The sequence below is a fragment of the Flectobacillus sp. BAB-3569 genome (assembly GCF_002270355.1).
Taxonomy (GTDB): domain Bacteria; phylum Bacteroidota; class Bacteroidia; order Cytophagales; family Spirosomataceae; genus Flectobacillus; species Flectobacillus roseus.
This window is the reverse complement of record NZ_NJFZ01000005.1, coordinates 173,014-230,684: the sequence shown is the minus strand read 5'-3', so window position 1 is coordinate 230,684 and position 57,671 is coordinate 173,014. Positions and strand designations below refer to the sequence as shown.

Here is a 57,671-nt window from a genome sequence, read left to right as displayed (position 1 = left end):
AAGCCCCCAATTGTGGATAAGTCTTTTTTAGCCGATTTTATATCAAACGTCCTAAATTTGGCTAATTATTTATAACGATTCTAAGGTAAGTTTTCTATTCAGGAGCTTAATCTTGCGGAAATAAATAAGCCCCTTGCAAAACAAAATGTTTTACAAGGGGCTATTATATCAATAGTTCATGACTACATTGCTTTCAAACGAGCGATAGTCTCCTCCAATGCCTTAATCTTCGACTCGGCATCGGCTAACTTTTGGCGTTCTTTTTCTACTACATCAGGTTTGGCATTGTTTACAAATCTTTCGTTTGACAATTTTGCTTCCACTGATTTTTTGAATCCTAAGTTATATTCTAACTCTTTAGTAGCATTAGCTAATTCTGCTTCTACGTCTAGTTCTCCTTCTAGACTAATAAAGAATTCGTCAGCTTTTAATACAAAAGAAATAGCGTTTTCAACATTGCTAGAAACGTACTCAATCGCAAAGGTATTTGCTAGCTTAACGATGATTGATTCTAGTTGCTTATAACGAGCTACATCTTCGGTTTTAATCGCCAATGGCAATTCTGTTTTTGGTGAAATTTGTTTTGTATTACGCGTCTCGCGAACTTTTGAAACAATACCAAACAAGATTTCAAAATCAGCCAATACTTGTGTATCGATTTCGCCAGCTACTGGATACGCCGCACGGCAAATACTTTCACCTTCTTGACGCTCTGCAATTGCTTGCCAGATTTCTTCGGTAATAAATGGCATATATGGATGAGCCAAAGCCATCAATTTCTCAAAAATCCCGATAGTCGCATCATACGTAGCTTGGTCGATTGGTGAACCAAAAGCAGGTTTGATAATTTCGAGGTATTGTCCACAGAAATCATCCCAAATCAAGTTATAAATCGACAACAAGGCATCAGAAATACGGAATTTGCTAAAATGGTCTTGAACCTCAAGTACAACCTGACTAATTTTTGAGTTAAACCATTTAATCGCTAATGTATTACCTGTTGGTTGTTCTGCATCAGCAATTTCCCAACCTTTTACCAAACGGAATGCATTCCATACTTTATTACAGAAGTTACGTCCTTGTTCGCACAATTTATCATCAAACAACAAGTCGTTACCTGCGGGAGCCGAGAATAATAAGCCCGAACGAACGCCATCGGCACCGTACTGCGCAATCAAATCTAATGGGTCTGGAGAGTTACCCAATGATTTTGACATTTTGCGACCTTGCTTATCTCGTACAATACCCGTCAGATACACATTGCGGAATGGAAGTTCGTCTCTCCACTCATAACCTGCGATAATCATACGAGCTACCCAGAAGAATAAAATATCTGGACCTGTTACCAAATCATTGGTAGGGTAGTAGTATTTAATATCTTCATTTTCAGGATTTTCGATACCATCAAATACCGAGATTGGCCACAACCAAGACGAGAACCAAGTATCCAATACGTCTGGGTCTTGTGTCAAATCTTCTTCGGTCAAGGCAAATAACTGCAATTCGTGTTGAGCTTTGCGTAAAGCTTCACGCTTATTTTTAGCAACGATTACAGTACCATCTTGCAAATAGAAGGCTGGGATTTGTTGTCCCCACCAAAGCTGACGGCTAATACACCAATCATGAACATTTTCCATCCATGAGCGGTAGGTATTTTTGAATTTTGAAGGATACAACTTAATGTTGTCATTCATTACGTTTTCGAGTGCAGGTTTTGAAATGTCTTCCATTTTCAAGAACCATTGCAACGACAATTTTGGCTCGATTACAGCACCAGTACGTTCTGAAGTTTTAACGATTGATTTATATTCTTCAACTTTTACTAAAAATCCTGCTTCTTCTAAGTCTTTTACGATATTGCGACGAGCAGCAAAACGGTCTTGACCAACATATAAAACTGCCTTTTCATTCAAGAAACCAGCGTCATCCAAAATATCGATAACAGGTAATTTATGCTTCAAGCCTAATTCATAGTCATTCAAATCGTGTGCAGGTGTTACTTTCAAACAACCTGTACCAAAATCCATGGCTACGTATTCGTCAGTAATTACAGGAATAGCACGACCCAACAATGGAATCTCTACTGATTTACCATGATATGCTACATAGCGTTCATCGTTTGGATTCACACAGATAGCAGTATCGGCCATGATGGTTTCAGGACGCGTAGTTGCAATCGTCAAAAATTCACCATCAGCACCAACTACTGGATATTTGATATGGAAAAGTTTTGCCTGAACGTCTTTTTCGATTACCTCTTCGTCAGAAAGCGCCGTTTTACCTTGTGGATCCCAGTTTACCATACGAACGCCACGGTAAATTTGTCCTTTTCCGTACAAACGAACAAACGTATCGATTACGGCTTCGTACAAAGATGGCTCCATGGTAAAGCGAGTTCTATCCCAGTCACAAGAAGCACCTAGCTTTTTCAACTGATCAAGGATAATACCGCCGTATTTATCTTTCCATTCGTGGGCATATTCCAAAAACTCCTCACGAGTAATATCTTTTTTCTCGATACCTCTCTCTTTCAACATTGCCACGACTTTAGCTTCTGTTGCGATTGAAGCGTGGTCAGTACCAGGCACCCAACAAGCCTCCTTACCTTCCATACGAGCCTTACGGATAAGGACGTCTTGGATGGTATTATTCAACATGTGTCCCATGTGCAAAACGCCTGTGACGTTTGGTGGTGGAATGACTATCGAATAAGGTTCTTTATCAGGATTAGGCTTGGATGCAAATAGCTTGTTGTCAAGCCAATATTGATACCATTTGGCTTCAATTTCTTGTGGAGTGTACGTTTTTGAAATCATATTTTTATGAATCTATTGTATTGGGCAAAATGCTTCAGCCTTCGATTACATGGTTTTGGAATAAAATTTATGAATACCAAAAGCTTAGATTATCTTGCCTAACAAATTTTAGTTTGCAAAGATAGGGATTTTGACGCAATGGCAGGCTAATAAAGTGATTTTCAAGCGTACGCTTTTTGTAAATCTGCGTGTATATTCGCCAAACAATTACATTTCTTTATTGGTTAAACCTTTAGATTTTAACCAGACATCTACTCAAAATTATGTTACTCAAACTTGGATTGTTCTTCGGCACGTTTTTCTTTATGGAGGGATTTGCATGGTTTACTCATAAATATATCATGCATGGAATCATGTGGAACTGGCATGAATCGCATCATGTGCATCACAATGATGTATTAGAAAAAAACGATTTATTTTCGGTAGTATTCGGGCTGGTTTCTACTGTTACAATTATAGTAGGAGATTTAGTACCAGAGTTGTGGTTTTTGTTCTGGATAGGGCTGGGCGTGGCACTTTATGGTACATTTTACTTTATTTTTCATGATATTATCGTACATCGTCGTATCAAAATCAAGTACATTGCCAAGAGTAAATACATGAAAAGAATTATGCGAGCACACTTTATTCACCACAAAGTACATACACGCGATGGGGCAGAAGCATTCGGTTTTTTATATGCTCCCAAAAAATACGAAGGAGGAAAGGAAAGAATCTGATTGAGTGCGGAGTGCGGAGTTGGGAGTGCGGAGTTTAATAGAATTTTCTCAAACATGAATCATTCCAAATCTAATGACAAGTGCTTAGAACTTCTATTTGAATTTTACTTGTAGAGACGCAATACTTTGCGTCTAAATCGGTAGGATTTTGAATGATAATATCAACAAAAGTCATTAAAAAGCGGTCGAAAATTATTTTTTCGACCGCTTTTTAATATCATTATGCTAGAGTTAACTTGGCTTGGGAAGCAAGCCTTGCGTATCTACAGTTAGCACAAAATTTTACCATAATCATTCATGCACTCAATTTAGAGATAACATACCATGAAATAGATTAGATTACACTTCCGAAATCCTACATCAGAAATCCGAAATAGATAATTTCAGCATCCACTTTGTGCCTTTGCTCCTTGACACTTTGTGCCTTTTAAAATTTTACTCCAACAAAAGCAACAACATTTCAGCAGCCTGCCAAGCATTGGTTGGGGCAATACGTAAATCAACCAAAGTTTGGTCAATAACTCCCAATGATTCGTATTTCAAATCTGTTACTTCTGCTTCCCAAGTCAAAGGATATTCACGAGCTGAGATTGGACCTTTATTTTGTTTGAAAAAATGGTCTTCCGCCCACACATATTGTGGCGAGTTCAAGGCTAGGTTATCATCTACCTGATCTCCTTTCACATAGTCTTTCTGAAAATCCCACCAAATCAAGGAAGAGTAAGAGTCATATTGTGAGGGAATTTTGTATTTATCAGGCAATTGCATCTCTTTCAAGCCAAATTTCAACCATTTTGTCTGATAAACAGCGTGTGGAAGCATATCGGCAGTACGCCCTTCGATAAACCCTCCTTTGTCGAAGTTATCAGCCTCGTCCAAAATTTTCGTTACTAAGGGATGTTTTTTATCAGCCACTGTCGAAAGCATATATAATACCTGCCCTAGATTGTCAGCCTCGGCATAGCCAGCATTGTTATTACGGTCAAAAGGCGTATTCAAGCCTTTAATCCAAGCTTCTACCAAAGGTAAATTATTGGTCTTTTTTAGCGCCATTGTAATAATTGCCGCGCTTTTAAACCAAGGTTTGGTATAAACAATCGTATTCACTAAAGGTTTTCCATCCTGAATATTTACCAATAATTCATGATGCAATGTTCTTAATACAGAAGGGAATTTCTTATCGCTAAAAGTTGGTAATGTAATAGGACTTTCGGCAAGAATAATCTGAAGGTTATTCTCATACACATAAACACCTGTTTCATCTTCTTGAATATCGACAGCACGTCCATCTTGCAACTCCAAATGAACCAAATATTCCGAAGGTACAATCAAGGTAGATTTTACTTTCCAGCGGCGAATCACACGTTTATCGCTTAGTGAGATAATTCGTCCGTCTTTGTAAAACATTTTGGCACGATTGCCCATGCCAAAAAAGAAAAACTTAGCATCTGGAAGATTACGTTTTTTGGGGTGTTCTTTTCTAAAGCCTAATAATTCCTCACGATAGGTCTGAAGGGCTTTTTCGGCTTTGGATTGTGTATATAACTGCGCATGACTGTAATGAATATCAAGCAGATACAGGAGGCTAGTGATTAAGAGTATATAATGTTTCATGGCTTATTGATAGCATTAAAACATCAAATTTAGAGAATTTAAGGACATGAATTCCATATTACCGATTTTTCAATGTAGATACAGAGGTTGAATAAGTACTAATACTTAGTACTATTGAGTGGTTTGTGATTTAGTTGATGTGATATTTCGGGTTTGGGATTTTTGATTTCGGAAATATGAAAACCCACCTTTATTACTTCCCAAAAGTAGGTTACACGTCCGAAAGCCTACATCCCAAATCCGAAACTATTGATATGCTTTAGATTCTTTCAATATTGTCTTCTGGCACTAAAGGAAGATTATGAAATTTGAGATAGAGCTGTGCCAATACAATCACATCTTCTTGGCAATATCTAGCAATTTTAGGAAGGTCTTTTTCAATATAGTAGGTTTGATTTACCAAATCGCCACTCAGTTCTACTTTGCTGCTTGGGATATTGAAAATTGCTGCTAGTAAATCTAAGGAAGTATAATTTTTCTTGTCTCCAAACTTCCAAAGCTCTAAAGTATCCAAATGCGGTATTTCCCAAGGCTTTTTACCTGCTAGCTGTAAGGCTTTAGGAATATTCACTCCATTGACCAACATTCGTCTGCATAGGTACGGATAATCAAACTCTTTGCCATTATGAGCACAAAGCATAAGGCTATTGCCTTTGTATTTGGACTCAATCAGCGAAGTAAATTGTGTTAAAAGCTCTGTCTCTGAGTCGGCAGTGAGCGTTTTTACCTTGAAGCAAAGCTGATTATCATCGTCCCAATGAAAAAAGCCTAAACCAATTGCAATCACCTTACCAAACTCGGCATAAATCCCAGCTCGTTCAAAATACAATTTTCCCTCATCATATTGGTGGGGATTTTGCATATAACTTGCCTTTTTTGACCAAAATTCTTGCATACGTGTAGGCACTTCGTCCCAACTACCGTAAGCAGAAACAGTTTCGATATCAATAAATAAGAGATTTTTTGCGATTTTAGCTAAGTCGAGCATACAGATATTGGTTATAGTGTAGGAAAATATTGAGGCTGTTAGCGAAGCACTTACAGCCCATATTGATTATTCATGCAAAACTCCTTCTAAACCCAGTTGGGCAATTGGGATGATATTTTCTTCACGGATACTTTCAGGAACAAAGATAAACTTTTTATCAAAAATCTGATTTCCAATATAATAGCTCACCCAATATTCGTTGTTAATATGAAAAACTTCAGGCGAAATAGGCTCTATTTTCACAATTTCTTCTCCTGCAACTTCTTTAAAAAAATAACGTAATGAGGCAGTTTTGATTTTGTTCCCGTCGACATCTACACCATAACCGCTAGATGTAACAAACACTGTATCGATTGGGTGTTTCAGACGATTAATTAAATATACATCCCAAAGGACATTTCCAAGTTCATCCTGACGACGTGCAACAGCCACTTTTACGCCATCGACGGTAGGATGGATGATATCTTTTTTCATAAATGCTTTTGTGTGGTTGGCTGTTTTTAGACAGCTATTAAAACCTAATTTTGCTCAATTTCAAATTCAAATATATCTTTCAAATGCCCTAACATACGACTTTCTACTTCAGCCATTTCTATCTCGCGACCAACTTCCAATGCAATAGAAGTCACAGCTTTGTCGTCGATACCACATGGAACAATATGTGAGAAATAGCTCAAGTCGGTATTGACATTCAATGCAAAACCGTGCATAGTTACCCAGCGACTAGCTTTTACGCCCATGGCACAGATTTTTCGAGGATTTTTTTGTTCGACATAATCAATCCACACGCCTGTAAGCCCATCTATTCGCCCTGCTTCGATACCATAATCTGCACAAGTACGAATCACAGCTTCTTCCATAAAACGCATGTATCGATGAATATCAGTAAAGAAATTTTCTAAATCAAAAATCGGATAACCCACCAACTGACCGTAACCATGATAAGTAATATCTCCTCCTCGGTTGATTTTAAAATACTGAGCATGATACTTCTCCAAGCCTTCGTCGTCCAACAATAAATGTTCTGGCTTTCCACTTTTCCCTAGCGTATATACATGCGGATGCTGGCAAAACAAAAGATAGTTAGGCGTCGCCTTGGGAGTTTCCTCAGGGCTGATTTTACGGTTTTGTAGTTTAATCTCGACTATTTCAGCATGGAGTTTTTCTTGATAATCCCAAGCTTCTTGGTAATCTATTACTCCTAAACTCTGAAACTTTACCTTTTTATGCTGTTCCATTTTTCACAACACTGTTCTTTCTAGTGCCAAAGAAATTTAAAGTAAAAAATATTTATTTTCTTATCAAACAACAAACCCTAGTAGATAATTCAATGGCCGAACACCTAGACACTGGTCGCGAAGCAGAAGACTTGGCAGCGTCCTATTTAATCGACAAAGGCTACGAAATTGTAGCCCGAAATTACCGTTATGGTCATGCCGAAGTGGATTTAATTATCCGAAAAGGCATTTTTTTAGTCTTTGTTGAGGTAAAATCCCGCAAGAATGTCAAATTCGGAATGCCCGAAGCAGCCGTTAGTAAACTCAAAGTTTCGCTAGTAAAACGCGCTGCTGATTTTTATGTCTACAAAACTAATTGGCACAAACAAATACGATTTGATGTAATCTCGATTATTTTTCGCTCGGATGGCTTCGAAATCAAACACTTTGAAGATGCCTTTTATTAGATTATTGCCCAAGGGACAAAGCGTAATTACAAACTTCGCTTTGTCCCTTGGAGCTAAGTTTAAGCTATTTTTCCAAGATAAAAATCATTCTTGGAGATGTTTCTATATCAAAAGCATTGAGGTGATAATCCCCAAAAATTTGTTTGAGTTTTAGTCCAGCCGCAGAGAAGTAATGTTGAAAATCCGTCAGTGAAATAGCCTGTACTTTTTCATGAAAGTGATACTCACGCCCCTCATCTGTAAAATCTATATCTTTGATAATAAAGCCATCTTGAAGGGTTTTAGTAATCTCAAAACGAATACCGTCAATTTCTTTTACCTGAAAAGGAAGCAATTGTTTTGTCACGTATTCTGTATTGAAAAAATCCATCACAAAAATACCTCCTTTGCGAAGGTTGCGAGCTGCCGCCTGAAATGCCTTGATATTCTCATCGTGATTTTCGAGATACCCAAAACTTGTAAATAGGTTTAGGATAAAATCGAAATATCTTTCTTCAAAAACTTCACGCATATCGTGCACAAAAAAATGAAGATGTGCATTTTCGTAAATTTTAGCAAAAGCAATACTCTGTGGCGATAAGTCAACGCCTGTTACCTCAAACCCTTTTTGATTGAGATAAATAGCGTGACGCCCCTTACCACAGGCCAAATCCATAATATGATGTTCTGGCTGAATTTGTAAATACGATGATAGTTGGTCCATAAAAAGCTGAGCTTCCTTGTCATCACGTTCTTTGTAAAGAATGTGATAATAAGGCGAGTCAAACCACGAGCTAAACCATTCTTTCGTCATCATTGTAAATGTTTGTTACTGGTGAATAGTTATCTGTTATCGGGAAGATTGATAAAATTCCTATGATAACGTCATTACTATTTTACTTAAATATTAATGCAAACCAAAATTGCATTAATACGCTCTAGGTTATAAGCCGTAGGCATTAGGCAAGCACAACTTCTTGCTTATGGCATATAGCTTAATGCCTATTGCGAGAAAAATTTATTTAATTTTTGAGCTTTGGGCTTTCAGGTATGGGCATTCGGCAAAAACATATCTATCGTTACTAAAAACATTTTAACACTCTTTGCCTAGTGCCTGTTGCCTTGTGCCTAATACAAAAAAATATAATTCTGCACAAAACCTTAAGATTGTTGAGTAATTAACCTGAAGCTATTTTTACAATCTTAAAGCGTCATGATTGGTCAAGAAATCTTGATAAGCCAGACCAATTCCCTCTTCTAACTCGATTTTATGTTTCCAACCATAACTATGTAATTTTGACACATCCATCAATTTGCGTGGTGTACCGTCTGGTTTAGAGGTATCCCACACTAATTCGCCTTCAAAACCTACTACATTTTTTACGGTATTGGCCAATTCTTTGATGGTTACGTCGGTACCTGTTCCGATATTTACCAACTCACGTTCGTTGTAATTTTCCATCAAATATAAACACGCTTCTGCCAAATCGTCAGCGTGCAAGAACTCGCGCATTGGCGAGCCTGTACCCCAAAGTGTTACGTTAGTAGCGCCATTGATTTTTGCCTCATGAAATTTACGAATCATTGCAGGCAATACGTGAGAGTTTTGCAAGTCGTAATTATCATTTGGACCATACAAATTGGTAGGCATTGCCGAAATAAAATTACAGCCATACTGATTGCGATATTCCTCACACATTTTGATACCTGCAATTTTGGCAATAGCATAAGGCTCATTGGTATATTCTAAGTAGCCACTCAACAAATATTCTTCTTTCAGAGGCTGAGGAGCCAATTTTGGATAAATACACGAAGAACCCAAAAACATCAATTTCGTAACCTTGTTCACATAAGCACTGTGAATCACATTGTTCTGAATCGACAGGTTTTCATACAAGAAATCGGCACGATAAGTGTTATTAGCTACGATACCGCCCACTTTGGCAGCAGCAAGGAATACATAGTCAGGTTTTTCGGCAGCAAAAAAATCAGCGACTGCCTGTTGGTTGCGTAGGTCTAATTCTTTAGACCTACGAAGCAGAAAATTGGAATATCCTGCTTTTTGTAATGCTCGTAAAATGGCAGAACCCACCATTCCACGATGTCCTGCTACATAAATTTTTGCGTCTTTTTCCACGGGTTAATTGATTATTAATTTTCTGGAAAACAGAATCATTTCCAGCGATTTATATCTTAAATAACATTTTTTTGTAAAACAAAAGTTTACAAATATCCCTTAAATTCAGGAGTTCTACTAGAAGGCTTTCTGTTGAAATTTGGATAACAAGATTTCTCTTCCTTCTTTTGTTTAAAAATAAATAAGCAATTTTTTCGTTTGCAAAAGTAATAGATTAGCCTTTGACTACGTGCTACCCATGAGAAGTTTATCCTTTCCCACTACTTTTATCTCATTGATTTCCATCTTACTACTTCATAGTACTGTAACTTGTATTGCCCAACAAAAAGACGAATTTAAGTCGAGTAGTAAGCCCAAAACCGATACTACCGCTCGCAAAAAGGGTATTTTGGGTGGACTTATCCAGACAGATGTGCTCGATAATATCAAGAACGCAAAGAAGACTATTTCGGATGTAAAAGACGATATAAAAAATAATAAAGAAAAAGCAGAAGAGTTTTCGACTGACTTGAGCAGTGACCTTGGTCTGAAAGTAAAGAAAGACACCAAGAAAAATAAAAAAGTCAAAAAAGCTCCCAAAGACGAATATTCAGGAATCAAGTTTGAACGCCGTATCGGCGAATATGGTACAGGAAACCGATTTACGGTGGAAGAAATCAATGTACTAAGAAACCCAGACGAAGCTACTCCAAGCATTTACGCCAAAGAAATTTGGTGGTATGACCCCAAACTACGTCGTATTACCAACACCCCACGCAAAGACTTAGATTATGGCGAAGTATGTCATGGCCCTTTCAAGAAATACATCAATGACGAATTAGTCGAAGAAGGATTTTTTTATGTTGGGGTAAAAGATGGTCGCTGGGAAACTTACAATCAAGAGTATATTCTTTTGTCAAAAGATAAATACAAAAATGGCTTTCCAGCAGAATCCCATTTTTCGTATTATGACAAAGAACAAAAGAAATTAAAAGAAGTAATACCCGTAAAATTTGGAAAAGTAACGGGTGAATATCGTGCTTTTTACGATGGCGGACAGCTCAAAGAAGAAGGAAAATTTGAAGATAGCATTAAGGTGGGGCGTTGGAGAGAATATCATCAATTTGGCGCCATGGGTCGTTTGAAAAAAGAAACGATGTATCCCAAAGATAAATTCGAAAAAGGCGAGGCAGTTGTGCTTCAAGAAAGAGATAACACTGGCAAGTTGATTTATGAAGCACCCAAACAGCAAAAACGTAAGGTTGAGGATGACGATAATTAGCGTATAGTATTTTGAATTTTGACTGTAGCGTTAAAAATATTTTTTGAGCCTGAGGGGTATCTCTTGGGCTTTTTGTATTTTATCCTGACAGCATAGCGTTGAAATAGGTTATAATTCTATTTGTAAAAGATTACCTTCAGCTAAGAATACTAAATTGCAGATAGGCTGTTAAATTGCTATTCAAATGATTTTAGGATGTTAAGATATGGAAACCCTATTTTACTTCTGCATATTTCGTTACATAAATCAAGCTCATGGAAAATCTTCAGCAACATATTGATTCTATTATGCAAAAAGCCGCTGAGGCTTTTAAAATATATCGTAAAGTTTCGGGAAAAGAGAAAGCTCTATTTCTCAGAACTATTGCACAAAACATCTTGGATTTGGGTGATAGTTTAATCCAAATAGCCCATCAAGAAACCAATATCCCAGAAGTTCGACTCATTGGTGAGCGCACACGAACTTGTTTTCAGCTCGAAACTAATGCCCGATTGCTTGAGGAAGGTTCGTGGGTTGAGGCTCGTATTGATACAGCTTTACCCAATCGTCAGCCGATGCCTCGTCCAGATATTCGCAAAATGTTGATTCCGATTGGACCAGTAGTTGTTTTTGGCGCCAGCAATTTTCCTTTTGCTTATTCTACGGCTGGCGGCGATACCGCTTCGGCTTTGGCTGCTGGTTGTCCAGTTGTGGTAAAAGGTCATCCAGCACATGCTAAAACATCCGAAATGGTCGCAGAAGCTGTTTTAAAAGCTGTTTCAGCTTGTGGTTTGCCAGATGGTACATTTGCGCACGTAGCAGGTCACAGTTTCGAAGTTGGTCGAGCATTGGTATTACACCCTGTAACCAAAGCCGTTGGTTTTACGGGGTCGCTCAATGGTGGAAAGGCGCTTTTTGATTTGGCCAACCAACGTCCCGAGCCGATTCCTGTATTTTCTGAAATGGGCAGTATCAACCCTGTGGTGTTGATGCCTCAAAAACTTAATGCTGAAGCCTCACAGGTGGCTCTTACGTATGCCAATTCGATTACTTTGGGCATGGGGCAGTTCTGTACCAATCCTGGGCTAATTTTGGCAATAGATAATCCCGATTTGGATACTTTTATCGAAACGCTTAGCCAAGCCGTTGAACAAGTAGCGCCAGCGGCTATGCTCAATGCTGGGATTTATCAAAATTTTGAAGGAAAAAGAACCGTAGCCCTATCGCAAGAAGGTGTCAAAACAGAAGTAGAGTCTTTAATTGAAAAGACAGGCATCATTCAGGCTATTCCAACCATAGCCTCGGTATCGAGTAGTATATTTTTAGAAAATCCTACTTTACATCAAGAAGTATTTGGGCCTTATTCATTGATTGTAAAATGTACCGATTTAGATAACTTATTGCAGGTGATCGAACATTTAGAAGGGCAATTGACCGCTACCTTGATAGCGACCGAGGAAGAGTTACAAGAGAATCCAGCCATTTTTGAAACACTGAGAAATATCTGTGGTCGGTTGATTTTTAATGGTGTACCTACGGGTGTAGAAGTATGTTATGCTATGCAACACGGAGGACCTTTTCCTGCCACAACTGATGCTCGTTTTGGGGCGGTTGGTCCCGACGCTATCAAACGTTGGGTGCGACCAGCAAGTTTTCAAAATTTTCCAGAAAACCTATTACCTGCCGAACTACAAAGTCAAAATCCGTTGAATATCTGGAGAATTGTCAATGATGAATGGACGAAATAGATATTAGTGCTGAATTATATTTAAGTTTTGTGTTTTAGGGAAAAGGTAACAGGCACAAGGCAAATAGTGTTAAAATGTTTTTTAGTAACGATAGATATGTTTTTGCCGAATGCCCAAAGCTGAAAGCCAAAGGCTCAAAATTAAAATTTATTTTACCTACTGAATTTACTGAAATTAATTACCAACTATCAATAACAATGAAAAAACGTCTGATTACCTCTCTGCTTTTAGGACTTTCGTGTATGACTTTTGGACAAAAAAAGAGTGACACTAAAGAATGGGAGCAACTATTTAATGGAAAAAACTTAGATGGCTGGGACATCAAAATTCGCCATTATGACTTAAACGATAACTTTGCCAATACGTTTCGAGTAAAAGACGGAAAATTGGTTGTGTCGTATGATGGTTACGACAAGTTTGATGAAAAATTTGGTCATATTTTCTATAAAAAGAAATTCTCCAATTACATCATCGCGACTGAATATCGTTTTGTAGGCGAGCAAGCGCCAGAAGGACCAGGATGGGCCTATCGTAACAGTGGTATCATGCTTCACTGTCAGCCAGCTGCATCGATGGGTAAAGACCAAGATTTCCCCATTTCGATTGAAGTACAATTACTAGGTGGCTCAGGCAAGGGCGAACGTACTACTTGTAATCTTTGTACCCCAGGAACAAATGTAGAAATGAATGGAAAGCTATTTACGCCACACTGTATCAATTCTAAATCAAAAACATACGATGGAGACCAATGGGTTAGAGCCGAAGTAATGGTGTTGAGTGATTCATTGGTAAGACATTATGTAAATGGAGAAATGGTGTTGGAATATCAAAAACCACAAGTAGGAGGGGGCAATGTAGATGCTTATAACCCTGCCTTCAAACCTGATGGAAAATTATTGAACGAAGGATATATTTCACTCCAAAGCGAAAGCCACCCTGTAGAGTTCCGCAAAGTTGAAGTGTTACAACTAGAAGGGTGTATGGACCCTAAGGCATTGAACTATAAGTCTTATTTTATCAAATCTTTGCCTAATACTTGTAAATACGCTAAGAAAAAAGGCAAAAAGTGATAAAGTAATAGGGACAAAGGCACAAAGGCACAAAGGCACAAAGTGTAGAATAGTTATTCACTTTGTTACTTCGTGCCTTTGCCACTTTGTCACTCTGTGCCTTTGCGCCTTCTTCACTTTGTGCCTTCTTCACTTTGTGCCTTCTTCACTTTGTGCCTTTGTCCCTTTATGCCTTTGTTACTCTCTAAGCTATTTCTTCTTCTCTCTGAGTGATTTGGCGATTTTTACGGCTGTCATAATCAATACTGCAAAAACCAATAAACCAACTACACCCCAAATCCAATCTATGGTATTTTTTAGGATTACTAGAAAAACAATGGCAAAAAGGAATATCGTCGCTACTTCGTTATAAAGTCTTAATTGAAAACTGGTAAAGCGAAATTTACTTTCTCGAAGTTCAAAAATAATTTTTCGGCAAAGAAAATGGTAAATTAAAAGGCCTACCACAAAACTTAGTTTGAGATGTAACCAACCATGCTGTGCAAAACTATCCCACCAAGACCAATACACTAAGGTAGCTCCCGAAATAAGGGTTAACCACATAGCTGGTACCATGATAGCATTGAATAAAACCTTTTCCATTTTCTTGAACTGCTCTTGGATGATATCGCGTTCGAGTTCAGGCTTAGTGTTGGCTTCGGTATGATAAACAAATAAGCGTGGCAAATAGAATAATCCAGCAAACCAGCTCACTACAAAAATGATATGTATGGCTTTGATATGGTTATAATCCATTTCTGACTAGCGTTTGTATGATTTGAATAAACTCAACCATTTCATCTGTAAAACACCAAAAATCGCCTCCTTAAAGATGTTAGCTGACATTTTTGATTCTCCTTTGGTACGGTCGGTAAAGATAATTGGAACTTCTTCGATTTTGAAGCCATATTTCCAAGTAGTAAACTTCATTTCTACCTGAAAGGCATACCCCACAAAACGAATTTTATCAAGATTGATAGTTTTTAAAACGGTATCACGATAGCATTTGAATCCTGCTGTAACATCCATGATGGGCATTTGGGTAATGAAACGTACATAATATCCTGCAAAATAAGACATCAAAACACGTCCCATCGGCCAGTTTACGACATTGACACCTTTGATATAACGAGAACCAATCGCCAAATCTGCTCCTCCCGTTGCGCATGCATCGTACAAGCGTACTAAATCATCTGGATTATGTGAAAAATCGGCATCCATTTCAAAAATATATTCAAAACCACGAGCCAAAGCATATTTGAACCCATGAATATAGGCGGTTCCTAGTCCTAACTTACCTTTTCGTTCTTGCAAATGAAGTCTTTCACCATATTGCACCTGTAATTCTTTTACCTTGAGTGCAGTCCCATCAGGAGAACCATCATCCACAATTAACAAATCAAACCTTGGTTCTAGACTCATTACTTTGTGAATAATAGCTTCAATATTTTCAATTTCGTTGTACGTTGGGATAATAACGATACGGTTGTTCATTGATAAAACGATTTTTATGGCTCTTTCTCAAATCTCTAGAGCGCTAAGTTTTTGTATTAGTAGAATAGATTTAACGCTAAAATAAGTCCAAATGTATTGTTTCTATTTAATGTTACTAAAACTTATTTTAAGTACTTTCTAAAAAGTGTTCGAAAATCTTGGGCATTGACACCAGCTTACAATACCATTTTTAGATTGGCTTTTTGACAGTATCAGGCTTTGATGTACGCTGTTTCTTTAGATAACGTTCATTTTTAGCTTCTAAATCTTTCACAACTTTTTCATACATAGCTTTAAATTGCTCTGGTCGAGCTACATAATATTTAAAGCTTGCACGGTAAATAGCCGTATCAATACTGTATTTCTTAAAAATTTCTTTTTCTAGTACCTGATAGACAACCAACGCCGAATCAGCGCTGCCCATGTGTAAATTATTCACTTGGTTTTCAGCGATATGTACCTCTTCCAAAAGGGTTATCATCTTGTCTTCTGGAATCAAATTATCGGGTTTATCGGATGCACTACATGCCGATAAAAGCCCTATTAGTAGAAGAATTCTTGCTCTCACATTTCAAAATTACAGGGATTTTAGGTAGTTTTAAAGCAATTCTTGGATAATTAGGAATTATTAACACTTTTATCTACAAGTACTTGGTTCACTTTATAAAAGTGTGAACTCCTTTCAGCATTTCGAGTTATTTCACTTAATCAGAAATAATTTCATCTACTCAGAAGGCTATGAACCCACAGGCTTTTTTAGCGAAATTACATAAATTTGAAATTCGTATTCGCAAAGCGGTTACTTCCCAAATGCGAGGTAACTTCAACTCTGTGTTTAAAGGTTCTGGACTAGAATTCAGCGACTTACGTTTATATCAATATGGCGACGACGTTCGCCTCATCGACTGGAATACCACCGCTAAAGGGCACGGAACTTTTGTCAAAATCTTCAAAGAAGAAAAAGAACAAACCGTTTTCTTTATGGTCGACGTGAGCGCTTCGCAAGATGTAGGGCGTTCTGATCGTTCAAAATTAGATACCGCCAAGGAAATTTGTGGCGTTCTTACACTATCTGCCATCAAAGAAGCTAGTCATGTAGGATTGCTGTGTTTTTCGGACCAAAAAGAAAAGTACATCAAACCTGCCAACACGCTCAAACATGGCTACAGAACGATTTTGGAGCTATTCAAGCTCAAACCTGAGTCTGCTGGAACCAACCTCAAGAAAATGATTTTGTTTGGGTTGGAAGTTCTCAAGCGCCGTAGTCTTATTTTTATCGTATCAGACTTTATTGATACTGGCTACGAAGAAAACCTTAAGGCACTTGCTCGAAAACATGATTTGGTGGTAATTCATTTGTATGATCAGCGTGAAACTAATTTACCGAGATTAGGCATTATTCCTGTTTTTGATACTGAAAGCAGAAAAACCATATGGGTCAATGCATCCTCTAGCTGGTTTAGAAATCGGATGAAAAACCTTTTTGAAGATAACTCCAAAACACTAGAACAACTTTGTAAGCAAAATAAAGCCAATTATTTATCTATTGATGCCTCGGAAGACTATGTAAATAAGCTCATCAAGTTATTTAAAGTGAGAAAAAATAAGTAGGCAAAATTGTTATGAAGCTATTATCCTCTCCAAATATCTATCGTTATGCCAAGCAATTTGGTATGATATGGGCTTTGTTTTTAGCTCATACATCAGCTTGGACGCAGGTAAAAGGTAAATTTATAGAGGATAGTATTGGCATTGGTATTCCTGTCAAATATGTTTTAAGCTTTAAGCATCCAGAAAAATTTGATGTTTTCTTTCCTGATTCTACCTACAACTTTGCGCCATTCGAGCTAGTCAAGAGAGAATATACTCCAACTGTTACTCAAAAAGGCATTAGTCTCGACAGTGTAATTTATACCTTGATTTCTTTTGAAGTAAAACCTGTTCAAAAACTTCAATTACCTGTTTATATCCGCACTACTAGCGACTGTACCAAGGTAATGCCACTGGAAGATTCGGTTTACTTTCAATCCATGATTCCAACCAAAGCCCAAATAGATACCTTACGCCTCAAAATGGATACTCAGCCGATTCATTTGACGCAACAAGCCAATTACCCTTTAACAATTATGGTTTTTATGGGCTTGGGAGCATTTGGTATGATTATTTTTTGGTTGTTTGGGAAACCCATCAAACGGCAAATTAAGCTTTTCCAATTTCGCAGAAGATTCGACGAGTACCAGCGTGTTTTTCAGCGACTTAGCAAGGACACCAATGAACTCAATCGAAGGTTAGAAAACGTAGAAAAAGCACTAGTACTTTGGAAAAAATACATCGAACGTCTCGAAGAAAAGCCCTTTACCACATTTACGACCAAGGAAATTCTTGATAATATCAAAGATGCTCGTTTGCCAGAAGCTCTTCGAGAAATTGACGCAACAATTTATGGAGGTAACTTTTCCAAAAAAACAGTTTCATCATTAGCCATTTTACAAGAACTAGCCGAAGGTCTTTACCGCGAGCATCGCCAAGACCTTATCGATAGTCCAGTTTAATGTTGGCTTGATTTCTTTCAATTCGACATTCATTTCTCAGCAATTAGTAGCACATGGAGGCTTGGTATTCAAAATATTGGTTTAGTATTCAAACCCTTTCATCCTTTGAATGGGCACAACCGTTTTATCTGTATTGTATCCCTGCCATACCTTTTTTGTTTATAATTCGTAACTGGATTGTTGGCAACAATGTCCAAAAACTCAACGTAGCATTCCCTGCACAGCAATTTCGCTCTAGCTGGATAAGTGCCTTACGGTTTGTGCCTGGGTTATTACTTGTTTTGAGTATTATGTTAATTTTAGTAGCCCTAGCTCGTCCTCAAAGGGCTATTTCTACGCAGGAAGAAGTTTCGGAAGGTATCGACATCATGTTGGCATTGGATATTTCTGCTTCCATGGAGGCTACTGATATTCCTCCTAGTAGATTGGTGGTTGCCAAAAAAGTTGCCAAAAAGTTTATCGAAGGGCGTTTTCAGGACCGAATTGGGATGGTCATTTTTGCAGGAGAGCCTTTTTCGCTCTGCCCACTGACCAATGATTACGATATGCTCAAAGATTATATCGATGAAATTCATCCTTCATTGATTGCCACCTCTGGCACCGCACTAGGCAATGCCTTAGGGATGTGTATCAACCGAATGCGCGAAATTACCTCCAAATCAAAAGTGATTATTTTGCTTTCGGATGGCGACAACACTTCGGGCAATCTCGACCCTGCACTTTCGGCACAAATGGCACGTGCATTTGGCATGAAGCTATACACCATTGCTGTAGGATCTAATAAAATTAATACTGAAAAAGTAGATGAAAGTGCTCTCAGGAATATTGCTTCGATTGGTAATGGTAAATTTTTCCGAGCGACCGATGCGCGTTCTTTGGAGAATATTTTTAAAGAAATCAATCGTTTAGAAAAAGTAGAAATCAAGCAGAATCGATATAAGAATCTACGTGATTTCTACCATAATTATCTTCGTTGGGCAATTATGTTATTATTGCTCTCTTTTGCGTGTAAAAACACTTTTATGGGTAATATTTTGGAAGATTAAGGCCCTAATCTTATTCCAACAACGCTATTACATCATCTTTACTTAACGATTTCACAAAGTGTTCCTCAGTCGTAATAAGCTCCGAAGCGAGTTTTTGTTTATTTTGTTGTAATGACAAAATCTTTTCTTCCACTGAGTTTTTGGTAATAAACTTATAAGTAAATACCGTTTTTACTTGCCCAATACGGTGAGCCCTATCTACCGCTTGCGCTTCAATAGCTGGGTTCCACCAAGGGTCCAAAATAAACACATAATCTGCCGCAGTAAGGTTGAGCCCCAAACCGCCCGCTTTTAAAGAAATCAAGAAGATTTTTACGTCATCATTTTCTTGAAACAATTGTACCTGAGCTTGACGATCATAGGTACTTCCATCCAAATACGCATAGCGCCGTTTTTCGTTGTCTAGTCGCTCTCTAAACAAATCCAAGTGTTTTACAAATTGACTAAATATTAACACTTTGTGTCCTTCCTCTAAGACTGTTTCGAGTTTTTCTAATACATCATCTAATTTGCCCGAATCGCCATCGTACTCATGATCGATGAGACGTGGGTGATTGGCTATTTGACGAAGTTTGGTCAAACCTTGCAAAACTACCATTTGTGATTTTGCCATTCCTTCGGTATCTATATGCTCCAAGATAAGATTACGATAATAGGATTTTGCCTCTTCGTATTCTTTTTCCTGTAATTCTGTCATTTTTGCATAATGGATACTTTCGATTTTGGGTGGTAGTTCGGTAGCCACTTGCGATTTATGCCTTCTTAGCATAAAGGGTTTGATAATCGAATAAAGGCGCTGTATCTTGAGTTCATCGCTTTTCTTTTCAATTGGAATTTGAAATTCATTTTTGAAAAAATGTTGTGTACCCAACAATCCAGGGTTTACAAAGGTCATTTGTGACCACAAATCCATGGTACTATTTTCGAGTGGTGTACCAGTCAACACCAACCTGTGTCGAGTATTCAACTGCATGACAGCTTTGGTAATAAACGATGAAGGGTTTTTGATAGACTGAGATTCATCTAAAATAGCATAATGAAAACGATAATTTTTGAGTATATCTATATCAATCCGTACGATGCCATACGAAGTTAAAATCACGTCATAATTGTCAAATTGCTCAATATTTTTATCGCGATATGTTCCTGTATAGGTCAAAACTTTGAGTTCTGGGGCAAATTTGCGTGCTTCTGCCTCCCAGTTATAAATCAGAGAAGTAGGCATGACTAACAACGATGGACTGGCGACACCACTTTCTTTTTGAGATTGTAAAAGTGCTAAAGTTTGAACGGTTTTCCCCAAACCCATATCATCCGCCAAGCAACCACCAAAGTTGTAATCATTTAAAAAACGCATCCAATCATAACCCGCTTTTTGGTAGGGGCGAAGATTTCCTGCAAAACCCTTTGGAACTGAATATTCTTGAATTTCTTCAAAATCACGTAGCTTTTGCAGTTTTCGACTCATGATTGTTGTCGCCAGCGAATCACGTTCCATATCTTGCACCAAAGACAAATGATGCTTTTTCAGGATAAAACCATCATTGTGATGATGCTCAACAAATGCAAATAGCTCTGAATATTGCGTAAACCAAACTTCAGGAATGACCGCAATTTCGCCATTGGGTAAAGCAAATTCTTTCTTTCGCTGAAGAATCAAATTACGGAGTTTTAAGAATGGTATTTCAAAATCTCCAAATTTTACCAAAGTATGAATATCAAACCAGTCGTTGCCTTCAGTGATAGTAACTTCGATTTTAGAATAACCCAAAAAGTATTTCTTTCCGTCGGATTCTACCTGTTGAGAGATTTCAAAACCCGCTTCGATTAGCTGTGGATAACTCGCTTGTAACCAAGAAAAAGCCTCAGTTTTGGGTAAAAGTATTTTGCCATTCTTGAGGCTCATGTCCAAATTTTGTAACACTTTTAGCTTCTCTTTCTCGAGGGGCAAATCTCTTTTTACTTTATGGAAAATATAATCATCACCCTTTTTTTCCATACTTACATTGGACGATGCCGAGAAACTATCGAATCGAAAGGTATATTTTCCGTACTGAAAAGCTAGACTCAAAACAACTTGTGTTTCGCCAGTATCTTCTTCTGTCGCACTTGAATCGCTATCCACAAGCACCAGTTGACTTTTCGTTTTTTGTTCTGAAATACTCAACACAGGCACACAACGATAGTTTTCGGAATGAATCTCAAATCCTTTTGCATATACATCAAACATCGTAATGATTGATGTTACGAATTTTCGATAGTAATCCTCTTCAATACTTTTCGGAATAACAATGAACTTTTTGTTGAGAAAAGGACGTAGCTTTTTGCCATCCACGTCTTTTTCAAAATGGTATAATCTGTTTTCCAAAATCATCCACGCAGGCTCTTCGCAAACGATAAAGGCATTTTTGTACTGAAAATCTACTTTCTGTCCTGCATATTTAATCGTTGGAAAATAGTGTGTATTGTCCACATTGCGCATAAAATGAAATAAAACTGTTGCCTTTTCTGGCAGTACTTCCACTTTTTGCCACACAGGATTACCATCACTTCCCATAATGAAAAGCTGCTTATTGAGCAACAAAGGCATGATTTCGGCTTTGACACGCTCATTATAATCGGTAATTAACTCTTGAAGTGCTTTATCTCCTTTTTGGACGTCATACGTTTTTAGGAAAAAATCTACAATAGTCCGCTTTTTGGTTCCTCCAAATTTTTTGAAGATAGCATCCTGCTGAATCGAGTCGATAAGTTTGACCAACTTAAAGTCATTTTCATCAGGCTGATATTCGGTAAGACCTTCGCAAAATTCACGGATATTTTTAGTAGATATATTTTGATTCAGTAAAGTAAGTTCGCCTTTGGCGTCCAATTGTACTACAAAAGCCTCAAATAAATATCCAAGATACTCATGACTCAGTATCGTATAGATAATTTGAAAAGGCTGTGTTGTAGAAACTTTCATACGATTTACAAGTTGTTTAAGTCCTTGAGGACTCTCAAAGACATCTGTTAATGTTATAAACTTTAAGCTGATTGGCTCTCAGTAAGGAAGACGAAACCTATCAAACTCATTTTAGTAGATTCGGAGGCGAATAGCTACAATCAATCTTTAAACTTTGGGCAGTTGATGAAAATTTTGGCTATTAGGTTTGTTGGTATTTCAAATGACTATTGACAGCCATGTAATTCTTTTATTAACATTTAGAAAGCTTTCAAAAGCAGTGTATTAAACTCAAAATGATTAAATTCTGAATTTGTCTGAATAGTAAATATAAATAAAATCAATTAAATAGCACGATTTATAGCACTAATTTGAGTTTATGGAAATATTTTTTTGTATTCTAAAAAATCAGTCACCATTGCCACAAAAAACAAATTCCTGTAAAAGAAATTCTTTTACAGGAATTTGGGTACTCACCTTCTTAAGTTATACGCAATGTTTATCTACTCTTACGACGTAATTTTTTGGTTTCTGACAACAACTTTTTAGCTTCGTCATGCTGGCTAGATTTACGTTCGGAATCGTCCAATACTTCCTTGAAATAATCAATCGCCTTGTCATAATCTTTTTCCATAGAAGCAATTTTACCTAAAGTCAGTTTCGACGAAAGATAATACCCAGATTTTGTAGAATTGGTTAAAGTAGCAAAATCGATGGTTTTTTGGTAATATTTCTTTGCTTCCGCATAATCACGGTTATAATTGAAGGCATAATAGCCTAAAATATAGCTTGCATAGCGTCCGCTTACACCTTCATAGCCAGGGTAGTGCTCCTCGATTTTTTGTAAAATACCTTTTGCTTCTTTTTCGGCCTCCGTCACGCGTCCTGCTACAAATGCCGACCGAGCATGAAAACGGTGAAAAAATGGATTATCGGGATAGGTCTCATGCGTGTATTTCGACAACTCATAAGCCTTTTCATTCATATTTTCCATGCCATAAATCTGAAGTAAGAAGTAACGCGCTTCAGTACGAGTATAAAAGGCATTATAGCTTACTTTTTCTAGCTGACCAATACCTTTTGGCTTATCGCCTTTTGGAAATAACCAAAGTACAGGGCGAAGCAAAGGGTAATTATCTTTGACATATTGGAAGTAATAATTATACAAACCATCGCCAAACATCAATTCTGGGCTAAAGTCAGAGAAGCTCCTTGATTTATCTAGATATTTTAAGGCATTTTTGGCCGCCAAAGTTGCCTTTGTCCAATGTTTACGCTCTGAATGCAAACGACCTTTAAAAGCATACGCTGCTGCCATAAAGAAGGCAGCTTCGGGGTTTTCGGTATCATCCCAAATCACTTCTGCTTTTCTGATACTTTCGTCCATATATTCCAAACACTTTTCGTCGTAAATTACGTTGTCGGTGTTAGGCACAATTTTCCACCATTCCATCAAGCCCAACAAAAAATCAGGTAGGGGATGATTAGGGTGTTTGATTTTCAAATAATTAAATTCTCTTTCTGCTTCGTAAAATTTAAAATTATACATGTGATTGATGGCCGTGGTAGCCTCAATCTGCACCTCTGTAGTCAGCAAAAGCATTCCTTTCGAACGCTCTTGTTCGGCTTTTTCGGTATCTTTCCACCATTGAGCTTGGCTCGTATTGATGACCAATAATACACTACACAAAAAAGCAATTAGGGACTTCATCGTATTCACTTGGCTTGGTTGATTGAGTTGGTTTATTTTTCGGATTCAAAATTATCACTCTTTTGAAGATATATCGTCCTGTTATTCACAATAAGTCGGTGAATATTAGAATTAACCTTCCTTAGGCATACAACAATCAGTGGGAGGCTTGCAAGCTACTCAAGTAGTTAACGTAAATCTTATTTGAAATATTAAAAACTAATTAAAAAATTTCTTCAAAATCTTGAATATTGCCTGATAGACAGTAATTTCACTTTTTGATTTATTCTATTATAACGAGACCAATCTGATGAAACCAATCATCCAACTTCACGACAAGCAGTTCGAAATTTTTATTAAGCAAGAAATCATTGAGGATAAAATACGCCAAATGGCACAAGAAATCAGCAAAGATTATGAAGGCAAATGTCCGATTTTCTTAGCGATTTTGAATGGCTCTTTTTTATTTGCTGCCGAACTCATGAAGTCCGTATCTATTGATTGTGAAATCACCTTCTTGCGTGTTTCATCTTATCACTCGACCACTTCGACAGGAAAAATAACAGAAGTATTAGGCTTAAAAGAGGATATCACCGACCGAGATGTCATTATCCTTGAAGATATTATTGATACGGGCCTTACAATGGCCAAAATTCAGGAACAATTATTAGGTAAAAACCCAAAATCTCTAAAAGTTGCTTCGCTATTCCAAAAACCAGAAGCCCTCAAAACTCCGATTGACATAGCATATTTAGGTTTTGAACTTGAAAATCGTTTTGTATTAGGTTACGGACTAGACTACGATGGTTTAGGAAGAAATTTACCAGATTTGTACGTTTTACATGAAGCCTAATAAGCTTATCAGGTAATTTTCCACAGATATTTAGTGGGTTGTGAATTGTGAATTAGTGATTTTATAAAATTTGTGTTTTAGCATGAGAGACACAAATTATTAGTCTCTATGTGTAAAATTCAAATAAAAATATTCACAATTCACTAATTCACAATTCACCATTACCTACGCAATCATTTCAAATCCACAGTATGGTACCAATGCTTTTGGAATACGAATACCTTCTGGTGTTTGGTTATTTTCGAGAATAGCTGCCAAGATACGTGGTAAAGCCAATGCCGAACCATTAAGCGTATGCAACAACTGAGACTTTCCTTCAGTTTTCATACGAAGTTTCAAACGGTTAGCTTGATATGTTTCGAAGTTTGATACAGAACTTACTTCTAACCAACGTTTTTGTGCTCCAGAAAATACTTCCATATCGTAAGTCAATGCAGAAGTAAAACTCATATCGCCACCACAAAGACGAAGCACACGGTATGGCAATTCTAACTTTTGTAACAAACCTTGTACGTGCAATGACATTTCTTCCAAAGCCGCATAAGAATTTTCAGGCTTTTCGATACGTACGATTTCTACTTTATCAAATTGGTGCAAACGGTTTAGTCCACGCACATGAGCACCCCAAGAACCCGCCTCACGACGGAAACATGGTGTATAACCTGCGTTTTTAACAGGCAATTCTCCTTCCTGCAAAATCACATCACGATATAAGTTGGTAATAGGTACCTCAGCCGTTGGAATCAAATACAAATCATCTACAGTTGCATGATACATTTGTCCATCTTTATCAGGTAATTGACCCGTACCAAAGCCAGAATCCTTGTTAATCAAGATAGGAGGTTGTACTTCGGCATAACCCGCAGCAATAGCTTCGTCCAAGAAAAAGTTAATCAACGCACGTTGGATACGAGCACCTTTTCCTTTATACACTGGAAAACCAGCCCCTGTGATTTTATTTCCTAATTCAAAGTCAATAATATCGTATTTCTTAATCAAGTCCCAGTGAGCCAAAGCATCTTCAGCAAGTGTTGGGATAGAGCCATTTTCGAGAATTACCTCATTTTCTTCTGGAGTTTTACCCTCTGGAACACTGCTATGTGGCAAGTTTGGCAAAGTTACCTGTACCTCATAAAGCTCAGATTCGATAGATTTTAACGTCTCATCCAACTCTTTAGAGCGAGCTTTCAAGGTAGAAGTTTCAGCTTTAGCAGCTTCAGCTTCCTCTTTTTTTCCAGCTTTCATCAAACCACCAATCTCTTTAGCCAAAGCATTTGACTTAGCAAGAGTGGAGTCTAGCTCATTTTGGGTTTCGCGACGCTTATCATCCAACGCGATGATTTGTTCAACGGCTTCTTCAGCATTTTTAAAATGCTTCTTTTTCAAGCCAGCAATAGTGGCTTCTTTGTTTTCCTTGATTTGTTGAATTTGTAACATGGATTCTATTTATCTATCGAGCTTTGCCATCAATCGCTCTATATCGTGTTTAATTTTTTGAGCCTCAGCAAGGTATTATTATCTATTCAGTAAAGTTAAATCTACAAGGGTAATTGCTGATTTACTAAGTTCTTTTGCAAAGATAAAAAAAATAGCCGTGCGTAAGCTTCTGACGACACGGCTATTAGTATTTATTGCTTTTTATCACTTAGGGCGCTGAGAAAATGCTTTTCATGGCATCTTCATATAAAAAACAACGCTCGTTTAGTGCATTTAGCGCTTCTGCCTTGTGCTTGCCGTGAATCAACAAGGAGATATTGTGCTCGGAAGCACCGTAGGATATCATACGAATTGGGATGTTTTTCATGGCATCCAATACTTTCAAGGCAATACCTTCTTTGTCGGCCGAGAAATTACCTACGATACAAACGATAGTTTGATCGTTGTCGCATTCTTCTAGGTCAGCAAATTGTCTTAATTCTGCCATGATTTCTTCCAAGTGTTCATCGTTGTCGATTGTTACCGATACCGATACCTCAGAAGTAGTAATCATATCCACTGGAGTTTTGTATTTCTCGAATACTTCAAATACTCTACGCAAGAAACCGTAAGCATTCAACATACGAGTAGAGTGGATATAAATAGCCGTAAGGTTATCTTTCGCTGCGATAGCTTTTATTTCACGGTCCGAAGTTTTGTCCGCAATCAAAGTACCGTAAGCTGAAGGTTCCATCGTATTTTTCAAACGAACAGGAACACCTTTCAACTTGGCAGGAGTAATTGTACTTGGGTGCAAAATTTTGGCACCAAAATAGGCTAATTCAGCTGCTTCTTCGAATGTCAACTCACGAATTGGGAATGTTTTTTCACAATACGAGGGTCGTTGTTGTGCATACCGTCGATATCTGTCCAGATTTGAACTTCATCAGCTACGATAGCGCCACCAATCAATGAAGCGGTATAATCAGAACCTCCACGCTTAAGGTTATCTACTTCGCCACGTGGGTTACGGCAGATAAATCCTTGTGTGATAAAGACTTGTTTATCCTCTAATTGCGAAAGGATAGAGCTCAATTTTTCTTCTGTAAACTTCAATACAGGCTCATTGTCTGCATCGATTAACATAAAATCTAATGCTGGCAACAATACTGCGTTAACACCTTCTTCACGCAAGTATGCTTCGAACATTTGAGTTGAAAGCAATTCACCTTCAGCAACGATTTCTTTTTCTTGCTTTACGCTAAAAGGTTTGATGCTTACCAACGAGCGAATGAATGAAAACTCTTTATCAATGATTGCTTTACCTTCTGCGTATCCAGCAGGAGTTTTGTAAAGTTCTTTGATAAATGTTTCATAATGTGCGTACAACTCTTCGATTTTTTGAGTTGCCTCTGCATCATTATTCGCCTTTAATGATTCTCCAATCGAAATCAAGGCGTTTGTTGTTCCCGAAAGAGCTGACAATACCACGATTTTACGTGTGCTATCTTCGGTAATCAAATTTCTAATCGAGTGCATTCGCTCGGGCTTCCCAACGGAAGTTCCCCCAAATTTCCAAACTTGCATTGTTATTGTGAATTATTGATTTTCTGGTTATTATATGCTTGAGATTGTCGTGGTAATGGGTAAAACCTTTTCCCATTTATTTTTTACTCTTAAAACTTCAACATTTTAACTGCTGTAATAGCAGCTTCGTCACCTTTGTTACCATGAATACCACCCGCACGATCAAGGGCTTGTTGCTCGGTATTTGGCGTTAGTACACCAAATACAACAGGCTTATCGTATTTTAAGCTCACATTGGTTAATCCTTGAGCAACGGCATGGTTGATATAATCATTGTGTTTCGTTTCGCCTTGAATTACACAACCGATACAAATAACAGCATCGATATCCTCACGTTGTGCCATTTTTTGTGCTCCATAACTTAGTTCATAACTTCCTGGTACTGTAACACGTAAGATATTTTCTTCTTGTGCACCATAAGTTAAAAGCGTTTTGTGAGCGCCATCTGCCAATGCATTGGTAACTTCTTCGTTCCATTCTGCTACAACGATAGCAAATCTTTTTTCTATAATATCTGGTAAATTATCTGTCGAAAATATACTGAGATTTTTGTGGGCCGATGACATTTTAGGATTGTTTTGTAAAAGTTATAACAAAAAAGGGACAAGAACTTAAGCTCTTATCCCTTCTGATGTAATCAATATTTTGATTTATTTCTTATTCAGAGACAGAGCCTTCTAACACCGCCTTGTATTTCTTGGCGTTGATATATTCAGCTGACTCTGCGTACTTCTCTACGATTTCGTTGTAAACATCCAAAGCTTCCTTGTTTTGCTTGTTTGCCTCGTAAGCAGCAGCCAACTTCATCAAATATGATGGAGTAAAGAATTTGTTTGCTTTGTATTCAGAAGCTTTTTTGTAATAATCGATAGCATCGCCGAAAGATTTTTTCTCAGCGTAAGCATCACCAATTAAAGAATATGCACGAGCTTGAACCAATAAATCTGAACTACTGAATGACTTTAAGTGGTCGATAGCAGCATCATATTTACCTTCTTTCAACTCTGCAACACCTGCATAAAAATTAGACAAGTTACCAGCATTTCCGCCGAACTCATTTGCTAATTTAGAAAACTCTTGTGCTGCTACTTTGTTTGAATCAGCTTCAAATTTGTAAACAGCATTAAACATTTTTGCTTGAGCTGCTTCATCTTGAGTTGAAACATAATATTTATAACCGAAATAGCCAATCACTGCTACGATAATCGCACCAGCAACACCAGAAATTAAACCTTTATTTTTTTCTACGGTTTGTTGCACTTTTTCGATGTCGTGTCCTAATTCTTGCTTCAATCCTTCTGGACTCTCCAAAAATTCAAGGTTTTTGTGTTCTTCTTTTTTTGCCATTGGGGTTTTATAATTATTCGTTTAGGGTTGTTTACCAAACTTGATGAAATGTATTAATAAACAACTTTCTATGTAATTTTGTATTTAGCTGATAGATGAACCTTTTCCTCATCAAAGTACTTCTTTTATCTATCAATTTGACCTTTGTAGGCTAGGAAAAATTTGGACTGCAAAATTATGAATTCTATTGGAATTTTAAAGGTTTTTCTGTAATCTTTTGGGGCATAGATCAAAAACTGCTTTTTTTTCGCCTTTTCAAGCCCTTTTTTTTCATAAAATCCGTTAAAACTCCTTCTTTATGAATGCCTTATAAAACAGCTTTAGCGATTTCTTAGCCAAGATTCAGGATTCTGTTTGGCATTGTTTTTCCAAACCTGAAATTTGATTTCTGAGGTACCATCGCCATCAGTTGCTACTTGTCCTATTTTTTGACTTGACGATACACTTTGTCCTTCGCGCACAGTAACATTCGATAATTTGCCATAAACCGTAAAGTAATCGCCGTGCTGAATAGCTACAATGGTATTCACACCTTGAATATTTACTACTGAACGTACAATTCCGTCATAAACAGCATATACAGAGTTTCCTGAGTTAGTTTGAATATCAACTCCGTCGTTGTTAAGTTTAACACCTCTCAAAACAGGGTGATTATGTACTCCAAAACGATCAGAAATAAAGCCACTCTGCACTGGCCATGGCATTCGGCCCTTTAACTGAGAGAAAGAGGTAGCCACTTTTCGTTCCTCTGGACTTAGCTCGATGGTTTTGGAACTAGCCTTACTTTCAGTATTGGCGCTATGGGTATCTTTTTCTCTATTCTTGATTCGTTGTTGCGAACGCTTTATTTCTCTCTCTACCATCTGAGCAATCATATTCTCCAGCTTTTCGACAGCTCTCTTATTGGCATCAAGTTGTTCTTTTAACTGTTGTTCTTTTTGGCTTAGCTCTGCCACTACGCCAGTTTGCTTTACCTTCAAATCTTCAAGATTTTGCGTTTCTTGAATTTTTTCTTTCAACAAATTGGCCTGTTCTTGCTTTTTCTGAAGAATCTTTAGCTGCTCTAAACGTAGTTCTTCTCTTACACTTTCAATCAAAGTTGCTTGTCGTGTTCTGGATTCAGAATATTGACGAAGATATTTGTATCTCTTGACAAGCTTATTGAATGAGGGAGCCGAAAACAAAAAGCTCAACTGATTATACTTGTTACTTACTTTGGCAGCATTAAAAACCATTTTGGCGTACTCTTGCTTGAGTTTTTCCAAATTGCCAGAAAGCTGACCACTTTCACGAGTTAATTCACTTACTTCCATATCCAAAAGTTCTTGGTTTTCGGTAAGCAAGTTGATTTGTTTACTCTGTTTATTGATACGTTCGCCCAAGGCGTTGAGTTTGCCAACACTAACCTCCTTTTTTTGCTCAGTTTTAGCAATAATTGCATTCAGCTCATTGATTTTACGAATGTTGGCCTGCTTTTCTGCTTCGAGTTTAGCTCGATTGATTTTCTTGCGCTTGGTTTGTTGCGCATAAGTAGGAGTGAGGTATAACCCCAAGAAAACAACAAACAGTCCTGTGAATACTCTCAGGGCTGCCTTCATTCGGTAGATATGTTGCACTTGTGCTATAATGGCTTTAGGTATTTATGGAATTTTGGAAAACTAAATTTACCATGTCCATTTCACACTATCAGAAAGTATATCAGTTAATCGTATATCTGTTATTTGAATAAAAATCTGTTACAGATATGCCTTTATATGAATTTTCCTGTTGATAAAATAAGTAAAAAAGAGCTTGTCAGTAATAAAATAACCTTAACCCTATAATTGCATTTACTTACTTAAGGATTTGATTCAATAGTGTTAGTGATATGGGTAAACTAGGATTATCAGTAATATGTTGAATTCGACAAAAATGCAAGATAAGCTTTAAAGACAATATTGCTTAAAGCTTATCTTATTAAGTTTTAGTTTTTCTTCAAAAGCTTTTCTGGCACTTTGAAAGGGAACTGTAAAGGTTCGTCTAACAGCTCGACTTTGGTATGCTTGATATTGATTACTGTCTGATAAATTTTCTGGTCTTTCTCTGATTTATACTCAACTGTAATCAGATTTGAAAGTGGGAAAATTGTATTATTCAGTGCAGTAAAGTCTGCAAAATCCATTTCGAGTTTGGTATTGGTAACATCTTGCGTTACTAATAGCTTTTTAAGCTTTTTATCCTGACCAATGTAATTATCAATTTGTACTTTGCCTTCTCGTTGTTTGAGCAAAAAGTATTCATTTTCACGAATAACTCTTGATTTATTTTTCTTGAAAGGGCGGTTTCCAACAATCAATGCCTGAAGAATATCAAAGGTCAAATTGAATTTGAATTTCTCTGAAAAATGGTCATATCTATACACATTGTACGAGCCTTCGTACTTGTTGTGAATTTTTACAGAATCCTTGGTAAAAACGGCTGTAGCTATTGACACAGGAAGACCTGGGACAGATACGTTCAACCAAATCACGCTATCCTTTTTAGCACGAATGTCCATATTGACCGTCTGGTTTACATCTGTACTTTTAATACCTACTTTGGCTTTTCCTTTAAGATATTTAAAATCTACTTCGTCAACGCTTACCTTTTCTATTTCAGCATCTTCTGTTTTAGGAGCATTATCCACACTTACTTTCGATGAGTCTGTTGTGGGAGCTACTACAACATTAGAAGTTTCTTTTTTTAAGGAGTCTGTGGTTGTTGAAACAAGTTCAGGAGATTTATTAATTGCTGGTTTTTTACAAGAAGCAATACCCAACATCAATACGACACCTCCAATGATTAGTTTATTCATTTGTCTGTTATCAATAAAGCAATTAAACCTGTGGCTTTAATTTATGCTTGTTGTGAATTATTCTATTAGCTTTTGTTGCGAAATTTTTTGATCGAGATTATGGCTTGTTCCTCCGATTGTTTTTGCCTTTTTCCATTGCTCTACAGCTTTGGAAACTTCACCCAATTGAAAAAGTACATCTCCATAATGTTCAACGATTGTTCCGCTCTTATTTACGTTATTTTCGACAGCTTTTTCTAGATAAATTTTCGCTTTGGCAAAGTCTTTCATTTCGTACAATACCCAAGCGTATGTATCCAAATAGGTTCCATTGTTGGGATGGCGTTCAACTAATCTATTGGCCATTTGTGCAGCCTTTTCGAGTTTTACTTTTCTCAAAGACAAAAAATAGCTATAATTATTAAGCACATGATCGTTGTCTGGATCTTCTTTCAAGGCAGCTTCGTATGCCTCATCCGATTTTTCATGTTTGCCAATACTATTGTAAGTATCGCCTAATTGGGCAAATATATGTTGTGCCAACTCATATCCCTCAGGTGCCAATCGCTTAGCCTCTTCGAGCGCTTCAATCGCTTTTTCGTTGTTACGTTTACGATAATGTGCTGAGCCATTCAAATACCAAAAAATGGACTGATTAGGAAACACTTCGATAGCCTCCTCCGAATGTACGATAGCACTATCTATTTGATTCAAATCAAAGTCTAGCTGAATGATTCGACCCCAAACTTCATTGACAGAGGGGTCTAAGTGAGCAGCCTTTACATATTCGTTACGTGCTTCGGCAACTTCTCCTTTTTGAAACAACAAATCTCCATAAATCGCATGAGATTTGGGATCTTTGGGATTAGCTACAATCAAAGACTTTACTAAGTTGAATGCCATTTGTTTCGACTTTTCATCCTTCATCATCGAAACGTAACTCATAAGAATACGAGCTTTGGCATTAACATCCAAGTTAGGATCTGCAAAAGCCAATTCTAACTCTTTGTTGCACTTATCCATATCGCCTTTCTCTTGGTACAATTGCGCCAACATTACGTGCGCTTGCGCATTGCCAGGATTCATTTTCAGAATCTTTTCGAGATAGGGGATAGCTTGGTCATTTCTTTTGTTGGCAATCAACAACTCGGCTTGGTCTATGATATAATCTATTTCTTCAGGGTCGGAAGCAATTAGTTTTTCTCCTTCCTTGATAGCATCATCTACTTTTCCTACTTTTAATAAAACAGCTTGTTTTTGGCGAGAAAGTTCTTCGCTAATTCCTAATACTTTTTCGGCTCTATCAAATGCCTTCACGGCATCGTCCAAACGATTGTCGAAAATATATAAAGCGCCCTGTTGCAGATAGTATTCTGGATTATTGGGAAACAGATTTACCAATTTTTGATACACAGTTTGTGCTTCAGAAAATTGTTTATTTTTGACATATAAATCTGCTAAAAGCTCATTATAACTGGCATTACTAGGATCTAGCTCTATTGCTTTTTGTATATATCCTATGGCTTTATCCTCAGCCTCCAACTTACGATATACTTTCCCCAAAGCATAAAGAACACCACTATTTTTGGGAGTTATCGACAATGCTTTTTCCAAAGGAGCAATCGCTTTGTCGTAATCTTCCATCATGAAGTACTTCATCCCATCAGTAAAATGCCCCTCTGCCTCCAATTGTTGGGCAGGGGTAATTTCAATCTTTTTGGTAGAGGCATCTTTCTTTTGAGCAAATCCTACCTGATGGCTCATGACAAACACAGCCCCCACAAGGATAGTATTTCTTAATGTAATATGCATATTGTTTGGGTAGTACATTCGGTGGTTCTGTGGTGGCAAATAAAGCACGACAGGGAATCTTTTTCAAAGTTACTAAAATAATTTTCAAGTCCTTGAAATCAAAGCAATTCGCTAAATCATTCGGTATTTTATGGCTTTAGACTTGTTAGCTATTGGCTTCTCTTTTGCTATAAAATTATCTGAGTATAGTTTAGGGCAATAACGTAGAATTACAAATATCTGGTATAAAAACGTTTGGCTTTGAGCAATCGGTTCTCACTTTAGACAACTCCAATACTCAAAGCCAATCATTTATTTATACTTTTTTTGCGGGGTTACCAAATACTGTTTCTTTGGCTTTTACGTCTTCAATTACGACAGAACCAGCGCCAATACGAGCACTTTTACCAATCTTTACGCCACCAACAATAGTTACGCCTGTACCAATAAAAGCGTTGTCTTCGATTACAGCTCCTGCGCCAATGACTGTTCCTGCTCCGATTTGAACAAAATCGCCAACCTTTGCATCAACATCGACCAGTACTCTACTGTGTAAAATATTATGGTTCCCAATTTCAGCTCTTGGGTTGATAATTGCACCTGCTGCAATCAAATTACCATGACCGATTGATGCCGTTGAAGCAATAATAGACTGGTCATGAATGGCATTAACAGGCTGTACTTTGCGCACATCATGAAGCATCTCTACGATGTTTTTGCGTACCTTTGTTTCGTCGATTGCTACAAAAGCTTCACATTTTTTACCAATCAATTTGGTATATCCCTCATCGTCTGGCGACCCTAATACGGTAATATCATCTATTTCGGTATTGTGTAACTTCTCGTTATCGTCCAAAAAAGCATATACTACGACATTGTTTCTCTTAAAAATATCAAGTGCTACTGCGCCCAAGCCGCTTGCACCAATAATAATCACTGGATTTTCCATTTGTTTGATTGAATTAGACTGTCTCTAGACTTTCTGAGCTTATTGAATCACTCCATTTATTATCACATATTTTACTTCGTCATTTTTCAACAAAGTAAAATTGGCTTTCATTCCTAAACTAATTTCTTTTTTTGCTTGTATTGTCAATCCTTTTCCGTCGATTTCCTCTGTTCCGAAAAAGACCGACATATCTCCAATTTCCTCGACGGTGCTTGTATTGACAAAACCATCACCTCCACTAACGGGTTCTTCGCCACGATTGATAGCAATATCTGCGACATAATTTACTTTACCTTTTTGAATAGTTACATTTCTGATAATTAAATCAAAAATTGCCTTTCCATTTACGGGCAAAGCATCGTAAGTCTCGGTAGTTTCGTTGATGTATGACTTTGTAGCAACCGAGTTCAAGGCCGATAAAATCGAGATATAATTTAGCTTACGAATATATTGTTTTTCAGGATCGTTTTTAAACCCTCCAGATTCGATAAGGATAAGCGAAGTTCCCCATTTTTGGATATTATCACCAAAAGCTCTTGGTTCAAAATCTGACGGCCATTTGCCCACACAATTGGGTAAATACTGTTGCAAACCACGATTCATCTGCACAATTACTTGCATAGCCTTTTTGCGAACATCGTTTACTTCTTGAGCCTCGTTGTAAGCCGTTGCCAAAAAGGACATCGTTGCCAAATTGCCCGTCTGACCAGCCGAATACCTACGGTCTTTGTCATGAAGATTAAAACCAAAATCAGGTTTTAAGGTTTTGACTAAATTTTTCAGTAAACGCCCTTCAGGGGTTTGTAAAGCCAAAGCATCACGGTTCATATCTATACCCAAAGCTGTGTATCTCGACCATGCCTCAGCACCGTCAGGATTGAGCATTGGCACAAAATAAAAAGTACATTTTTCGAGTAATGTCCTCTTAAAATCTGAATATGCGGGAGTATCCTTTCCTAAAAAATTGAAAATATCCATCAAGGCCATCGTAGCAGTAGCTTCATTGCCGTGCATCTGCGACCATAAAAGCACTTTGGTTGGGCCATTTCCTACTTTAACTTGATAAATAGCTCGTCCTTCAGTCGATTTTTCTACAATTTGGACATCAAACAACGGATTTGCCTTTAGTTTTTCTAGTAAATTTACCAAAGTAGCATGCCCAAAACGACGTTTGGTAATTGCTTTTTCTTGAAACTGCTCATAAGAATCAAACAGATTTTTCTGTAATTCTTGTGCATTTATCTGGGTAAGTTGTGTCATTAAAATAATTACCAGTATTAAAAAATTTCGCATGAGACGATGGAGGAACAAAAGGGGTTTCATCTAAATTAACCCATTTATTCTCTGAACCAAAACATCTCTGATAAAATCACTTTAGTATTTCTCTAAAAAAACTCATTAATTTCTTTCATGGGGGCCTTATCTCCTCCAACAATCTGAGAAGCATAAATGCCCACATGTCCAGAAAATAAATACGCTGTAATACATGCAATAGCCATAAATACCGCCGATTCGGCGCCAAAAAGTTCGATACCCATGAGTGTACACGCCAATGGCGTATTAGATGCGCCCGAAAATACGCCTACAAAACCCATTGCCGCCAACAAACTCAAAGGTAAAGGAATTATCGTAGAAAGTGTATTTCCTAAAGTTGCCCCTATATAAAACAAAGGCGTTACTTCGCCACCTTTAAATCCCGAACCTAGCGTAAGAGAAGTAAAAAAAGTTTTTCCCAAAAAATCATACCAATTGACGGTCTTTTGAAATGCTTCTACAATTACGGGAACTCCCAGACCGCTATATCGCTCTGCTTTGAAGCCTATCAAAAGAATCGCCACCAGCACACCTCCAATTACAGCACGAAGGGGAGGATAGGATACTTTTTGCTTGAAAAAATTCCCCCAAGCATGTGTCATTTGGGCAAATATCAAACCCATTAGTCCAAAAATCGCTCCTGCCAACATTGCCCATACGAGTGAGGTCGGTATCAAAGGCGTTTGTTCGCTCACTACATAATGTGTATGCCCCACATGCCAAACCGACTGACAAACATAATCTGCTACAATTGCACCCAATAAGCTTGGAAAAATAGCCTCGTAGCGCATTTTACCAATAATGGCTACTTCCAAGGCAAAGACGGTTCCTGCCAAGGGCGTTCCAAATACTGAGGCAAAACCCGCACTGATGCCTACAATGAGTATGATTTTTCTATCAAAATGAGCGACATCTCTTTTAAAACCTAGTTTCTCTATCAGTTTAGAGCCCCACAAATACAAGTTATCCGCCAATGCTCCGCCCATTTGGACAGCGGTACCTTCACGCCCTGCCGACCCTCCAAATAAATGCGTGATAACGGTTGTGACCAATATTAAAGGCATCATGAGCAAAGGAATCGTTTGAGTCGATTTTTGTAATTCCTCTATTAATTGGTTATTCCCTTTGGCAACCGAAGCTCCCCAATAATGATAAAGACCACCTACAACCAAACCAGCCAATGGCAATAGCCAGATAAGCCATGTATGGCTTTCACGATAATGCGTAGCCCAATCTAATGCAACCAGAAAAAAAGCGGATGCACTTCCTACCACAAACCCGACTATAATACATATCAATAGCCACTTGATGACAAACTGAAGTGAAACAAGTTGTAAATTCATATTGCAAAGTTAAGTTGTTGATTTAAAACAGCCAATTTTCCCTAAATCGCCTTATCGCTTTCAAAGATTTAGTATATTTGAATATCTATGCCATTCAACCACCAATCGTAGAAACAAAGCTCGTCTGATTTTTAATTTTTTAATTTCTATGAAAACACTTCGACTTGAAGAGGTGACTCCTTCTAAACTTCATTTTGAACTCAATACCATGCAGTGGCTAGAAGAACACCGTTCTGAGCAGTCTAACGAAATGCACAAGCACGATTACTATGTAATTATTTGGGTAAAAGAAGGCACAGGTACACATACCGTTGATTTTCAACAATTCGATTTACATCCTCAAACTTTTTGGTTTCTTTCTCCAGGTCAAGCGCACGCTTTTCATTTTCAATCGCCTCCTAGCGGTTATGTCATTTCGTTCGACAGTGATTTTTTCTTTACTTATGAAAATAACAGAGAACTCCTGATTGACACTGGACTTTTCCACAATACCTTTCAATTTAAGCCTTTTACGTTAGATAACTCTCTTACTTTTGGTTTAGAAAACATCCTTCAAAACATTCAGGCTGAATACCAAAATCGTGATGGTATTTATCAAGAAGATATGCTAAGAAGCTTAATCAAAATGTTTTTGATACAATGTGCACGATTATTTTCGAGTCAATTAGCTCCGACACACGACGAATCTTCAAAATCTGTTTGTTTGGTCAGACGATTTCAGGATTTGGTAGAACTTCGTTTTAGTCAAAAAACAAAGTTGCTGATTATGCCGATCAATTGAGTGTTACACCAAGCCATTTGAATGATACTGTCAAAAAAGTGACGGGACAACCAGCCTCCGAACACATCAAGCAACGTGTGATTCTGGAAATTAAACGCAAAGCCAATTTTGGGATGGTATCAGCCAAAGAAATTGCCTTCGATTTGGGCTTCGAAGATGAAGCACACTTTTCTAAATACTTCAAAAACTATACAGGACAAACCTTTTCTGAGTACAAAAAACAGCTTGCCAGCCACTCAAAACGCTAATTTTTTTGATAATCCGTAAAATCGACAAGTTTATCCGTAAATTATATATCACAACATTTAATGTATATACATATATTTGCATTATCAAATTAAAACAAACAACATTTAAACATACAAAGTCATGGCAACTAACACTTGGGCAATCGACCCTTCACACTCAGAAATCCAGTTCAAAGTAAAACACTTAGTAATCACTACCGTAACAGGTCATTTTGAAGAATTTTCAGGTGCAGTAGAAGCAGAAGAAGGATTTGAAAATGCAAGCATTTCATTCGAAGCTAATACAGCCTCTATCAATACAAAAAGCGAACAACGTGACGGTCACTTAAAAAGCGCTGACTTTTTCGATGTTGAGCAATTCCCAACTTTATCATTCAAATCTACTTCATTTGTAAAAGATGGTAGCGATTTTGAACTGAAAGGAGATTTGACTATCAAAGGAGTAACACTTCCTGTTACCTTGGATGTTGACTTCGAAGGTGTTGCTACTGACCCTTGGGGTAATGTAAAAGCTGGTTTTGAAGTAACAGGTAAAATCAACCGTAAAGATTTCGGTTTGACTTGGAACGCTATTACTGAAGCTGGTAGTGCATTGGTAAGTGAAGAAGTAAAATTAGTAGCTAACATTCAGTTGGTGAAACAAGCGTAATATAGACAAAGAGAGGTTTGAGCATTTGGTTTTCTATCTCTCTATGTAATACATTTTATCAATTAGGTTTTCAGCATACTTTCTTGTTTTACATAAACACTACGCTGAAAACCTATACCCAGAAAGGAGTTTCTGATGAAACCGCTTAAAAAAACCCTCCATCTTGCAGATACAAGAGGAAAAGCCGATCATGGTTGGCTCAAAGCAAAACATACCTTTTCGTTCTCAAACTATCATGACCCTTCTCGTGTCCATTTTGGAGCCTTGCGAGTACTAAACGATGATTATATCGCAGGAGGAATGGGCTTTGGAATGCACCCACACGATAACATGGAAATCATCACGATTCCGACTAGTGGGGTAGTGGCACACAAAGATAGCTTTGGTAATTATGGAACTATAACGGCGGGCGAAATTCAAGTAATGAGTGCCGGAACGGGTATTTATCATTCAGAGTTCAACCATCAACAAAACGAGCCTTTGACTTTATTTCAGATTTGGTTATTTCCTAATCAAGAAAATGTCAAACCTCGTTATGCTCAACAATCTTTTGATGTAGCGGCTCGTCACAATCGTTTTCAAACGGTAGTGACCCCAGCCAACGACCAACAAGAGGACGCTCTTTGGATTTACCAAGATGCTTATTTTAGCATTGGTAATTTTGAAGCAGGGCAGGATTTTTCTTATCAAATAAAACGTCCAGGCAATGGTTTATATGTATTTGTGATAGAAGGAGAAGTGCAAGTTGCAGAGGAAAATTTGAAGTCAAGAGATGGATTAGGATTGGAAAACCTCCAAAAAGCACATTTCAAAACCACCACGGGAGTAGAATTGTTGCTGATGGAAGTTCCAGAATAGCTTATGGCTCAGAGCTATCAGCTTTTAGTTTAGTTTTTTATCCATTCATGGATTTGTGATAAAGTAAAAAGCCTTAGTTTTTTGATCTACTAAGGCTTTTTTGTTTTACTAGTGCTTTGATAGCTCCTAAAAAACTAACCACTTTTCTTGTGCTCGCATCACTTGCTCTATAATGTCACGCACAGCACCACGACCACCATTATGAGGTGAAACATATTGAGAAACGCCCAAAATCTCTTCGCAAGCGTCCGCTGGACAAGTCGCATATAGGTTTTCTCTTGACATTACCTGATAATCGGGAATATCATCGCCCATATATAAAATCTCATCTTCCGAAATCCCTGAATCTTCGAGCCATTGTGTGTAAATTTCTAGTTTACTTTTTCCACCCGAACCCATGAATACATCTTGGATTTTGAGATTTTGTAATCTTTTACGCACACCCTCGTGTTTGCCACCTGTAATCACACAGATATGATAACCAGCCTGAATAGCTCTTTCCAACGCGTAGCCATCACGGATGTAAAAAGTACGGTAATGTTCTCCTGTTTCTAGCACATGAACAGAACCGTCGGTCATTACGCCATCTATATCGAATACGAATGTGGTTATTTTTTGTAATTTTTGAGCGTCAATCATATTGTATTTTTATCAATAATATCTTCAGTAATACTTTCGTAAATCTTTTTATAACCCGTATTGTTTTTCAAAGCCCCTATTTGTCGCTGTATAATCTTCTGGTCGTTTCGTCTTGCAGGCCCTGTTTGTACGGCAAAGATATCTTCCGACTCCAAAGCTTTTCTCAAGGTTTCTTTGATGAGAGGTTCTAATAATTTAAACTCTAAATCATTTTTTTTCATCAAATCCTGTGCAATTCCCCAGAGGTGATTTGTGAAGTTACAAGCGTAAACGGCAGCTAAATGTATGCTCTTTCTCTCCTCTGAATTTACAGCATAAGTAACGTCAGAAATGGACTGCGCGAGAGTTATTAACAAGTTTTCCACATCTAAATTGCTGGATTCCAGACATATAGGAATTTCAGAAAAATTCACGTGGAACATTTTTGTAAAAGTTTGTAAAGGATAGAACACTCCTGTACGTATAGTCTCATCCAAATATACGTCTACCAACTCTTGCAATTCATTGAGTGTTTTTGAGCCAGAAGTATGCACCAAAATAGCACCAGATGGAAGTGATAAATTACGAATAACTTCCTCCATTGCATCATCTGATACACAAAGGAAGAATATCTCAGAATTAGAATCCAAAAAATCTAAGCCTCGATGTACTTGCGCATTGTACAATTGTTGCGTAAGTGCACGAGCATTAGATGGATTTCGACTGTAAACCGTCTCAATATCGTAATTAGCTGTTTCGAGTGCTTGAGAAAGATGCCAAGCCACATTGCCAGCTCCAATGAATGATATTTTCACCTGCTTGTAAAGAATAAATGATTAACTGTATCTAACAAAGATAAGGCTATTCAATAGAATTTTATGATAAATAAGTTATGGAACGGTATTTTATCGATTTAAATACTATTCAGTGGTCACTGCGAAAGGATCAATTGAAAAATTAAAGTAGTTGCTGCATCGGTATTTTGGCTTCAGTATAAATTACATTTTCAGAAAATACTTTAGCAAAGCGCTGGAAAGGAATACTTTAGCAAAGCGCTGGAAAGGAATATTTTGGCAAAACTCAAAGCAGATAGAAAAGCCTATAAAAGAGAAAAGAGAGTAACCATTGCTGATTACTCTCTTTAGAAGTGGTACCGGGGACGGGAATCGAACCCGTACGAGCGTTGCGGCTCACAGGATTTTAAGTCCTGCGTGTCTACCAGTTCCACCACCCTGGCTTCAGTCAATTTACACCGACCTACTAAACTTAAAAAGCACCAGATTGGTGCTTTAAAGTGGAGCGAAAGACGGGGTTCGAACCCGCGACCTCAACCTTGGCAAGGTTGCGCTCTACCAGCTGAGCTACTTTCGCATTTTCTTTTTGTTGTCAGCGTTACTTTGTCGCTGAATTGTGATGCAAAATTAGGGGGTATAATTTTACTATGCAAGTGTTTGATGAAAAAAAATTTAACTTTTTTTTAAATTATTTGATAATGTTTCCGTAATTTACTGATTATCATTTTCTTGCAAAATCACTAATTTCTTAACTTTTTTCAAAAAAATCAGGATAAAAAAGGCATTCAAGCAAATTCCGCCCAAAAAATTCAAAATCATGGTATTTTTAAAGTTTGCGAATGCTTCATTTTTCAAAACTTTAATAAACCATAAGTTGAAAAAAAGTAAAACTGGAGATAAAATCAGCAAGTAAATAAGAAAAATAGGAAATCCCATCATCATTTTTCCCGCGAAAAAGAAGTAAAAGCCAACAGTAACTAAAGAGAAAATCCCTGCTGTGAACAAAAATGTTCCTCTAATACCCAATAGTCTACTTATTGTCAAATCTCCGCGTTTTGCGTCTTCTTCATGCTGATACACTTGTGTCATCGGATAAAAACCTAAAAGATTACAAGTACTCAAGACTGCTGGTAAAAGGTTATTTGAAGAAAATAATTCTGACCAAGTCAATTGTCCCGCTGATTGTAATACTAACAAATAGGTAAATCCTCCTTGAAACACGCCGACTGTCAACCAACTGATAATTGGATATTTTTTTAAGCGAACTTTATCATAAGAATAGGCTTTGGAAACTGTGCTGTACAAGAATAAGCCCAATGCCAAAATCCAAGAATCGAAAAACCAAGCTAAAATAATGGCTGCAATATCAAGGCACCAAGCGGTGTAATACAAGTCCTTGGTTACTGGTGGGGGATTCTCTAAACCACCAATGGAAGACTCATCTTTGTCATAAAAGCTATTGTAGGCATTTGAGGCAGGATATATCAGCAAATGCAAAAGAATAAAGACTAAAATGGCTTTATCGGTATGTAGAGTAGATGATTGGCTAAGTGCAAACCAAAATACTGGCATTAAAAAAAATGAGAAGGGAATTCTCAAATGCAGTAACGTACTTTTCATGAGTTTGAAGGTTAAAATTGTATATTGAATCTGCCTCGATGAGACAGATTCAATGTGAGAGAATCAAAACCTTCATACTTAAAATCAAGGGATAACCTTTTTCCAAAGCTGACGGCTATAATAACGGGTAAAACTCCACCCTTTACGCTGTAATTCCAATGGTAAATAAGCAAAAGACTCTTTTACAGAACGTGCATCATAGAACAAATCATCGTCGGTAAGCACAACACCTTGGTACTGTTGCGCAGATTTAATGGTCAAATCTGCAAAAGGAAGTTCTTTTACGAACGAAACTACTTTCTTGCTTAATTGTTCTTTCAACAGCCATTCAGCCCAATAGTTTTTTGAAATATGAGGTTGAGGAGAATATAATCCCTCCGAAACTCGACGAGCATATTCCAAATACTGTTTTAATAATTTAGGTCCTTCATGCGTGGCATCATCTACTTTCAATTGCTCAGGAGCAATACTGGTAATGACATACACACGCTCTCTGGCACGCGTTACAGCAACATTTAGGCGGTTTTCTCCCCCAGACATATTCAAGGCACCAAAGTTCATCGTAAAACGCCCTGTAGCATCAGGCGCATAACCTACCGAGAAAATAATAATATCTCTTTCGTCGCCTTGAACATTTTCTATGTTCTTGACAAAAATAGGCTCTTGTCCATTTTTAGTCAATTTCTCTTGAGCATGCAAATGCTGCTCTAGCAAATCTTGAATATAAACTTGCTGACGATAGTTGAAAGTTACGATTCCAATGGATTTATCGGGTGTATTTGCCCGTAATTCTTTTACTAAGGTCAAAATAACATCAGCTTCAACGGCATTACAATGATTATTCCAAATACCTTCTGATACTTGAATATACTCAATTGAGGAGTCACTATCATTCATATCCTCAAATCTTGGTAAAAGCTGAAGAGAGTTCTGATAAAAATGTTGATTTGAAAAATCTATCAAATCTAGCGAACGACTTCGATAATGCCCACGCAACTGCATTTGTGGTAAAAATTGACATCCTAAATCCAAGAATGAATCGACTTCTAAAGCAGGAATATCTTCATCCTCATCATCAAAACGGATACGATATAAATCGGAGGGTTGCAGTTGTTTCGAATCCCCAGCAATTACCGTTTGTTTTCCTCTAAAAATCGAAGGAATTCCTTGCTCAGCGTAACATTGGGAAGCTTCATCAAAAATGACTAAATCAAAGATAACAGGGTGATATCCTGTGGAATTTTTCTCCGAAATAGCCAAATTATGAGTCGTCAGAGGAAAAATTGCCGAAACTGTCTCTGGTGAGGCTAACCAGCAAGGAATCAGATTAAATACTTCATCTGAAAGCTCTGCAATAAGTTTTCGAATAGACCAAATCTTACGTTTTTTCGAAACCTGATGCTTCAAATCACGATAGGTTGTAACGTTTTGAAGCCTGTTAACTTCTATCGACTGGTACGTTTTTTCACGGAGTTTGAGCTGCAAAATCTCCTTACTGAGCTGCTGCTTTTGTTCGATAGATTTTTGTAAATCTTCTTCTAATTGTTGTAATTTGAGTGTGCTAGCACCTCGTAAAATGGGGTAACGCTGCTCTATCGCCTCAATCCAAGCTAGTTTTAAATTATTGGTAAATAATTCGATAGGCGAATCTTCGAGATTAGCCTCTTTTTCTAGCAAGCTAATTAAATCCATTTCTCTGGTAGAAAAGGAGCGATGGATTTCATCTGCTTCGAGCATCAAATCAAAGTGTTCATCAAGATAAGCGATGATATCGCTCGCTTCGGACGCTTTGATGTTCACCAACATCTCTAACTGAGATTCACTCAGATAAGGTTGTGAATAGACATGCATCTCCGCGTACCCTTCAAGCGATGCGTGTATATCTTCTAAAAGATTTTTTACCGATTCGTAATCAAATGATGAAATATCAACTAACAAACTTAAGTGCGTTTCTTGCCAAACCATATCTGTCTGAATCGCCTTGTGCATCATCTCAAAATGGCGTTCAAACCATCGAAAGCCCTTGCCTAGCCAGATAGGACGTTCTGAGGAAATATTACCTTGAGATTTTACCCAAAATAGATGCCCAAACTCTGTCCACCATTCCTCAAGTTTAATACGGTTTTGAATACGCATTTGTAAGCGTCTCAAATCATCGGCAGACATCGTGAGCCCATTGGCTACGACCACGTCTTGTATATCCTTTTTTTGTTTAGAGAAAAGTGACCAAACCATTCCTCCAATCGCATTAGATTTGGCATCTAGTGCCTCAATTAACTTATGTAAAAATGGTTTTAATGCCGAAGAATCCAACGTGATTTCGATGCCTTCTACGCCAAAAATTGCTTTGATTTGCTCAAAAAGCTGCGAAAACTCTAAGGCTCGCAATGAGTGTTTTTGTTGTTTTCGATACTTTAGCGCATCAAAATAGCTATTTGAGGTCAAAATAGCGCTAATACTTTTCAGTTCGTCTCTTTCCTGAATAAGATTCTGCAAATCATCATATTGGATTTTTGACTCTAATAAGCTTTCAAGTTCTTGAAATACCGTTTGAGTAGCTTTAAAAGTCTTAGAAAAAAGCTCCTGCCAGTGTTTTACATCCGAAAAAGTCAGGCTATTGAATCGCTTTCTTTTATTCCAAAAATTCTTCCCAATCGAATCATGACGAAATAGACGAGTATATTGACAATATTTTTGAAAACGAGTCAAAAAATCGTCTAACTGGTCAAAACGATAGTCTTGATAAAAATTGCTTAAATCAACATAGGGGGCATCCGGCTGGCTAGTGAGATATAATTCTTTGACCGAAACACCGCATAAGGAAGTATCAAACAAGGCCGTTTTGAAAGAATCCAACTCCTCTACAATTTTGTCGATCCGACGAGATTCTTGGTCAAAACTACGTTCCAAAAAGATACCATCTAAACTATAATTATGCTTTTTGTAAGCGTCTATTTGCTCTACTTGGTGCAAAATTTGACTGTACAGCGCTTTTCTGTCATTCTTAAAATCGTGAACACTTCCCACAAATTGTTCCATCCCAATTTGGCGCAAACGTTCATAAACCACATCAAGCGCCGCACGTTTCTGCGACACAACCAAAACCGATTTGCCGCGTGCAGTAAAGTCAGCGACCAAGTTGCATATCAACTGTGACTTGCCTGTGCCTGGAGGGCCTTGCACCACAAGCGATTTCCCAATCTTTACTTCCCGAATAATTTCTTCCTGTGAAGCATCTATCGCCAGCGGAGTTAATAGCTTCTCTTCTCGGATTTTAGTGGGCTGAATCATGCTTAAGCTAGGGTGTAACCACTGTGCCTCACCTTCACGGAATAATCCAGTAATATTGTTTTGAGATTCTTCTATCAAAAAATCATAATCTGGCACTAAAAACGATCCTGCTTGAGGAAATATTCCAAGCACTGCCTGAGGATATAATTTTAGTTCGCCGTTTTTCTCCATTTGCTCTAAATCAGCCTTGGTACTTTTTTCAAAATACTGTAATTGATTTGTAAAAAGCTCTTGATTAAAATTGACATTTAGTGGCGAAACCTTCAGTAATTCATAGAGTTGTGTTCGAAACTCAAGCGAGGTTTTCGAAAAATCTTCAAAGGTATATTCTAAAAAATTATCGAAAATTTTAATCTCATTGAAGTGCGAATAGGCTAGCAAAAAACTACGGTTAAAGGTCACAGGCTCTTCTCGGCGCTGTAAGTGCCACTTAATCCCAGAACCAGTATCTGTACTCGAATTGAGCGACAAACGCTGTGCTTTTTGCGTAAGCGTAACTGGGAAAAATAATAATGGACAGCGTACTACAGTGCCGTCCATCAGCTTCCCTTTTACCATCGGATACCCAACATATAAGTCTTTGGCTCCACGCTCTTCTTCAATAAATTTTTCGGTACGAGAAATCTTCTTCAGTCTCTTGCTTACCTCGTTAACTTTTACATTTCGAGGGTCGAGCGTATCACACAGAGAAATAGCATTTTTTTGAGCTATAAGCTGCTCAATCAACATAAACGATGGTTGATTATGTAAAAAATCAAGTTCGTGTAAGTCTATAAATTGCTCATTGGGGAGATTCAATAATAGCAAAGACTTATTCTTGGCGCTTAGGTTGGTTAAGCGTTTTGCGTAAGCTTTGAGTATGGTTTGTAAGGAATAATCTATCACGTACAAAATATTTTTAAAGAGTCGTACGACTCCGAAAATTCAAATGAATAATTAACAGGAAAAGATAGGCAATGATAAACTTTGCAAAGTACTATTTTTGTCAATAATCTAAGCTACAAGTTGTTACAAATATTTACTCGTTATACTGATAGCTTTTAAACATTCGTAAAAGGGCAAAAAAACACAAAGATAAAGGAATTGGCAACAAGCGAGAGATAAATATAAGTTTGGCCTTGATTTTGTTTAAAATTTAGTAAAATCTTAAATTGCCAAACTTTTAGTCATACCAATGTATACCACTTGTAATCTTCGAGCATATTAATAGCTCCATTTCTTTTCACTGTATTGATTTTCAGGTATTTTTGCGACTATTTTTACTTTAAATTTGACTCAATTATTGATTCATAGAAAATTGATTAAAAATGTATAACAACAAAAAAGTTATCGTTGTAATGCCAGCCTATAAGGCTTCGTTGACACTTGAACGAACATATCGTGAAATACCCTTCGACCTTGTCGATGAGGTAATTTTAGTAGATGACCACAGCCCTGACAATACCGTAGATGTAGCTAAATCACTGGGAATCAAATATGTAATTCGCCATGACAAAAACAAAGGCTACGGGGGTAATCAAAAAACTTGTTACAACAAAGCATTGGAGTTGGGCGGTGATATTGTTATTATGTTACACCCAGACTATCAATATACGCCAATGTTGCTTACTGCGATGATTTCTATCATCGGTAATGAGTTATATCCAGTAGTATTTGGTTCACGTATCTTAGGCATGGGTGCACTCAAAGGAGGCATGCCTATGTACAAATACATTGCTAACAGATTTCTAACGTTTTTCCAAAACGTTTTGTTAGGTCAAAAGCTTTCTGAATATCATACAGGCTACCGTGCGTTCTCAAGAGAGGTTCTTCAAAAAGTACCATTTGAACGTTGCGACGACGACTTTGTATTTGATAACGAAATGATTGCTCAAATCTTTTGGCATGGATTTGAGATTGCAGAAGTAACCTGTCCAACCAAATATTTTGAAGAGGCTTCTTCCATCAATTTTATGAGAAGTTCTAAATATGGACTCGGCGTACTTCGTGTTTCTGTATTGTACCGCTTAGCTAAGTGGGGCATCAAATGGAATATTCTAGGATAATGAAACATGCTATTATCATTGGTGCTACTGGCTTAGTCGGTAGCACGCTTACTCAACAGCTTCTTCAAGATGATTACTTCTTAAAAGTAACCCTATTAGTTCGCAAGCCTCTCTCTATTACAAATCCTAAACTAGAACAAGTCATTTTTGATTTTGAGCATCCAGATACTAGCAAAGTAAAAGGAGATGTGTTATTCTGTGCGATGGGGACAACTCTCAAGAAAGCAGGCAGTAAGAAAGCTCAATATTTGATTGACTGCGAATATCCATACCAAGTTGGTCAGATAGCACACTCAAATGGAATCGAAAATTATATCCTTGTATCCTCGATAGGGGCAGATGCCAATTCTTCAAGTTATTATTTAAGAACCAAAGGAGAATTAGAACAAAAACTTAGTGCGTTAGAATTCGCCAAGCTTGTTTGTGTTCGACCGTCATTAATTTTAGGAAATCGAGGAGAGTTTCGTTTTGGTGAGAAATTGGGCGTTGTATTAGATAGTATACTAAGTCCACTGATGATAGGTCCATTGAAGAAATATAGAGGAGTCCATGTAGACAAAATAGTAAGGATGTTGATAAAGGCATCGAAAGAAAGTTTTCCAGAAAGAACTACCTTCATCGAGTCCGACGCGATATATGCATTATAAAGCAAAAAGGATGCTTGTTAAACAAGCATCCTTTTTTATGGGTAAAATCGTTATTAAGCTTCAGCAGGAATAACTTCTACGAAAGAACGACCTTTGAAACCTTTTTTGAATTGTACAGTACCACTAACCAAAGCAAACAAAGTATGGTCTTTACCGATACCTACGTTTTTGCCAGGATTGTGAGCAGTACCTCTCTGACGGATGATGATATTACCAGCAATAGCAGGTTGACCACCGTAGATTTTAACGCCTAAGCGTTTGCTATGTGACTCACGGCCGTTCTTCGAACTACCCGCACCTTTCTTGTGTGCCATTTTTTTGTAATGTTTTTACGTTAAGTTATGAATAATACGACCTAAACCAGAAGTCTTTCAACTAATAACTTAAGACTAAATTAGAATGTAATACCTTCGATTAAAACTTTAGTCAAATCTTGACGGTGACCGTTTTGTTTTTGATAGCCTTTACGACGTTTCTTTTTGAAAACGATAACTTTTTCGCCACGAACGTGAGCCAAAATTTTACCTGATACAGTTGCACCTTCAACGATTGGAGCACCTACTTTAATATCTCCATCATTGTCAACAAGAAGAACCTTGTCGAAAACTAGTGCAGCGCCTTCCTCACCCGCTAAACGATGCGTGTAAAGGTAACGGTCTTTCTCAACTTTAAATTGCTGACCAGCGATTTCTACGATTGCGTACATTGTATTGTATTTTTAAACTAACTAGCTATAATTCAAGCAAATGGATTTTCTGAAGCTAATTAGAGGGTTTGACAAATCCCATTTGCCCCTAAAAGGGATGCAAATTTAACAAGAGATTTTGAATTTTCGAAATCTTATAACGACTTTTTTAGAAATATAATCAACTAACAATCAAAACTTTAGATACTTAGGCATAAGTATTTGGCTTTTGTAGGTTATTTTACTTAAGCATTCATTCAAAAATAGACCGTTTAGTAAATATTTTTTTAAGAATAGTACCATTTTAAACAATCCCACGTTTAAAGGTAAAATACTCAATCAAAAATGAACTAAGTCTTTTATTATTACGTATTTGCATTGTAATTAAGGCACAATTTACCTACTCTTTTTCACGCATGTAGCACTTCTCATATCCATTCACAACCAGTCAGATTTTTCAATTCTGGTAATTATCTTGTAGTAATTATTTATTTGTCTGGCATTTTGTACTATTTTGTGCGCTCTTTAATACACTATCTAAAATGAAATCAGTCATTCATCATATCATCAAAAAAGCCCTTTTCGCCAAATATTTGTTCATTATCATTACTCTGTTGGCGAATATAGGCACTATTAATGCCCAATCTGGTTATAACATTGGGCAAACCGTTAGCGATTTTCAACTGAAAAATATTGATGGTCGCATGTTATCCTTGAGCGACAATCGCAATGTAAAAGGATATATTGTGGTGTTTACTTGCAATCACTGCCCATTTTCGAAGGCATACGATTCAAGAGTTGTAGATTTGAACAACAAATTTGCATCAAAAGGATACCCAGTGATTGCTATTAATCCAAATGACCCAAATGCTTACGAAGAAGATTCATTTGCCAATATGCGCCTGACAGCTCCAAGTAAAGGTTTTACATTTCCGTATTTGCAAGATGAAACTCAAGAGGTAGCCAAAGCTTTTGGGGCAACCAGAACACCTTCGTGCTTCGTACTCAAAAAAGAAGGAGATAGATTTACGGTTCAATATATAGGGGCGATCGACGACAATTCACAAGACGCCAGCGCGGTGAACAAAAAATTTGTAGAAGATGCTGTCAACAATCTGTTGAGCGGACGACCAGTGATGGTAAATAATACCAAAGCTGTTGGTTGTGCTATTAAATGGAAGAGCTTCTAATACAGGAAATTAGATACAAAAAAGAGGGTATTGCTTAGCGATGCCCTCTTTTTTGTATCTAACCAACGAGAAAATGCATATTTTTTTGAGTTTTATTCCCACAAAACCCAAAAAGTCCTATTATACATTGGGGATTTTATAAATAACTTTCACTAACTTTGTAAGCACAACAAACGTATTGGGAACAGGAAAGGATGGAATTTGAAGCTTTACCCGAAAGAAGAAAAGATCAATTGATGGCGTTTAACCGCCTCTTAACAATCATGGATGAGTTGAGAGAGCAGTGTCCTTGGGATAAAAAACAAACCATTAATTCATTGCGTCACTTGACGATTGAAGAAACCTACGAACTTTCGGATGCCATTGTAGAAGGAGATATGCTCGAAATCAAAAAGGAAATCGGCGATATTATGCTTCACATGGTATTTTACTCAAAAATTGCTTCAGAAACCAATACTTTTGATATTGCTGATGTATTGAATGGTCTTTGTGAAAAACTGATTTTCCGTCATCCACATATTTATGGTGATGTAAAAGCTGAAACCGAGGAGCAAGTCAAGCAAAATTGGGAAGCACTTAAGATGAAAGAAGGTAACAAGTCTGTATTGGCTGGTGTACCAAAATCGCTTCCAGCTTTAGTAAAGGCTATGCGTATTCAGGAAAAAGCTCGTGGAGCTGGCTTCGACTGGGAAGAAAAAGAACAGGTTTGGGAGAAAGTCGAGGAAGAAATGCAAGAATTCAAAGCTGAATTTAATGTGGTTGAAAAATCAGCCATTGATACTGAAAAGGCAGAAGCTGAATTTGGAGATTTATTGTTTTCTCTAGTCAATTACGCAAGATTTGTCAACATCAATGTTGAATCCGCTTTAGAAAGAACCAACAAAAAGTTCATCAAGCGATTCCAACATATTGAATCAAGAGCAAAAGAACAAGGTAAAACCTTACAAGATATGACCCTAGCCGAGATGGATGTGTATTGGGAAGAGGCGAAAAGGCTGTAATTGAACGAACAACGTTCAAGTCAAAAATTCAAAATTTAATTTTGAGAGTGAAACCAGAAACCCGTTAGCTTGTAGCCTTCGGGTTTTTATTTTTTATAATGCACCCGAAATCTTAAAGACCCAAGCATATTCACTTGGATTGACATCAGGCGTGAGCACAGGAAGCGTTATGGTCAGCGTATTTCCTTTTTTCTGAACTTTAATAGCTCCGTTGTATCCCAACATACTTACTGTACCACCCGAAACACCTTCGATAGTAACAGGTGTATTTTTCCATTGAGTTAATAGCACATATAAATCTTTATTTTTCTTGGTATAGAAAACCTTAGTTTCTGGAGTAACCTTGGGTGATTTTTCCCATTTACGAGTACCATAAATAGCTTCTCCGTTAATTTTCAACCATTTTCCTATATCTGCCAAACGCTGTTGCATAATCACAGGAATACGTCCATCGGCTGTTGGACCAACATTTAGTAACAAGTTTCCTCCACGAGCTACTTTGTCAATAAGAATATCTATTAACTGCTTTGACGAGGAATAATCTTCCAAATTTTCATTTCTATTATAGCCAAAAGAAGAGCCAATACCTCTACACTCTTCCCAAGGATGGGCTATTTCCATGCTGCTCGAATTAGCATCATGTACCAAGTCATATTCGGTAGTATAAATTCCTCCGTGTTTGCTACGTGTTTCTTTTCCCCAGCGGTCATTTACTACGACCTCAGCCTTTGATGGAGAGTCGTTATAGAGCCATGCCAAAAACTCCGTACTTTTCCATTTTTCTGAAGGATGATCCCATTCGCCATCAGTCCACAAAATATCTGGCGTATAGCGTGTCACCAAATCCTTCATTTGCGGAATCATGTGAGCAGTAACATAAGTATCCACATCCTTTTTGTATAAAGGGTTAAACCATTCGTACAAAGAATAATAAAAACCCATGCGCAAGCCTTTGCCTTTTACAGCCTTGGTCAAATCACCTGCAATATCACGATGCGGATTCAAATCAACAGCATTCCAATTCCAAGCCTGAGCGCTTGGCCAAAGCGTATATCCTTCGTGGTGCTTGGAAGTGAGCACAACATATTTGGCACCAGCATTTTCAAAAATATTTGCCCAGTCGCTAGGGTCATACATTTCGCAAGTAAACCCTTTGGCAAAATCTTGATACTTAAAATCTTTACCAAAAGCTTTTTCATGAAAGGCTAGGGTAGAAGCATACCCAGGTCTTTTGGAATTAGTCAAGGTTTGCCAATACCATTCTGAATATCGGTCGTAAATACCTACATTATTTTTGGCGGTTGGTCCCCAAGCAGGCACAGAGAATAGTCCCCAGTGAATAAAGATCCCGAATTTGGCATCCTCAAACCAGTTGGGAATAGGACGCGAGTCTATAGATGCCCAATTGGCTTGGTATTGTTGGGCACTCGATGTGGATAAACTAAGAAGTCCTCCACAAAGTACTGTTAAACAAGTTTTTAAAAAATTTCTTTTCATAGAATGAGGGAATTGGTTTTATTCAGAAAAGTACAAAATACACATTAATACTCTGTTGGGTTTTGAGTGATAGGTGTATTAAATATTTGGGATTACAAGTCCGAAACCAAAGCGTTTTCTTTAGGGTTATTATTGAATGGGCACTATATTTTAGGAGATTCGATTGGCTCATTATTAGATTACACTTAAATTTATAAACAAAAAATCAAGCGGAATGGAATTTCAACTTTGTTCAGAATATCAGCCTACTGGCGACCAGCCAAAAGCCATTGCACAGTTGGTAGAAGGGATCCAAAATGGAGAGCAAGCACAAACGCTATTAGGGGTAACTGGTTCTGGGAAAACATTTACTGTAGCTAATACTATTGCTCAAATCAATAGACCTACGCTGATATTGAGTCATAACAAAACTTTAGCAGCTCAGCTTTATGGGGAGTTCAAACAGTTTTTCCCTAATAACGCAGTTGAATATTTCATTTCCTACTACGACTATTATCAGCCCGAAGCCTATATCGCTACCACTAATACTTACATAGAAAAAGACCTTGCCATCAACGAAGAAATTGACAAGTTACGTCTTTCGACTACCTCGTCTTTAATGTCGGGGCGACGAGACATTATCGTAATTGCCTCGGTATCTTGTATTTATGGCATGGGGAACCCAGAAGAGTACCGAAAAAGTATTTTACGAATTGGGGTAGGGGAAATTATTTCTCGAAATCAATTTTTATTTAGACTTGTCGAAATCCTTTACTCCAGAACTGAAGCCGAATTTCAAAGAGGCAATTTTCGGGTAAAAGGAGATACGGTGGATATCTATGTACCTTATGCTGATTTTGGCTATCGTATTATTTTCTTCGGTGACGAAATTGAAGCTATTCAACGCATTGATCCTATTTCTGGAAAAAAATTATCTGAAGAAAAAATGGTGGCTATCTTTCCCGCTAACTTGTTTGTTACGGGTAGAGATGTATTGATGAGAGCCATCAACGAAATACAAGACGACCTTGTCGGGCAAATCAAGTATTTTGAAGCAGAAGGTCGAACATCTGAGGCAGAGCGCATCAAACAGCGAACGGAGTTTGATATGGAAATGATGCGAGAATTAGGCTATTGTTCGGGTATCGAAAATTACTCAAGATATTTTGACAGAAGACAAGCGGGACAACGTCCATTCTGTTTATTAGACTTTTTCCCTGAAGACTTTTTATTGGTAGTAGATGAAAGTCACGTAACTATCCCTCAAATCAGAGCGATGTGGGGAGGCGACCGCTCAAGAAAAGAGTCTTTGGTAGACTACGGTTTCCGTTTGCCAAGCGCGATGGACAACCGCCCATTAACCTTCCAAGAGTTTGAAGATATTAGCGGACAAAGCATTTTTGTAAGTGCCACACCAGCCGATTACGAGCTCCGTCGTTCGGAAGGTGTTGTCGTTGAACAAATCATCAGACCAACAGGCTTGCTCGACCCTGAAATAGAAGTACGACCAAGTTTGAATCAAATTGATGATTTATTGGAAGAAGTACATATTAGAATAGCACGAGAAGAAAGAGTATTGATTACGACTCTTACCAAGCGTATGGCCGAAGAACTTTCGAAATACATGGAACGTGTAGGAGTTAAGTGTCGCTATATTCACTCAGAAGTAAAAACCTTAGAACGCGTTGAAATTTTAAGAGAGTTACGACTTGGTGTGTTTGACGTATTGGTTGGAGTAAACCTATTACGTGAAGGCTTGGATTTACCAGAAGTTTCGCTGGTTGCCATTATGGACGCCGACAAAGAAGGTTTCTTGCGGGATATTCGCTCATTAATCCAAACTATTGGACGTGCGGCTAGAAATGACCAAGGGAAAGTACTTATGTATGCCGACCGTATTACGGGTTCTATGCAAAAAGCTATTGAAGAAACCAATCGACGCAGAGCTATCCAAATGGAGTATAACTTCGAGCATGGTATCACGCCAAAAACAATCCTTCGCTCGAAACAGGCCATTATTGAACAAACATCAATTGCCGATGTGATGGGTAAGACAACGAAGACCAACTACTACGTTGAACCACAAGATGTGCAGATGGCTGCAGACCCAGTTTTGGCTTATATGTCTAAACCAGAAATTGAAGCACAAATCAAGAAAGTACAAAATGACATGGACAAGGCCGCCAAAGAACTTGACTTTGTGGCAGCCGCTCGCCTAAGAGACGAAATGTTTGGATTGAAGAAATTGTTGGAAGGAAAATAAATGGAGTGCGGAGTTTTGAGTTTTCTTTTGTCCTTACCTAAAAAACTCTATTGACGGACTATATCATCTGGAAGTAAATTTTCATATAAAAAAACACCCCATGTACAAAGTTTACGGAATACCGAATTGTGATACGGTAAAAAAAGCCCTTACTTGGCTTAAGGAACATGATATTCCTTTTGAATTCCATAATTTCAAAAAAGAAGGAATTTCACAGGAAAAATTAGAGGCTTGGTTAGAAAAATATCCTTGGGAAACGCTTGTGAATAAAGCAGGAACAACTTGGAAAAAACTAGACGAAAGTCAAAAAGCAACAGATACTGCTTCGGCAATCCAATTGATGATGGAACAAACCTCTGTAATCAAGCGTCCTGTTTTAGAAAAAGAGGAGATTATTTCGGTAGGTTTCAAACCAGAATTATTTGAAGGTATCTTTCAATCATAAAACGATTTGTTGAGAAAAAATAAAAAAGCCCCAATAGTTTTACGTGAGTAAAGCTATTGGGGCTTTTATCATACAAGATGATTATTCCACTGGGAATGGATATTCGTCTACATACACATCTTTGTATGCTTCAGAAGCATCTGGCCAAGGAGACTCTTCTGCAAATTTAACAGACTCTTCAACTCTTGCCTTGATTTTAGCATCGATAGCCGCTAAATCTTCTTCTGTAGCAAAATCGTTTTCTAAGATGGCTTGTCTAACTTGCTCGATTGGGTCACGCATTTTATATGCCTCAACTTCCTCTTTAGTACGGTACTTCTGAGGGTCAGACATAGAGTGACCTCTATAACGGTAAGTTTTGAATTCTAAGAATGTTGGTCCTTCACCTGCACGAGCACGCTCAGCTGCACGAGAAACTGCCTCATGAACTGCTTCTACACTCATCGCATCAACTGGCTCAGATGGCATATCATAAGCTTCACCAATTGTGTAAAGATCTGTAACGTTTGATGTACGAGTAACCGAAGTACCCATAGCGTATCCGTTGTTTTCAACAACAAAAATCGCTGGCAACTTCCAAGTCATAGCCATGTTGAAGGCTTCGTGCAAAGCACCCTGACGAACTGCACCGTCACCGAAATAACAGATACAAACGTTTCCAGTTTTGTTATATTTTTCAGCAAATGCCAAACCCGCTCCAAGAGGAATTTGAGCACCTACGATACCATGACCACCTACAAAACCCACTGATTTATCGAAAATGTGCATTGATCCACCTTTACCTTTCGAAATACCAGTAGCTTTTCCGAACATTTCCGCCATGATAGTGTTAGGGTCTGAACCTAATGCCAATGGAATACCGTGATCACGGTAAGCTGTTATATATTTGTCGCCTTTACGAAGTGCCGACGCTGCTCCTGAAGAACAAGCCTCTTGTCCGATGTAAAGGTGGCAAAAACCACGAATCTTTTGTTGACCATACAATTGACCAGTACGTTCTTCAAATTTACGTTGAAGCATCATTGACTCGTACCATTCCATGTAGGTCTCTTTCGAGTATTTTACTTTGTTTTCAGCTTTCTTTGCCATTTTTCAAAATGAGTGAATGAGTGATTAACTTGCGTTGAATCTTACGATTAAGTAAATGAGGGAATAAAATAAACGTCTTATTCGCTCTTGCTCACCTGGAACTGCTATCCCATTGTGGGCCACATAGGATTTTGTAATCCCCCGAAACAGGCGTTAATTTGCAATGCGAAATTAGTACAAAACCAAGAACCGACCAAAAAAATATCACAATAGACTCTTGATTATTAGTTATAAACAACTTTATTAGCTATTTACCTGACAGGTATCAGAACTAAAGTACAAATCTAAACAGCTTTGCATTGGATATTGTTCAGCGTTCGGCACGATATCATTTCGCCTCAAGCAATATGTCTTTGGCATTTTGCTCATTTTATAAAGTCAATTACCTAAGCTTTCTTACTCATCCAAATATGTATTTACAACGTATCAGTCTCACAAACTTCAAAAGCTATGACTTTGGCGATTTTAAGTTTTCTCATCGTGTAAACTGTATTGTGGGTGAAAATGGTAGTGGTAAAACCAATTTGCTTGATGCTATTTATTTTTGGCATTAACCAAAAGCTCAGTTAGCACGCAAGATGCCTTGTGCGTTACTCACGAAGCTGATTTTATGATGATTGATGGGCTATTTGTTGGTGGAGAAAAAGGGGATGTGCAAATAACCTGTTCTTTTCAAAAAGGTCAAAAAAAGGCCGTGCTCCACGATACAAAACCTTATGAGAAAATTTCAGAACATATAGGACTCTATCCTGTCGTGTTGATTTCACCCAATGATACCGATATTGTAAGAGATGGGAGTGAGGAAAGAAGAAAGTTTTTTGATGGTGTTATCTCTCAAATCGATCGTGAGTATCTTGAA

General features: G+C 37.6%; 50 protein-coding genes, 2 tRNA genes and 1 pseudogene (1 of these 53 running past the window's edge). 21 read left to right on the top strand and 32 right to left on the bottom strand.

What is annotated here, in order from left to right; genetic code table 11:
- Nucleotides 1-182: 182 nt before the first annotated feature.
- Nucleotides 183-2,816: a valine--tRNA ligase gene (locus tag BWI92_RS04740; RefSeq protein ID WP_095160975.1), complete on the bottom strand. Its 2,634-nt coding sequence runs from the start codon at nt 2,814-2,816 to the stop codon at nt 183-185.
- Nucleotides 2,817-3,079: 263 nt separating this feature from the next.
- On the opposite strand from BWI92_RS04740, the gene BWI92_RS04735 reads away from it, so the two are divergent.
- Nucleotides 3,080-3,535, top strand: coding sequence for a sterol desaturase family protein (locus BWI92_RS04735; protein WP_095160974.1), 456 nt, complete (start codon nt 3,080-3,082; stop codon nt 3,533-3,535).
- Nucleotides 3,536-3,970: 435 nt separating this feature from the next.
- On the opposite strand, the gene BWI92_RS04730 is transcribed toward BWI92_RS04735, so the two are convergent.
- The 4 genes from BWI92_RS04730 to lipB form a co-directional block, all read right to left on the bottom strand.
- A complete protein-coding gene (locus BWI92_RS04730; RefSeq protein WP_095160973.1) occupies nt 3,971-5,149 on the bottom strand; it encodes a hypothetical protein in 1,179 nt (392 codons plus the stop codon).
- 259 nt (nt 5,150-5,408) lie between these two features.
- Nucleotides 5,409-6,137, bottom strand: coding sequence for a 3'-5' exonuclease (locus tag BWI92_RS04725; RefSeq protein WP_095160972.1), 729 nt, complete (start codon nt 6,135-6,137; stop codon nt 5,409-5,411).
- Between the two features lie 66 nt (nt 6,138-6,203).
- Nucleotides 6,204-6,611 (bottom strand): hypothetical protein, encoded by a 408-nt coding sequence (locus BWI92_RS04720; protein ID WP_095160971.1) that lies wholly within the window; start codon nt 6,609-6,611, stop codon nt 6,204-6,206.
- A 44-nt stretch (nt 6,612-6,655) separates the two neighbouring features.
- A complete protein-coding gene (gene lipB / locus BWI92_RS04715; protein ID WP_095160970.1) occupies nt 6,656-7,375 on the bottom strand; it encodes a lipoyl(octanoyl) transferase LipB in 720 nt (239 codons plus the stop codon).
- A 23-nt stretch (nt 7,376-7,398) separates the two neighbouring features.
- On the opposite strand from lipB, the gene BWI92_RS04710 reads away from it, so the two are divergent.
- Nucleotides 7,399-7,821 carry a YraN family protein gene (locus tag BWI92_RS04710; RefSeq protein WP_229362693.1) on the top strand — a complete coding sequence of 141 codons (423 nt, stop codon included), beginning with the start codon at nt 7,399-7,401 and terminating at the stop codon, nt 7,819-7,821.
- Nucleotides 7,822-7,885: 64 nt separating this feature from the next.
- Here the strand turns inward: BWI92_RS04710 and BWI92_RS04705 are convergent, their stop codons facing one another.
- On the bottom strand, nt 7,886-8,617 hold the full coding sequence (locus tag BWI92_RS04705) for a cyclopropane-fatty-acyl-phospholipid synthase family protein (protein ID WP_095160969.1): 732 nt from the start codon (nt 8,615-8,617) through the stop codon (nt 7,886-7,888).
- Nucleotides 8,618-8,995: 378 nt separating this feature from the next.
- Nucleotides 8,996-9,937, bottom strand: coding sequence for a GDP-L-fucose synthase (locus BWI92_RS04700; protein ID WP_095160968.1), 942 nt, complete (start codon nt 9,935-9,937; stop codon nt 8,996-8,998).
- A gap of 238 nt (nt 9,938-10,175) precedes the next feature.
- On the opposite strand from BWI92_RS04700, the gene BWI92_RS04695 reads away from it, so the two are divergent.
- The 3 genes from BWI92_RS04695 (at nt 10,176) to BWI92_RS04685 (ending at nt 13,995) form a co-directional block, all read left to right on the top strand.
- Nucleotides 10,176-11,198, top strand: a complete 1,023-nt coding sequence (locus BWI92_RS04695) for a toxin-antitoxin system YwqK family antitoxin (RefSeq protein WP_095160967.1) — start codon at nt 10,176-10,178, stop codon at nt 11,196-11,198.
- A gap of 254 nt (nt 11,199-11,452) precedes the next feature.
- Nucleotides 11,453-12,925, top strand: coding sequence for an aldehyde dehydrogenase (NADP(+)) (locus tag BWI92_RS04690; protein ID WP_095160966.1), 1,473 nt, complete (start codon nt 11,453-11,455; stop codon nt 12,923-12,925).
- Nucleotides 12,926-13,122: 197 nt separating this feature from the next.
- Complete coding sequence (locus tag BWI92_RS04685) at nt 13,123-13,995, top strand: DUF1080 domain-containing protein (RefSeq protein ID WP_095161171.1); 873 nt, start codon at nt 13,123-13,125, stop codon at nt 13,993-13,995.
- A 189-nt stretch (nt 13,996-14,184) separates the two neighbouring features.
- Here the strand turns inward: BWI92_RS04685 and BWI92_RS04680 are convergent, their stop codons facing one another.
- The 3 genes from BWI92_RS04680 to BWI92_RS04670 form a co-directional block, all read right to left on the bottom strand.
- Entirely contained in the window at nt 14,185-14,730 is a 546-nt protein-coding gene (locus tag BWI92_RS04680; RefSeq protein WP_095160965.1) for a CopD family protein, read from the bottom strand.
- 6 nt (nt 14,731-14,736) lie between these two features.
- Nucleotides 14,737-15,468: a polyprenol monophosphomannose synthase gene (locus BWI92_RS04675; RefSeq protein WP_095160964.1), complete on the bottom strand. Its 732-nt coding sequence runs from the start codon at nt 15,466-15,468 to the stop codon at nt 14,737-14,739.
- 190 nt (nt 15,469-15,658) lie between these two features.
- Entirely contained in the window at nt 15,659-16,036 is a 378-nt protein-coding gene (locus tag BWI92_RS04670) for a DUF4296 domain-containing protein (RefSeq protein ID WP_141234688.1), read from the bottom strand.
- Between the two features lie 170 nt (nt 16,037-16,206).
- On the opposite strand from BWI92_RS04670, the gene BWI92_RS04665 reads away from it, so the two are divergent.
- The 3 genes from BWI92_RS04665 to BWI92_RS04655 are packed head-to-tail and all read left to right on the top strand — an operon-like array spanning nt 16,207 to nt 19,066.
- Complete coding sequence (locus tag BWI92_RS04665; protein WP_095160962.1) at nt 16,207-17,079, top strand: DUF58 domain-containing protein; 873 nt, start codon at nt 16,207-16,209, stop codon at nt 17,077-17,079.
- 11 nt (nt 17,080-17,090) lie between these two features.
- The gene (locus BWI92_RS04660) at nt 17,091-18,020 is read left to right on the top strand and encodes a hypothetical protein (RefSeq protein ID WP_095160961.1); all 930 of its coding nucleotides are present in this window, start codon (nt 17,091-17,093) and stop codon (nt 18,018-18,020) included.
- 53 nt (nt 18,021-18,073) lie between these two features.
- Entirely contained in the window at nt 18,074-19,066 is a 993-nt protein-coding gene (locus BWI92_RS04655; RefSeq protein WP_095160960.1) for a VWA domain-containing protein, read from the top strand.
- Between the two features lie 10 nt (nt 19,067-19,076).
- Here the strand turns inward: BWI92_RS04655 and BWI92_RS04650 are convergent, their stop codons facing one another.
- Together BWI92_RS04650 and BWI92_RS04645 are read right to left on the bottom strand one after the other, a co-directional pair.
- Nucleotides 19,077-22,031 carry a DEAD/DEAH box helicase gene (locus BWI92_RS04650; RefSeq protein WP_095160959.1) on the bottom strand — a complete coding sequence of 985 codons (2,955 nt, stop codon included), beginning with the start codon at nt 22,029-22,031 and terminating at the stop codon, nt 19,077-19,079.
- Nucleotides 22,032-22,509: 478 nt separating this feature from the next.
- Nucleotides 22,510-23,721, bottom strand: a complete 1,212-nt coding sequence (locus BWI92_RS04645; RefSeq protein ID WP_095160958.1) for a lipopolysaccharide assembly protein LapB — start codon at nt 23,719-23,721, stop codon at nt 22,510-22,512.
- A 289-nt stretch (nt 23,722-24,010) separates the two neighbouring features.
- Here BWI92_RS04645 and hpt point away from each other — a divergent pair, with 289 nt between their 5' ends.
- On the top strand, nt 24,011-24,553 hold the full coding sequence (hpt, locus tag BWI92_RS04640) for a hypoxanthine phosphoribosyltransferase (protein WP_205690847.1): 543 nt from the start codon (nt 24,011-24,013) through the stop codon (nt 24,551-24,553).
- Between the two features lie 165 nt (nt 24,554-24,718).
- Here hpt and serS read toward each other — a convergent pair whose 3' ends face one another.
- The 10 genes and pseudogenes from serS to BWI92_RS04590 all read right to left on the bottom strand — a co-directional run bounded on the left by serS (nt 24,719) and on the right by BWI92_RS04590 (nt 37,112).
- A complete protein-coding gene (serS, locus tag BWI92_RS04635) occupies nt 24,719-25,990 on the bottom strand; it encodes a serine--tRNA ligase (RefSeq protein WP_095160957.1) in 1,272 nt (423 codons plus the stop codon).
- Between the two features lie 208 nt (nt 25,991-26,198).
- Nucleotides 26,199-27,556, bottom strand: a pseudogene (locus BWI92_RS04630) (aspartate kinase).
- 89 nt (nt 27,557-27,645) lie between these two features.
- Nucleotides 27,646-28,122: a 6,7-dimethyl-8-ribityllumazine synthase gene (gene ribH, locus BWI92_RS04625; RefSeq protein WP_095160956.1), complete on the bottom strand. Its 477-nt coding sequence runs from the start codon at nt 28,120-28,122 to the stop codon at nt 27,646-27,648.
- A gap of 91 nt (nt 28,123-28,213) precedes the next feature.
- The gene (locus BWI92_RS04620) at nt 28,214-28,903 is read right to left on the bottom strand and encodes a tetratricopeptide repeat protein (RefSeq protein WP_095160955.1); all 690 of its coding nucleotides are present in this window, start codon (nt 28,901-28,903) and stop codon (nt 28,214-28,216) included.
- 320 nt (nt 28,904-29,223) lie between these two features.
- The gene (locus BWI92_RS04615) at nt 29,224-30,519 is read right to left on the bottom strand and encodes a murein hydrolase activator EnvC (RefSeq protein WP_176464353.1); all 1,296 of its coding nucleotides are present in this window, start codon (nt 30,517-30,519) and stop codon (nt 29,224-29,226) included.
- A gap of 347 nt (nt 30,520-30,866) precedes the next feature.
- The gene (locus BWI92_RS04610; protein WP_095160953.1) at nt 30,867-31,736 is read right to left on the bottom strand and encodes a DUF4292 domain-containing protein; all 870 of its coding nucleotides are present in this window, start codon (nt 31,734-31,736) and stop codon (nt 30,867-30,869) included.
- Nucleotides 31,737-31,793: 57 nt separating this feature from the next.
- Nucleotides 31,794-33,527: a tetratricopeptide repeat protein gene (locus BWI92_RS04605; RefSeq protein WP_176464352.1), complete on the bottom strand. Its 1,734-nt coding sequence runs from the start codon at nt 33,525-33,527 to the stop codon at nt 31,794-31,796.
- A 295-nt stretch (nt 33,528-33,822) separates the two neighbouring features.
- Complete coding sequence (locus BWI92_RS04600; RefSeq protein WP_095160951.1) at nt 33,823-34,455, bottom strand: acetyltransferase; 633 nt, start codon at nt 34,453-34,455, stop codon at nt 33,823-33,825.
- A 39-nt stretch (nt 34,456-34,494) separates the two neighbouring features.
- Nucleotides 34,495-35,715, bottom strand: a complete 1,221-nt coding sequence (locus BWI92_RS04595; protein WP_229362691.1) for a M14 family zinc carboxypeptidase — start codon at nt 35,713-35,715, stop codon at nt 34,495-34,497.
- Between the two features lie 125 nt (nt 35,716-35,840).
- A complete protein-coding gene (locus BWI92_RS04590; RefSeq protein ID WP_095160949.1) occupies nt 35,841-37,112 on the bottom strand; it encodes a voltage-gated chloride channel family protein in 1,272 nt (423 codons plus the stop codon).
- Between the two features lie 148 nt (nt 37,113-37,260).
- Between BWI92_RS04590 and BWI92_RS04585 the strand changes: the two genes are divergently transcribed.
- From BWI92_RS04585 to BWI92_RS04570, 4 genes are all read left to right on the top strand, one after another.
- Entirely contained in the window at nt 37,261-37,893 is a 633-nt protein-coding gene (locus tag BWI92_RS04585) for a cupin domain-containing protein (protein WP_095160948.1), read from the top strand.
- A gap of 38 nt (nt 37,894-37,931) precedes the next feature.
- A complete protein-coding gene (locus BWI92_RS04580; RefSeq protein ID WP_229362689.1) occupies nt 37,932-38,141 on the top strand; it encodes an AraC family transcriptional regulator in 210 nt (69 codons plus the stop codon).
- A gap of 121 nt (nt 38,142-38,262) precedes the next feature.
- A complete protein-coding gene (locus BWI92_RS04575) occupies nt 38,263-38,790 on the top strand; it encodes a YceI family protein (protein ID WP_095160946.1) in 528 nt (175 codons plus the stop codon).
- 135 nt (nt 38,791-38,925) lie between these two features.
- On the top strand, nt 38,926-39,648 hold the full coding sequence (locus BWI92_RS04570) for a pirin family protein (RefSeq protein WP_095160945.1): 723 nt from the start codon (nt 38,926-38,928) through the stop codon (nt 39,646-39,648).
- A gap of 126 nt (nt 39,649-39,774) precedes the next feature.
- Here the strand turns inward: BWI92_RS04570 and BWI92_RS04565 are convergent, their stop codons facing one another.
- From BWI92_RS04565 to BWI92_RS04540, 6 genes are all read right to left on the bottom strand, one after another.
- Nucleotides 39,775-40,287, bottom strand: coding sequence for an HAD family hydrolase (locus tag BWI92_RS04565; protein ID WP_095160944.1), 513 nt, complete (start codon nt 40,285-40,287; stop codon nt 39,775-39,777).
- Nucleotides 40,284-41,081: a Rossmann-like and DUF2520 domain-containing protein gene (locus BWI92_RS04560; RefSeq protein WP_095160943.1), complete on the bottom strand. Its 798-nt coding sequence runs from the start codon at nt 41,079-41,081 to the stop codon at nt 40,284-40,286. Before BWI92_RS04560 ends, BWI92_RS04565 begins: the two co-directional genes overlap by 4 nt.
- Nucleotides 41,082-41,414: 333 nt before the next feature.
- Nucleotides 41,415-41,503, bottom strand: a tRNA-Leu gene (locus tag BWI92_RS04555).
- 58 nt (nt 41,504-41,561) lie between these two features.
- Nucleotides 41,562-41,637, bottom strand: a tRNA-Gly gene (locus tag BWI92_RS04550).
- Between the two features lie 134 nt (nt 41,638-41,771).
- Complete coding sequence (locus BWI92_RS04545) at nt 41,772-42,680, bottom strand: UbiA family prenyltransferase (RefSeq protein WP_095160942.1); 909 nt, start codon at nt 42,678-42,680, stop codon at nt 41,772-41,774.
- 84 nt (nt 42,681-42,764) lie between these two features.
- Complete coding sequence (locus tag BWI92_RS04540; RefSeq protein ID WP_229362686.1) at nt 42,765-46,856, bottom strand: AAA domain-containing protein; 4,092 nt, start codon at nt 46,854-46,856, stop codon at nt 42,765-42,767.
- A gap of 422 nt (nt 46,857-47,278) precedes the next feature.
- On the opposite strand from BWI92_RS04540, the gene BWI92_RS04535 reads away from it, so the two are divergent.
- Together BWI92_RS04535 and BWI92_RS04530 are read left to right on the top strand one after the other, a co-directional pair.
- The gene (locus BWI92_RS04535; RefSeq protein ID WP_095160941.1) at nt 47,279-48,016 is read left to right on the top strand and encodes a glycosyltransferase family 2 protein; all 738 of its coding nucleotides are present in this window, start codon (nt 47,279-47,281) and stop codon (nt 48,014-48,016) included.
- On the top strand, nt 48,016-48,663 hold the full coding sequence (locus tag BWI92_RS04530) for an NAD(P)H-binding protein (protein WP_176464351.1): 648 nt from the start codon (nt 48,016-48,018) through the stop codon (nt 48,661-48,663). Before BWI92_RS04535 ends, BWI92_RS04530 begins: the two co-directional genes overlap by 1 nt.
- Nucleotides 48,664-48,716: 53 nt before the next feature.
- Here the strand turns inward: BWI92_RS04530 and rpmA are convergent, their stop codons facing one another.
- A complete protein-coding gene (rpmA, locus tag BWI92_RS04525) occupies nt 48,717-48,977 on the bottom strand; it encodes a 50S ribosomal protein L27 (protein WP_095160939.1) in 261 nt (86 codons plus the stop codon).
- Nucleotides 48,978-49,057: 80 nt separating this feature from the next.
- Nucleotides 49,058-49,369, bottom strand: coding sequence for a 50S ribosomal protein L21 (gene rplU, locus BWI92_RS04520; RefSeq protein ID WP_095160938.1), 312 nt, complete (start codon nt 49,367-49,369; stop codon nt 49,058-49,060).
- A 521-nt stretch (nt 49,370-49,890) separates the two neighbouring features.
- Here rplU and BWI92_RS04515 point away from each other — a divergent pair.
- Together BWI92_RS04515 and mazG are read left to right on the top strand one after the other, a co-directional pair.
- On the top strand, nt 49,891-50,538 hold the full coding sequence (locus BWI92_RS04515; protein WP_095160937.1) for a thioredoxin family protein: 648 nt from the start codon (nt 49,891-49,893) through the stop codon (nt 50,536-50,538).
- 194 nt (nt 50,539-50,732) lie between these two features.
- Nucleotides 50,733-51,539 carry a nucleoside triphosphate pyrophosphohydrolase gene (gene mazG / locus BWI92_RS04510; protein WP_217903382.1) on the top strand — a complete coding sequence of 269 codons (807 nt, stop codon included), beginning with the start codon at nt 50,733-50,735 and terminating at the stop codon, nt 51,537-51,539.
- Nucleotides 51,540-51,632: 93 nt separating this feature from the next.
- On the opposite strand, the gene BWI92_RS04505 is transcribed toward mazG, so the two are convergent.
- Complete coding sequence (locus BWI92_RS04505; protein ID WP_095160936.1) at nt 51,633-53,036, bottom strand: alpha-L-fucosidase; 1,404 nt, start codon at nt 53,034-53,036, stop codon at nt 51,633-51,635.
- 214 nt (nt 53,037-53,250) lie between these two features.
- On the opposite strand from BWI92_RS04505, the gene uvrB reads away from it, so the two are divergent.
- Together uvrB and BWI92_RS04495 are read left to right on the top strand one after the other, a co-directional pair.
- Entirely contained in the window at nt 53,251-55,278 is a 2,028-nt protein-coding gene (gene uvrB / locus BWI92_RS04500; RefSeq protein WP_095160935.1) for an excinuclease ABC subunit UvrB, read from the top strand.
- Between the two features lie 100 nt (nt 55,279-55,378).
- Complete coding sequence (locus BWI92_RS04495; protein ID WP_095160934.1) at nt 55,379-55,723, top strand: arsenate reductase; 345 nt, start codon at nt 55,379-55,381, stop codon at nt 55,721-55,723.
- An 81-nt stretch (nt 55,724-55,804) separates the two neighbouring features.
- On the opposite strand, the gene pdhA is transcribed toward BWI92_RS04495, so the two are convergent.
- On the bottom strand, nt 55,805-56,812 hold the full coding sequence (gene pdhA, locus BWI92_RS04490) for a pyruvate dehydrogenase (acetyl-transferring) E1 component subunit alpha (protein ID WP_095160933.1): 1,008 nt from the start codon (nt 56,810-56,812) through the stop codon (nt 55,805-55,807).
- A gap of 299 nt (nt 56,813-57,111) precedes the next feature.
- Between pdhA and BWI92_RS28600 the strand changes: the two genes are divergently transcribed.
- Both BWI92_RS28600 and recF read left to right on the top strand, forming a co-directional pair.
- Nucleotides 57,112-57,366: an AAA family ATPase gene (locus BWI92_RS28600; RefSeq protein WP_310588857.1), complete on the top strand. Its 255-nt coding sequence runs from the start codon at nt 57,112-57,114 to the stop codon at nt 57,364-57,366.
- Nucleotides 57,357-57,671: the 5' end (the start) of a DNA replication/repair protein RecF gene (recF, locus tag BWI92_RS04485; protein WP_310588856.1), read on the top strand. It continues 645 nt past the right edge of the window; only the first 315 of its 960 coding nucleotides appear in the window; its start codon is at nt 57,357-57,359; its stop codon lies beyond the right edge, outside the window. The genes BWI92_RS28600 and recF overlap by 10 nt, the downstream gene beginning before the upstream one ends.

What these genes read in the sequence shown, in the direction of transcription:
- BWI92_RS04720 (WP_095160971.1), bottom strand. Translation starts at nt 6,611, where the DNA reads ATGAAAAAAGATATCATCCATCCTACCGTCGATGGCGTAAAAGTGGCT.
- BWI92_RS04675 (WP_095160964.1), bottom strand. Translation starts at nt 15,468, where the DNA reads ATGAACAACCGTATCGTTATTATCCCAACGTACAACGAAATTGAAAAT.
- BWI92_RS04735 (WP_095160974.1), top strand. Translation starts at nt 3,080, where the DNA reads ATGTTACTCAAACTTGGATTGTTCTTCGGCACGTTTTTCTTTATGGAG.
- BWI92_RS04565 (WP_095160944.1), bottom strand. Translation starts at nt 40,287, where the DNA reads ATGATTGACGCTCAAAAATTACAAAAAATAACCACATTCGTATTCGAT.
- BWI92_RS04595 (WP_229362691.1), bottom strand. Translation starts at nt 35,715, where the DNA reads ATGACACAACTTACCCAGATAAATGCACAAGAATTACAGAAAAATCTG.
- BWI92_RS04590 (WP_095160949.1), bottom strand. Translation starts at nt 37,112, where the DNA reads ATGAATTTACAACTTGTTTCACTTCAGTTTGTCATCAAGTGGCTATTG.
- BWI92_RS04740 (WP_095160975.1), bottom strand. Translation starts at nt 2,816, where the DNA reads ATGATTTCAAAAACGTACACTCCACAAGAAATTGAAGCCAAATGGTAT.
- BWI92_RS04570 (WP_095160945.1), top strand. Translation starts at nt 38,926, where the DNA reads ATGAAACCGCTTAAAAAAACCCTCCATCTTGCAGATACAAGAGGAAAA.
- BWI92_RS04610 (WP_095160953.1), bottom strand. Translation starts at nt 31,736, where the DNA reads ATGAATAAACTAATCATTGGAGGTGTCGTATTGATGTTGGGTATTGCT.
- BWI92_RS04620 (WP_095160955.1), bottom strand. Translation starts at nt 28,903, where the DNA reads ATGGCAAAAAAAGAAGAACACAAAAACCTTGAATTTTTGGAGAGTCCA.
- mazG (WP_217903382.1), top strand. Translation starts at nt 50,733, where the DNA reads ATGGAATTTGAAGCTTTACCCGAAAGAAGAAAAGATCAATTGATGGCG.
- uvrB (WP_095160935.1), top strand. Translation starts at nt 53,251, where the DNA reads ATGGAATTTCAACTTTGTTCAGAATATCAGCCTACTGGCGACCAGCCA.
- BWI92_RS04730 (WP_095160973.1), bottom strand. Translation starts at nt 5,149, where the DNA reads ATGAAACATTATATACTCTTAATCACTAGCCTCCTGTATCTGCTTGAT.
- BWI92_RS04665 (WP_095160962.1), top strand. Translation starts at nt 16,207, where the DNA reads ATGAACCCACAGGCTTTTTTAGCGAAATTACATAAATTTGAAATTCGT.
- BWI92_RS04600 (WP_095160951.1), bottom strand. Translation starts at nt 34,455, where the DNA reads ATGGAAAATCCAGTGATTATTATTGGTGCAAGCGGCTTGGGCGCAGTA.
- lipB (WP_095160970.1), bottom strand. Translation starts at nt 7,375, where the DNA reads ATGGAACAGCATAAAAAGGTAAAGTTTCAGAGTTTAGGAGTAATAGAT.
- BWI92_RS04545 (WP_095160942.1), bottom strand. Translation starts at nt 42,680, where the DNA reads ATGAAAAGTACGTTACTGCATTTGAGAATTCCCTTCTCATTTTTTTTA.
- BWI92_RS04685 (WP_095161171.1), top strand. Translation starts at nt 13,123, where the DNA reads ATGAAAAAACGTCTGATTACCTCTCTGCTTTTAGGACTTTCGTGTATG.
- BWI92_RS04535 (WP_095160941.1), top strand. Translation starts at nt 47,279, where the DNA reads ATGTATAACAACAAAAAAGTTATCGTTGTAATGCCAGCCTATAAGGCT.
- BWI92_RS04705 (WP_095160969.1), bottom strand. Translation starts at nt 8,617, where the DNA reads ATGATGACGAAAGAATGGTTTAGCTCGTGGTTTGACTCGCCTTATTAT.
- BWI92_RS04585 (WP_095160948.1), top strand. Translation starts at nt 37,261, where the DNA reads ATGAAAACACTTCGACTTGAAGAGGTGACTCCTTCTAAACTTCATTTT.
- BWI92_RS04695 (WP_095160967.1), top strand. Translation starts at nt 10,176, where the DNA reads ATGAGAAGTTTATCCTTTCCCACTACTTTTATCTCATTGATTTCCATC.
- BWI92_RS04575 (WP_095160946.1), top strand. Translation starts at nt 38,263, where the DNA reads ATGGCAACTAACACTTGGGCAATCGACCCTTCACACTCAGAAATCCAG.
- BWI92_RS04605 (WP_176464352.1), bottom strand. Translation starts at nt 33,527, where the DNA reads ATGCATATTACATTAAGAAATACTATCCTTGTGGGGGCTGTGTTTGTC.
- BWI92_RS04725 (WP_095160972.1), bottom strand. Translation starts at nt 6,137, where the DNA reads ATGCTCGACTTAGCTAAAATCGCAAAAAATCTCTTATTTATTGATATC.
- BWI92_RS04680 (WP_095160965.1), bottom strand. Translation starts at nt 14,730, where the DNA reads ATGGATTATAACCATATCAAAGCCATACATATCATTTTTGTAGTGAGC.
- BWI92_RS04530 (WP_176464351.1), top strand. Translation starts at nt 48,016, where the DNA reads ATGAAACATGCTATTATCATTGGTGCTACTGGCTTAGTCGGTAGCACG.
- BWI92_RS04660 (WP_095160961.1), top strand. Translation starts at nt 17,091, where the DNA reads ATGAAGCTATTATCCTCTCCAAATATCTATCGTTATGCCAAGCAATTT.
- BWI92_RS04505 (WP_095160936.1), bottom strand. Translation starts at nt 53,036, where the DNA reads ATGAAAAGAAATTTTTTAAAAACTTGTTTAACAGTACTTTGTGGAGGA.
- ribH (WP_095160956.1), bottom strand. Translation starts at nt 28,122, where the DNA reads ATGTCATCGGCCCACAAAAATCTCAGTATATTTTCGACAGATAATTTA.
- BWI92_RS04650 (WP_095160959.1), bottom strand. Translation starts at nt 22,031, where the DNA reads ATGAAAGTTTCTACAACACAGCCTTTTCAAATTATCTATACGATACTG.
- rpmA (WP_095160939.1), bottom strand. Translation starts at nt 48,977, where the DNA reads ATGGCACACAAGAAAGGTGCGGGTAGTTCGAAGAACGGCCGTGAGTCA.
- rplU (WP_095160938.1), bottom strand. Translation starts at nt 49,369, where the DNA reads ATGTACGCAATCGTAGAAATCGCTGGTCAGCAATTTAAAGTTGAGAAA.
- BWI92_RS04655 (WP_095160960.1), top strand. Translation starts at nt 18,074, where the DNA reads ATGGAGGCTTGGTATTCAAAATATTGGTTTAGTATTCAAACCCTTTCA.
- pdhA (WP_095160933.1), bottom strand. Translation starts at nt 56,812, where the DNA reads ATGGCAAAGAAAGCTGAAAACAAAGTAAAATACTCGAAAGAGACCTAC.
- BWI92_RS04515 (WP_095160937.1), top strand. Translation starts at nt 49,891, where the DNA reads ATGAAATCAGTCATTCATCATATCATCAAAAAAGCCCTTTTCGCCAAA.
- BWI92_RS04690 (WP_095160966.1), top strand. Translation starts at nt 11,453, where the DNA reads ATGGAAAATCTTCAGCAACATATTGATTCTATTATGCAAAAAGCCGCT.
- hpt (WP_205690847.1), top strand. Translation starts at nt 24,011, where the DNA reads ATGAAACCAATCATCCAACTTCACGACAAGCAGTTCGAAATTTTTATT.
- BWI92_RS04495 (WP_095160934.1), top strand. Translation starts at nt 55,379, where the DNA reads ATGTACAAAGTTTACGGAATACCGAATTGTGATACGGTAAAAAAAGCC.
- serS (WP_095160957.1), bottom strand. Translation starts at nt 25,990, where the DNA reads ATGTTACAAATTCAACAAATCAAGGAAAACAAAGAAGCCACTATTGCT.
- BWI92_RS04645 (WP_095160958.1), bottom strand. Translation starts at nt 23,721, where the DNA reads ATGAAGTCCCTAATTGCTTTTTTGTGTAGTGTATTATTGGTCATCAAT.